Raw genomic sequence first — 57,173 nt, forward strand, 5'->3', positions numbered from 1 at the left:
CTGTAGGCCTGGCAGATCTCAGCCCAAGGCGTAGGCCTGGCAGATCTCAGCCCAAGGCGTGAGCCTTGGGTTAAGGAAACGTCTCTCCCCTTCTTAGCCCTGTAAGGGCGGCACCCTAACTTCTTCTGTCACTAGGTATCGCCCTTACAGGGCTCTAAAGACGGGAGGTGGCCCTATTTAAACCCAAGGCTTACGCCTTGGGCTATGCTCTGTCGCCCTTACAGGGCTTTGGCAGTTCGCGAACCGCCCCGAGGCCGTTATCCGCTCACCGTTAAATCATCATTTAGCACAATGTTTATTACAAATCGAATCCGATATCGCTACGGAAATATTTCTTGTCGAAGTCGATGATTTTGGCACCGGCGAAGGATTTGGCAAGGGCTTCCTCCTTGTTGGCACCGTATGAGCTGACGGCGATGACACGGCCACCGTTAGTGAGGATCTGTCCGTCGGCTGCTTTTGTGCCGGCATGGAAAACGATGTTTTCTGCCGGGACTTTATCCAAGCCGCTGATCACTTTGCCCTTTTCGTATGCTTCGGGGTAACCGCCGCTGACCAGCATAACGGTTACAGCTGCACGCGGGTCATGCGTCAGTGTGCGGCTTCCTAAGTTGCCTTCCGCAACGCCTTCCAGCAGTTCGACCAGGTCGCTCTGGATGCGGAGCATCACGACTTCCGTTTCCGGATCACCCATGCGGCAGTTATATTCGATCACCATCGGCTCGTTCTTTACATTGATCAGGCCGAGGAAAATGAAACCTTTATAATCGATATTCTCCGCTTTTAGTCCTTCGATGGTCGGGCGGATAATGCGCTCGTCCACCTTCTGCATAAACACATCATCTGCAAAAGGAACAGGGGAAACAGCTCCCATACCACCTGTATTCAGGCCAGTATTGCCTTCTCCGATCCGTTTGTAGTCTTTGGCAACCGGAAGTACCTTATAGTACTTGCCGTCTGTCATGACAAACACAGAGCATTCGATACCGTCCAGAAACTCTTCGATGACAACTGTTTTGCTGGCATCGCCGAACATTCCGCCCAGCATGTCGCCCAACTCTTTCTTCGCCTCTTCCAATGTATCGAGAATCAACACACCTTTGCCGGCTGCCAGTCCGTCTGCTTTCAGCACATAAGGAGCTTGCAGTTCTTCGAGGAAAGCGTAGCCTTCTGCTAAATTATCTGCCGAGATACTCTTATAGCGGGCAGTCGGGATGTGATGGCGCATCATGAAAGCTTGGCAAAATCCTTGCTGCCTTCTAACTGTGCACCCTCTTTAGACGGGCCGATAACGGGAATAGCAGCCAGGGCGGAGTCGTTCTTGAAGAAGTCGTAAACCCCTTTCACCAATGGGTCTTCCGGCCCTACCACTACCATATTGATATTGTTTGCCAAAGCAAACTCCTTGATAGCAGGGAAATCGTCTGCCTTGATATTCACATTCGTGCCTGCCAATGCTGTTCCGGCATTACCGGGAGCAATGAATAACTTGTCCACTTTCGGGCTTTGAGCAATCTTCCAGGCTATTGCGTGTTCGCGGCCGCCTGAGCCAAGTAATAAGATGTTCATATTTCTTAATTCTTAATTTTCAATTTTTCAGGTAATCGTCGAAGTACCGTGTTATCTTCTCATACAGATGCGGGCGGTCTTTGCCGATCACATTGTGCAGGTGGCGGGGATAGACGAAGTAATCCGGATAGGTGTCTGCATCCACACAGGCTTTCAGGAAGCCGAGGCTGTGTTGCCAAACGACTACCGGATCGATATCTCCGTGGATCAACAACAGATGTCCTTTGAGGTTGCCGGCTTTCAGTTTGAGGTTGGCATTCTTATATCCTTCCGGATTGTCCTGCGGACGATCCATATAGCGTTCACCGTACATGATTTCGTAATTGCTCCAGTCGATGACCGGGCCGCCGGCAACGCCTACCTTAAACAGTTCCGGATAAGAACACATCAGGTTCGTTGTCATAAAGCCGCCATAGCTCCATCCGTGTACGCCTATCCGGTCGGCATCCACGTATGGAAGGGACTTCAGGAAGCCGACACCTTTCACCTGGTCCGCCATTTCGTTTACACCTAAGTTCCGGTGGATCACACTTTCAAAAGCATGTCCGCGATTGGCTGATCCGCGGCTGTCGAGCGTAAAGATCACATATCCGCGTTGTGCCATATAGATATCCCATCCGCCTACACCGTTCTTCCATCCGCCTGTCACCAACTGGGCGTGCGGACCTCCGTAGACATAGACGATAGTGGGGTATTTCTTAGTTTCATCCAGTCCGACGGGTTTAACCAGGCGATAGTTCAAGTCAGTCACGCCGTCTGCCGCCTTGATCGTACCTGTGACGATTTCCGGCATGGCATAGCCCTCGTAGGGGTCTTTTGCCGTCAGTAACGTCCGCAGGGTTTCTCTCTTTTGCCCGTCGATAATCGAAATCTCACGTGGAATAGCGGGAGCGGAATAATTATCGATCAGATATTTACCGGAAGCGCTGAGCTGCGTATTGTGCACACCCTGCAAACCACCCGAAGTCAGTTCGTAAGATGTCCCCTTTTTCAAATCTAACCGTGACGTTCCGACATATAAAGCATCGCCATAGCTGAAGGAACTGAGCCGTGCCGGTTTGGTGGAAGAGAAATACAAGGCTTTTCCTTTTGCATCGAAGCCTAATACATCCTTTACGACCCATTCGCCTTTCGTCAACTGTTTCAGCAGTTTGCCATCCGTATTATATAGATACAGGTGGTTATATCCGTCGCGTTCGCTCTGCCAGATAAACTGGTCCGGGTTGTTAGGAAGGAAGAGAACCGGATGTTGCGGTTCCACGTAGTGTTCATCCGTTTCGGTGAACAGGTCGGCTTCCTTTTCCCCTGTCAGGGCGGAATAGCGTACCAGATGCATCTCGTTCTGTTCCCGGTTCAGTTCGGCGATATAGATGCTTTTCTCGTCCGGACTCCAGGCTATATTAGTCAGGTATTTCTCTTTCGGCAATCCCGTTTTCAGCCAGACGGTCTTTTTTGTTTCCAAGTTATAGACGCCGACAGTCACTTCATGGCTTTTCATGCCGGCCATCGGGTACTTATGCGGTTCAGCCGTTGCGCAACGGGTTGTAATATTAACAAACGGATAATCCGTAACCATGCTTTCGTCCATCCGGTAGAAAGCTAAAGCCGAACCGCCGGGCGACCAGAAAGTCCCCTTATGGATACCGAACTCGTTCTGGTGGACAGACTTTCCGCAAACGATACCATCCGCCGTTTCATCCGTAACAATCCCGACAGTGTTGTCGGGCGAAAGAATCCGCAGGTTATTCCCTTCCGTAAAAGCCAGGTAGCCGTTAGCCGGGCAGAAATCATAATCCGCCCATGACGCATCCAACTTATAAGTATTCAGAATCTTGTTTTCCGCAAAATTATAATGGTAACGATGGCGTTTGGCATTGAATGCAAGCACGGGCTGATCCGGATAGGGAACCGAGAAATAAGGCATACTTCCCACTGTCTGCTGTCCGGCTGCCGTAAGTGCATCGTTCAGTTGCTGGCGGGTGAAAGCCACTTTTTCGTTCTTGGTCGATTCGCCGCTCATCATGCTGTCGCCCTTGACATACAGATAAGTATCTCCGCACCATTGCAACTGTTTCAGGCTGCGGGGCACAAAACGGCTCTGCGTTTTTCCTCCCGGTATCAGGTCTTGCAAGGTGAATTGCTTATCTTGTCCCATCATCGACAGCGGATTTGTAAGTGCTAAGGCACAACATATTGCTAAATATTTAATCATCGAGATCATCGTCATCTCTTCTTTTAAATGGTTTCTTGAATGATTGGTTTCCGAACTTCTTATCTCCGAATTTCCTGTCACCAAACTTCTTATCCCCGAACTTTTTGTCACCGAATTTCTTTTTGTCCCCAAAGACTTCGTCGTCTTTGAAACGTTTCTTGACAGGGCGTTTGGCAACGAAATCCTTGCGTGCCGGACGGCCATCCGCCCGATCATCGCCAAAATAACGCTTGCCCGGTACAAACGGTGCGCGTTCGCTGTCATCCTCGGCATGTGCCGCTGCAAAACGGCGGTCGGGGCGGTCCAACCGGTCAGTCTTGAAGTTCGGACGGGAAGGACGGTCTGATGAGCGATCGGAAGGACGATCCGGACGGCGTTCGAAAGAGTGTTTGCCGGCAACATCCGGGCGTTCGAAACCTGACGGACGCGCTTCGCCTTCTTCGTTCAACGCTTTTTTATAGTCCTTGTTCTTTCCTTCAAATATGTCGTAGCAACGGTATTCGCATTCCAGCGAACCGTTCATCAGCTTCATCTTTTCGCTCGGTTTCAAGCCGATCTTATCGAAACATTCGTCTTTGTAGCTCAGTATCCATACCTTATATCCCGTAAACACATGTTTGATCCGTTCGCCGATCATATTATACAGTCCTAACAGGTCACGGCTTGAAATACGTTCGCCGTAAGGCGGGTTCGTCACCATGATACCCGGATTCGGTGCTTCGGCGCATTGCTGGAACGGTTGGACTTTCAGGTCGATATATTTCATCAGGCCGGCACTGCGGATGTTCTTTTCGGCAATCTCGATTGCTGCCGGGCTGATATCCGCACCGTAACATTTGAATGTAAATTCCCGTTCCTGGCTTTCGTCGTTGTAGATACGGTCGAACAGTTCCTGGTCGAAGTCGATCCATTTTTCGAAAGCGAACTCCTTGCGGTGCACACCCGGAGCGATGTTCAGCGCAATCATGGCAGCCTCGATCAGCAACGTACCGGAACCGCACATCGGATCGACGAAGTTGGATTCTCCCTTCCACCCTGTTTTCAGGATCATGCCGGCAGCTAATACTTCGTTCAGCGGGGCTTCCGTCTGGTCTACACGATAGCCGCGTTTATGCAGACTCTCGCCCGAACTGTCGATAGACAGCGTACAGTCGTTGTGCGAGATATGGATATTGATATACAGATCCGGATTATTCACACGGACGGAAGGACGCTTTTGTTCCTTTTCCATGAAATAATCCACGATAGCATCTTTCGTACGATAGGCAACAAACTTGGAGTGGTTGAAGTCTTCCGAGTAGATAACCGAGTCGATGGCGAATGTCTTGTCCAGCGATATGTAGTTTTCCCATTTCACCTTCTTCACCTCTTTGTACACGGTATCGGCGTCTTTAGCTTTAAAGTGATAGATCGGCTTCAGGATACGAAGCGCCGTGCGGCAACAGAAGTTAGCTTTGTAAAGCACTTCCTTATCTCCGGTAAAGGACACCATCCGGCGGCCAATCTGTATGTCGTTGGCACCTAAAGATAATAATTCGCCGGCCAGTATTTCTTCCAACCCGTAAAGGGTCTTGGCCACCATTTCAAAAGTCTCGCTCATTTTAAGTTGAAAGTTAACAATGATTGCTCATCGTTTATTAGTAATTCTATTTTAATTATTAGTTATTTTCTGTTCGTTCACTCCGCTGACTGTCAACTGGCATTTGTCGATCGTCAGCTGGCTGACAGTCGCTCCTGCCGGGACATCTTCGGTGATCCAGACGTTTCCGCAGATTGTCGCTCCCTCGCCGATACAAATCCGTCCCAGCAAAGTGGCATTTGAATAGACCGTGACATGATCGCCTAAAACCGGATGGCGGGAGACGCCGCGTATCGCATTCCCGTTCTCGTCAGGCGGCAGTTTCTCTCCTGCCAGGCTGACTCCCTGGAAGATACGGACGTGGTTGCCGATCACGCTGGTTTCGCCGATAACAGTGCCTGTGCCATGATCGATGGAGAAATAATGCCCGATCTGTGCTCCCGGATGGATATCGATACCCGTCTCCGAATGCGCCATTTCAGTAATCATGCGGGGGATGAAAGGGACGCCGAGCCGGTACAGCTGGTGTGCAATACGATAGTTGCAGATAGCCCGGAAACCGGGATAGCAAAAGATGACCTCGTTGATGTTTTGTGCGGCTGGATCGCCGTTAAAGGCTGCTTCGGCATCGGTTGCCAACAGGCTGCGCATTTCAGGAAGTGACTGGATAAAAGCTTCCGAGAGCTTTTCCGCTTCGGTGAATATCTTTTCTTCCGGGCAAGTCGTGCAATTGGTATCGGCAAAGCAAAGCCCGGCATAAATCTGTTTGGAAAGCAAGGTATGCAATGTCCCGATGTTTACACCGGTATGGAAGCGGATCGTCTGCTTGCTGATACGTGCATTCCCGTAGTAACCGGGGAAAAGGATTGCCCGGCATAGATCGATAATCTCTTCCAGTACTTCACCTGAGGGCAACGCTTCTTCATCGCGATAGGCATGAAACAGTTGCTGGTAAGATCCCTCATCCGAGAGCATCTCAACTGTATCATTCAATACCTTGCTATGCTTTTGCAATCCCATTATTCAGCAATAATCATATTTGGCAACAAAAGTACTAATTAATTCTCAATTTATCATGCGGTGCCCCGAATTCCTTGCAGCTCACCTCATCCAGTTCGACAATCCATATCTTTACATTCTTCACGGCCGGGTCAGAGTATCGGAATTCTTTATCCGAATACTGTTTCATAATGATATCCAGCGCTTCCGTCTTTTTATCGAAATCTTCTTCAAAACGAACTTTACCCCAGCTGATCACGCTCTTGGAACGCATCCGGTAGCTGCAAGCCACTTCGGGATGTTGGAAGACCAGGTCATGATCGGTACTGAACGTAATGCATACGCGCGGATTCCGCTCCAGGATAGAGATACTCCGTCCTTCCTGTGCCGAATGCAGGTATATAACACCATCGCGATAGCCGAAGTTCATTGGCAATACATAAGGCGTTCCATCCGTATCGGCCAACCCTACATAGCAAATATCACATTTCTTAATGATCGCTTCGATCAACTCTTTGTCAGTATGTACTAATGTTCTCATCTTTTATTTCCGTTTTTCTGTCTACAAACATACAAGTTTTTATCGTTTCCATCAATTCTTTCCGGTTTATTCGTGAACCGCCCCTGCGAGGCTTGGTTGTTTCATATTTGGCAAGTTTTGAACCTCCTGCAACCCCGAAGATTACAATAACCCCCTGTTTCGGGCGTTTTTCTATTTCGTCCGAAATTTTGATCCATTTTGGATTGACTCTTTTCACGGTTTTAGGCTGATCGGATGACAATAGAAAAAATGAGGTGCGCAGTCCGTCTCGGAAGGCGTACAATTTGATTACCGAAAGGCGGAAACGCCTACAAAGTGATAAACCTTAACTTCCGGAGAATCGAATATTTGAAAATAAAACGGACGGCGTTCCGAATATCCCAAGGAAATTCAGGTGCTTTTTTGCCCTCATGACGGTCCTCTTTCCAATTACGACCGTCCAAATCGCCATTACGACCGTGCTAATCTTCGCGAGGTGCCGAGTGCACTACACATTAGCACGGTCGCGGTGGCAAAGAGGACGGTCGTAATGGCGGAAAACGCTCAAAAAAGGAGAAAAAGTCCCTTTTTGAGGTCAAAAAATCGGATTAACATTTGTTTGGTTTCGGATGCCTTTCGAGCCTGAAAAATGCGTTTTATACAATAAGCCTCCTACGGTATTGGCATCGGAACCGACTATTTCTATCACGGGCAGAACCATATCGTGCTCGTCTCCCGCTTGCTGTACGGTATGATTGCTTTCTTATAGGCATATTTAATCCTGTGAATGAAAAGTGTGACGTTTGCCGGATAAACAAAAGAACCTTATCTTTGTAAGATTTAAGTAAAAGATATGTCCGAAGGTCGCCAGCTAATAGTTACAATCAATAATCATCCCGTTTTCGGGGCGCTCCTTGTCCCGTATCTGGCGAAAGAGGTTTCGCCGGGTGTGCTCGAGGCGGAAGAAAAAGCAACTTTCACGCAGGAAAGCAGCCTCTCTGCGGCGGAGAAAAAGATCATTTCCCTGGCCCAGTGTTACGAGGAAAAGAATCTGATGAAGAACTATTCGAAGGAACGCACGATCAATGCTTTCCTGGCGAAATTATCCGATCCTTCCCGGATGGCTCCGGTACGGACTTATATCGACCGGAAGCAACGGGAAATTATCGAATTGCTCCGGGCGTCGGTCATTCCTTTGTATATAAGGGAAACAGCCACAAAACTCCTCTACGAGCATCACCGGGTCTTTGTGTCCGACAGCCTCGCAGAGGCCTTTTTCCGGTTTGAGCTGGATGAGCGGGTGTTCCGCTATTCCGTCAATTGCGAAATGGAGGACCGCCTGGTCACTTTGCAGAAAAAGAAACCGGTTCTTGTCTTATGCTCCCGTCCGGCTATCCTGGTTTTGGGGCGCGATCTGCTTGTTTTCAAACGGATCGAGATGCCGCGATTGAACCCTTTTCTGGAAAAGACCTTTGTGGAAGTGCCGGCTTCCGAAACCCGCAGGTATTTGGAGAAGATCGTATTGCCGACGATGGTGCGCTATCTGGTGAGTGCTTCGGGGTTCGATATGGTGGTGGAGTATCGCCCGTGTGTGGCCGAGCTGTCGGTGACACCTTCCGTTCTGGACCGCCCGCTTTTGCAACTGCGTTTCTGTTATGGCGATAAATATTTTTCTCCGGGGGAAGAGATGCAACGTTGTTATCCCCGCTTGGAAGAAGAAGAGGGGAAGCCGGTTATCCGTTATTTTAAGCGGAACCGGCATAAAGAGCAGGACTGTGTCGACCGGCTGTCCGGTTATGGTTTTACGCAGGTCGGAGATATGCAGTTTACCGCTTCCGGCTGTGTTTCGGAGTATGCGCTTGTCGAATGGCTCCATGAACACAGAGAAGAGCTGGAGTCTTATTTTGCATTGGACATTTCCGGTTCGGTCAATACCTATTATGTGGGAGATATCCTTCTGAAACAAGATATAGCGGATATGCCCGACTGGTTTGAGATACGCATAACCGTGCAGATCGGAGAGTTTACTTTTCCGTTTGTCCGTTTCCGGAAACATATTATGGAAGGAGACCGTTTGTTTAAATTGCCTGACGGGAAAATAGCCTTGTTGCCGGAAGAGTGGTTTGAGAAATACGGCGATCTTTTCAGCTTTAGCAGCGAACAGGAAGAGAAGCTGCGTGTCCGGAAGATGCATCTCGGACTGGTTGACGGCTTACGGGAAAATACCGGTCCGGCTGTTTCGCGGGAATATGTGAAAAGAGAAGATATTCCGGTCCCGCCGCGTATCCGCGCCGCGCTCCGTCCTTATCAGCGGGAAGGTTTTACATGGATGGCTCATTTGGCGGCGAATGGTTTTGGTGGTTGCCTGGCAGACGATATGGGATTGGGCAAGACTTTACAGACGATCACTTTGCTGCAACATCTGTATGATCCGTCGGCCCCTGAAGTGCACCAAGTGGTGAAAACAGCGCTTCCCCCGGTTTCCATAGCTGATAAATTCGGGCAGTTTTCCCTTTTTGGGGATGAGGGAGATGAGGTGCAATCCGATTTTCCGGTCCGTACGGCTGTGCCGGAAAAAGTACAGGCTTCGTTGGTTGTGGTGCCTGCTTCCCTGCTTCCGAACTGGAAGAGGGAGATACAGCGCTTTAGCTCGTTGCGGGTGTATGAGTATGCCGGTGAGCAGCGGAGCCGGGAGCTGTGGAAGAAGTTCGACCGCTATCCGGTTGTGCTGACGACCTACGGCCTTTTGCGGCGGGATATTGAATTGCTTGAAAATTATACCTTTAAATATGTGATACTGGATGAAAGCCAGAACATCAAGAACCCCGATTCGGTGTCTTATCATGCCGTTATCCGTCTGAAATGCGATAACCGGCTGGTGTTGACCGGCACTCCGATCGAAAATTCGCTGAAGGACTTGTGGGCGCAGTTCAACTTCATTAATCCCGGGCTATTGGGAACATTGACTGATTTCAGGAATCGTTTTGTCAACCCGATCGTAAAAGAAGGCAACGAGCGTGCGCGGCAGCGGTTGCAACAGTTGATATCTCCGTTTTTCCTGCGCCGCACCAAAGAGCAGGTTGCTCCCGAGCTGCCTGCATTGATGGAAGAGGTGGTCTATTGCGATATGCCGGAAGAGCAGCAAGAACTTTATAAGAAAGAGAAAAACACCTTGCGTAATTCCTTGCTTGAGGAATGGCATAAAAACAAGATTATTGCCCTGAACGGTATCACCCGCCTTCGCCAGCTTGCCAACCATCCCGGTATGATCTTGCCGGAATACACCGGAAGTTCCGGGAAGATGGAGCAGGTATTGGAGGCCTATGAAACGCTGTTGAGCGAGGGGCATAAGGTTTTGATATTCTCATCGTTTGTCACGCATCTGAAATTGTTTGCCGCCGAGTTTGAGGCACGTGGCTGGAAATATGCCCTGCTGACCGGAAGCACTGTCGACCGGGAAAGCGAGATTGCCCGTTTCTCCCGCGACCGCGAAGTTTCCGCTTTCTTCATTTCCCTGAAAGCCGGTGGTGTGGGACTTAACCTGACGGAGGCCGATTATGTGTTCATCCTGGACCCCTGGTGGAACCCGGCAGCCGAGATGCAGGCCGAAAGCCGTGCACATCGTATCGGACAGCAAAAACAGGTATTCGTCTACCGCTTCATCACTTCCGGCACGATAGAAGAGAAAATCCGTCAGCTGCAAGAACGCAAAAGCGCCCTGTCCGACCGCTTCATCACCGAAAACGACCCGTTGGAACAGTTGACGGACGAGGAGTGGAAGGAGTTGATATAGGAAAAAGTATGAAACAATATTATCTGGATATAATGTAAATATCACTATCTTTGCGTATATCATCGCATGGTATAGTGAAGGAGATACGAGAAGATTATTTTATCCAGTTTGTGCAAATAATATGAAAAAGCTACTACTTTTCTTGTGTTTTTTATTTATTCGCCAGGCCATCTATCCGGTCTATTTTAAGCATCTCGGCATGAGTGACGGCTTGTCTCAGGTTTCCGTTATGTCTATTTATCAGGATCAGTTGGGGCGAATGTGGTTTGGAACACGTGAGGGTGTTAGCATCTATGACGGGGAGCGGATGCGGGTGTATAAGGGTTGGGAGAATTTAGATCCGGAAAGCTCTATAAATGTTTTGCTTGGACACGAATGCGATCATCTTGTAGGTAACAGGCAGGGGGATATATTCTTTAGGGCATGTGATTCTTTGGTAAGATATGATATCCGGGAAGAGAAGTTTTATGTGGTTGGGAGTTATAAAGCCAAAACGGTAACTTCTTCAGACGGGGATGTATGGACAGGCTATGGAAATATGATATGCCGATATGATGACAAAGGAGATAGCTTACAGCTTTGCATAAAAGAAAATATTCCGGATATTTCCTGTCTCCAGATTGCAAAAAAGAAGATTTGGATAGGTACGTATGAAGGATTATATGTAATTGAGGAGGGGAAAAAGGTTCGTTGCCTGATAGATGGGCCGGAGTTCTATCGTTTATTTGAAAGTTCTACGGGAGAGATATGGGCCGGTTGCCGTACCGGAGGGCTGTATAGGATAACACCGGATGAGAAAATAACTTGGTATTCGGATACAAATCCGGCGCCTTATCATGTGGAGAGCAGTCAGATAAGGGGTTTTGCCGAAGACCGGTTTGGCAATATCTGGTTCGGTACGTTCATGGGATTGCATAAATATAATCCCTATACGGATCAGTTTACAGTATATCAACGGGACCATTTGCCGGGTAGTTTGTCACATTCTTCCGTATTTTCGGTCTTTATAGATGCGCAGGAGACAATATGGGTGGGCACTTATTATGGAGGTGTAAACTATTTCAATCCGGAGAGGGAAATATTTGCTCATTATACAGATAATCCTTTACGGAAAGAATGCCTGAATTATTCATTTGTCGGGCATTTAGCTGAAGATAAAGATGGAAATATCTGGATATGTACGGAAGGGGGAGGTCTGAATTTTATGGATCGTAAAACACGGACTTTCAAATATTTCACAGCCGGTCATCCTAATTCCGTATTACAGAATAATTTGAAAAGTATTGCATACGATGAAAAGCGGCACCGGCTGTATATCGGGACACATCATGGAGGGCTTTCCAGATATGATATAAAAACCGGTCTTTTTCATAATTACCTGAATGATTATGAAGAAGGAGATATGAAACCGGACGGCATTATTTTCCATACGATGATTCATAACGATAAACTGTATGTAAGTGCGATGAACGGGACGTTTGTGATGGATCTCGATACGGATAAATTCAAATGGTTATGCAGGAATGCCCAAAGTTTTACAATTGATAAAGAAGAAAATATATGGATTCTGATTGGTACGTCACTTATCTGCATGGAGCTGGCAAATCCTGATAATCAGAAAAATTATGCTCTTCCTCGATATGGTATCCAGTTTGAGCCAAAACGGATTATAACAACCCATGATGGAAATATCTATTGTGTTGTTTTGGGAGGCGGTTTATACCGGTACGACAAACAGGCTGATTCGTTTATCCATTATTCGCAAGGAAGTGGACATCTATTGAGCAATTATTGTTACAATGTTGCAGAAACAAATTCCGGAGAACTTTTGGTTACCAGTGATAAAGGGGTTACATTTCTGAATCCTTCCAACGGGAAGGCAAGGTTTGCCACATTGGGGGCAAACCTGCCTATCACTTCTATTGCGGATGGATGTGGTATTTTGGTGTGCCGGAATAATGAATTGTTTGTTGGAGGCAATGATGGGCTTACATCTTTTTACCAGGAAGATTTGGATAAGAAAGAAAAAAATTATTCTTTATATTTTTCAGAACTGTATATCCATAATAAAAGAATATATCCGGGGGCGGTTTCGGGCGACATCTTGAAAGAGGCATTTCCGTTTAGTGAGTCTATTCATCTGAATCATGGGCAAAACAACTTGATTATAAATTTTGCTACTACAAACTATATTGATATTCAGAAGAATAATGATTATCAGTATAAATTGATCGGATTTGATAAAGATTGGGTTTCTTCTTCGTCTTCGAGTATTTATTATACGAATTTGGACCCTGGGAAATATACGTTACAGGTTCGTGAAAAAAATCTGTCTCAACATTTGATGAACAGGCGTGAAATATCTTTAGATATCCGGATTGCCAGCCTTGGTATAATACGGGGTGGGCATGGGCTTTGTATGTCCTGACAACTTTTACAATTACTTATTTGACTGTACGAACTGTAAATGCACGGCGGAAGTTGGCTTTATCTCTTCAAAAAGAAAGGGAGGAAAAAGAACGTAATGAAGAACTGAATCAGGCGAAATTGCGTTTCTTTACCAACATCAGCATGAATTCAGGACTCCGCTTACGCTTATTATCAGTCAGATAGATATGCTTTTCCAAAGTTCTTCACTCCCTCCGACTTTGTATAACCGGATTATCAAAATCAGTAAAAATGCAAACCGGATGCGGAATATGATTTCCGAACTGTTGGAGTTCCGGAAGTTGGAGCAGAACTATGTTTCGTTGCATGTATGTGAACAGAACCTGATTCCTTTCTTGAAGGATATTTATCTGTCTTATTGTGAATTGTCCGTTCAACAGACAATTACATTTAATTTCAATACAGAAGAGGATGATATTCTGTTATGGTTTGATTCGAATCAATTGCAGAAAGTGTTTTATAATCTTTTATCCAACGCTTTTAAATATACGAAACCCGGGGGAGTTGTTGAGCTGTATATCTCTTCAAATGATAATGATGTTAAGATTAAAGTGATCGATACGGGTATCGGTCTTTCGGCTGAGGATGTGTCCCATATTTTTGATCGTTTCTATCAGGCGGAAAACGGAAAGCAGCTTTCCAATTCCAATCCGGGTACTGGACTCGGACTGGCGTTAAGCAAAAATATAGTCAATCTTCATCATGGAGATATTACGGTGCAAAGTCAATTAGGGTATGGAACGATTTTTACAATTACGTTATTAAAAGGAAGATCGCATTTTGAAAATGATAAAAGCACGATTCTTTTGGAAAGTGTGGAGGAGCCTGTGATAAAGGGAGAATCACTGCCGGACTCTATTTCTCCGGAAGAATATGAAGAAATAAATAATGCCTTCCCTGACTTGAAGTCTGGCTCTTATAAGGTTTTGATCGTTGAAGATAATGAGGAGTTGTTACAGATATTAAATACATTGTTTATTCCGTTTTATCAGGTAATATTAGCCCGGAACGGGAAAGAAGGGTTGCAGATGGCAAATGAAGAAAAGCCGGACCTGGTGGTCAGTGACGTTATGATGCCCCTGATGAGCGGTATGGAGATGTGTATGAAGATCAAGAATAATATCGATCTCTGCCATATTCCTGTTGTCTTGTTGACCGCTCTTGATTCGGTCGAGTATAATATAGAAGGGCTTCAGCAGGGGGCGGATGATTATATCAGTAAGCCTTTCCACGCAAAAGTTTTATTGATGCGTTGTAATAACTTGATCCGGAACCGTCTGTTGCTGAAATCCAGATTGACCAAGCAGGTCGATTTTGATGTACAGTTGTTGGCTTCTACTTCCTTGGATCAAGAGTTATTGAATCATCTCGTTGAGGTTGTTGATAAATGTATGGGAGAACCGGATTTTGATGTAAATGTTCTTGCCAGAGAGTTGAATATGGGGCGTAGTTCTTTCTTTACAAAAATCAAGAACCTTACCGGCATGACGCCAAGTGAGTTTATACAAAATCAACGTATTAAACGTGCGGCAACTTTGTTGCGGGAACGGCCGGATATGTTGGTAAGTGAAATCTCGGATCAACTTGGATTTGTCTCTACCGTATATTTCAGCCGTTGCTTTAAAGCGAAATTCGGAATTTCACCTGCCCAATTCCGGAAAAAAGACAGTTAAGAATAGGTGTTATTCGCTAAGCGTTTATATTCAAACAGTTAATTCTTCTATTTGGACTGTGTGTGCATAAGAAACGGACGCTCTGTATAGGTCTGCTTTTTTATGTCCCGCTACATTTGCCTCCAGAGATTAGCAAAATTTATTAATCTAAATCTACTATTTATGATGAATGATTTAAACATTCCTTTCTTTAGGAAAACGATGTTTGCAGGAGTAGCCACACTATTCTTGTCAACAGGAGTTACCCAGGCCAATCCGGTTAGTGCCGGGGAGGATACAGCGGAAAAACACGTGATGACGTCATCTCAGCAATCGAAAGTGACAATTACGGGAACAGTTAAAGACGTACTCGGTCCGGTAATCGGGGCGAATGTTGTGGAAAAGGGGACTACAAACGGAACGGTTACGGATATGGAAGGCCGTTTCTCTTTGCAGGTATCTCCGGATGCCATATTGACCATTTCCTATATTGGTTATGTGGATCAAACGATACCGGTGAATGGCAAGAGTGTGGTCTCGGTTTTGTTAAAAGAAGATTTCCAAGCATTGGACGAGGTGGTTGTCGTTGGATACGGAACGCAGAAAAAGGTGAATATGACCGGTTCGGTCGCTTCGGTAGACATGAGCAAAATGGTGGATAGCCGTCCGATCACATCTCTTTCTGCCGGGCTTGCTGGTATGGCGGCGGGTGTTTCTGTCACAGCCGGTAGTGGAGGTCGGCCGGGTAATGATGGTGCGACGATCCGTGTACGCGGCCAGGGAACACTGAATGATTCCAATCCGTTGGTGATCATCGACGGAGTGGAAGCCAGCATGAACAACATCAACCCGCTGGATGTTGAAAGCATCTCGGTATTGAAAGATGCGGCTTCGTCAGCCATTTATGGATCCCGTGCCGCTAACGGTGTTATTTTGATCACTACCCGTAAGGGGAAATCAGGTGAAGCAAAAATATCTTATAACGGTTACGTCACCATGCAGAAAGTGGCGCACCGTATCGACTTGGTCTCTAATTATGCCGATTATATGGAACTGTATAACGAAGGACAACTCAATAGTGATCTCCCCGCTATTTTCAGTCAAGAGAAAATCGACGAGTGGCGGGCTGCCGGTGACAGCGATCCTGTCAAATATCCGAACTCCGACTGGCAGGATGCTCTTTTCCAGACCGGATGGATGCAAAACCATACGATCAATATCAATGGAGGTTCTGACAAGATTCATTATTATATTTCCGGCAATTATATGAACAACCCGGGTGTCATGGAAAATTCTGGGTATGAACGTTACAGTGCCCGTGTCAATTTGGATGCAGAAGTCAAAGATTGGTTCACGATCGGTGTCAATGCCTATGGGATTCGGGGAAAAGAAGAGTTAGGGTTGTTGAAGACCGAATCGAATGATAATTTCTATACTTATATGCAAGCCACTACGCCAGGTATTTGTTATCAAGCGCCTGATGGCCGGTATGGTGGTGTAAATAATCCGGAAGATGACCCGCAGAGTAGCTCCAACAATGTCTTGAAGATGTTGAACGACGTCAAAGGAAATCGTACAACCAATAATATCGTTTCCCGCTTTTATGCTCAGTTGAGGCCGTTGAAGGGGCTGACGATCGAGGGGTCTTATACCTACGCTTTTTCCGACCAGTTCCTGTATCAACAGCCTGTCTTCCATGATCTGTGGAATTTGTATGACAATACGCTACAGATTGCCGGAACCGGAGTTACGAAGGTAATCAACCGTAATAATAAGACTGTTCGCAACAACATGGACGGATTGATTAAATATGAAACCAGTATCAACCGGCTGAATATCCAAGCGACAGTTGGTGCCAGCCAGGAATCCTACCGTAATAATTGGTTTGAAGCTTCCAGAGAAAAGTTGACCTCTTCGGAATTAACGGAGTTAAATGCCGCCACTGCCAACGCTACGGCAACAGGAACCTACTCCGATTGGTCTATGCGTTCATTCTTCGGGCGAATCAATCTGAACTGGAATGAGAAATATCTGTTGGAAGCCAATCTTCGTGCTGATGCCTCTTCCCGTTTTGCAAAGAAGTACCGTTGGGGCTATTTCCCCTCTTTTTCGTTAGGTTGGCGCATGGAACAGGAAGCTTTCATGAAAGATATTTCATGGCTTAACCAGTTAAAACTCCGTGCTTCATATGGTTCGTTGGGAAACAATGCTGTGGGTAATTATGACTACCAGATGTATTACCAAGCATCTAATTATGTTCTGAACGACGCTTTGCAGATCGGTATGGCACAACGCGCGCTTTCGAATGCAGCATTGACTTGGGAAACCTCTTATATCACGAATTTTGGTGTGGATTTCGCTTTATTCTCTAAATTGAGCGGGACCGTCGATGCTTTTGTCAAAAAGACCAAAGGAATTCTGATCGAATTGCCGGCGCCATTGGTACATGGTAATGCCACCGTTCCCAAATCCAACGCGGCCGAAGTCCGTAACCGGGGTGTTGAACTAAGTTTGAATTGGAATGATAAAGTTGGAGCTGTCAATTACTTCATCGGAGGAAATTTCTCATACGTCAAAAACAAAGTGACGAAATTTAAAGGAGAAGAAATGGCTCTTAATGGTACCAATATGATTCTTGAAGGAGAGCCGATCAATGTACAATATGTGCTTTCTGTAGACCGGATTGTCCAAACGAAAGAAGATATGGCAATCGTGGAAGCTATGGAAGCCAACAATCCGGATGCTTTTAAACAATACAAGAAGCCGGAATATGGAGATTTTCTATATAAAGATATCGACGGGGATGGATGTATCACGGATGACGATAAGATCAAAGTCGGAAACGGTACTAACCCGACATTCACTTTCGGCTTTAATTTCGGTGCTAACTGGAAAGGGTGGGATTTCACTTGTATCTTGCAAGGTGCTACCGGATTGAAAACCTACTGGAGCGGATTGGACGGTGCCAGCTATTGGCCGCAGGTACGCCGGGGTAACCAGATCAACAAGACTATTGCAGACGGACGCTGGTATCCGGGCCGTACGGATGCAACCTATCCGCGCCTCCTGAACTATACGGACGGCCGGAATCGCGTGGCAAGCGATTTCTGGATACAGGATAAGTCTTATTTGAGGGTGAAGAACGTTCAGTTGGGATATACGGTGCCGAAACGCCTCTCTCAAAAGCTCCTGATTGAGAACTTCCGTTTATATGTCAGTATCGACAATGCCTTAACCTTTACAGGATATAAGGGATTGGATCCTGAAGTGTCGGGAACGAAATATCCGACTATGCGATTAACGACATTTGGTTTGAACCTTACATTTTAATTAGTTGAAGACATGAAAAAGATTATAATATATTTGACTGCAACACTTTTCTCCGTTTTTACATTCACCGGTTGCTATGATTTGGAGACCTATCCGGGAGATAAGGTTAACGAAGGGACATTCTATAAAACCGATGAACATGCCCACCAGGGGTTGATGGGTATCTACGGCATGTTGCGCCTGAACGAGGCATATGGCTACCAGTTCTGTTTCGACCATTTGGGAGATATAGCCTACGGATATAACTATTATATGATGTATCTGGCGACCTATACTGACCGTGACGGAACGATTCAGGCTCATTGGCAGACCTATTATGACGGCATACATCGTGCCAACACCTTTATCCGTTCGGTAAGGGGAATGAACGGCATTATCTCCGAAGAACAGATCAATGTGTACGTGGCGGAAGCCAAGTTTCTCCGTGCGGTGTTCTATTTCACCTTAACCGACCTTTTCGGTGGTGTGCCCTATTATGACGAGTCGACCAACGTCAATGAAGAGTTTATGAACTTGAAGAGGCCGAGAAGTAGTCTTGAAGAGGTACGTGCCCATATTCTGGAGGACCTGGATGAGGCGATCCAGTATCTTCCCGTCAATCATGCTGCCAGCGAATATGGGCGTGCTACCAAAGGTGCTGCCTATGCCCTGCGTGGTAAGGTACATCTTTATGACAAGGAGTGGCAATCAGCTATCAACGATTTCGAGGAGATCGTCTATAACAAATCCGATAATTATGGGTATGCCCTCGATGACGATTATGCCCGTGTCTTCAAACTTTATAACGGAGCGAAAAGCCCGGAAACAGTCTTTTCAATCCAGAACAAGAGTGGTGTCGGTACGGAGTATGGTATGCAGATACAGGCCTTGATGGGTTGTCGTAGTGCTTACGGAAGTTGTTGGAATAATACGGTTCCCTCTACGCAATTGGTGGATATGTATGAATTCAAGGATGGCCGTCCATTCGATTGGGACGAGGTCTTCCCCGGCTATAACACTATGACACCCGATGAGCGCAAAGATCTTCTCAGCGTTGAGATGGATGGATCAGGGACTGTCGTAGGTATTCGTGAGGCAGATACCGCCAAGATACTGAGCGCTTATACTTGCCGCGATCCACGTCTGATGGCTACCGTGATTGTCCCTTATTCCCACTATATGGGGAACATTGGCCGGACAACCAATGTCGATCTGATCTTTGCCCTGGATCACAATCTGTCGGGTAATGCCAATGGTGGTACACTCCAGAACAATGCAGGTTGGGTCTCTTATCTCTATCGGAAATTCGTGACTGAAGGAGACCAGGGTGGTGCGATCAGTAATCGTCTGCATACGCCGTTCGCTTTCCCCTTGATCCGTTTTGCCGATGTCCTCTTGATGCTTTCGGAGGCTTATAATGAGGCGGGGCAGTTGGACAAAGCCGTGACCGAATTCAATAAAGTCCGTGCCCGTGTCGATATGCCGGGTTTGAACTCCGGTCCTGCGTGGATGGCTGTCAGTAACAAGGAGCAGATGGCAGAACGAATCCGTAAAGAACGCGCTGTAGAGTTTGCCGGAGAAGGACTTCGCTTCAGCGACTTGCGCCGTTGGGGATATGAGGTTGCCCGCAAAGCGCTTGATAATGTCGATGCCGTCAATATTTATGGCGAACTGATTTATACTCATCTATTTACTGAACGTGATATGCTTTGGCCTATACCAGGCGTAGAACGGGAACGGAATGAGGCGTTGACACAAAATCCGGGGTGGTAAGTTTCTTGAATCCCTTTAACTTATGTGTTTATGAGATTGATTAATTTATTGGGTTTATTTTCCCTTTTGTTCTTTTCTGCGGTGGAGGGGCAGAATCATTCTGTCCGGCAACTTGAAAAGGGGTTGCGCCAACATCCGAGGCTGCTTTTCTGCCAGCAGGAAGAACAGAAGGTCCGGGATTTGTTAGGCATGGAACCTCTATTAGACAACTTATACGTTAGTTTGATGAAAGAGGCGGAGCGTTTATTGACAGTCCCTCTCCAGGAAGATCCCCGAGAGAAAATAAAAAATACGAAAGACATATTGTCTATCAGCCGTGAACAGGTCTATCGAATGGTTAACCTGTCTTTGGCCTACAGGCTTAGTGGTGACAAACGGTTTGCTGAAAAAGCAGAGAAAGAGTTGATCAATGTTTGCAATTATAAGGACTGGGATCCTGTTCACTATCTGGATGTGGCGGAAATGACAACGGCAGTTGCCATCGGTTACGACTGGCTATATGATGTGCTGACTCCTTCGACCAGGCAGTTAGTAGTCCATTCGATTAAAACAAAAGCGTTAGACATTGTTGTAGAAGAATATAAAACCGGGAATGCTGATTCTTGGGCGAAGCGAGAAACGAACTGGAATGTCGTATGCAATACCGGAATGGTATTAGGCGCTTTGGCTATTGAAGAACAGGAGCCGGAACTGGCCAGGCATATCATCGGAGAGGCGGTAAAGTACGTTCCGAACTGCCTGAAGCATTTCGCACCGGATGGTGTTTGCTACGAGGGGCCTGCCTATTGGGGATATACGAACATGTATTTGTCCCTTTTGCTGAAAGCCTTGAATGATAATTTTGGAGAGGATTTCGGCTTGTCGGAAATGGAGGGAGTGGATAAAAGTGTCTTGTATTATATGCATAGTACGAGTCCTTCCGGTAAGATATTCAATTTTGCCAATTCCGGTAGTACGGCCCCGGCGGCAGAACCTATCTACTTTTATTTCAGTCAGGCTTTTAATCAGCCGGAAGCGGCGGCTTTTTATCGGAATGTCTTGTCGAAGACGGTACAAGGAGGAAATTATTTCAGATTTTATTTCCTTTCCATTCCCTGGTATGATACAGCCTCTTCGTCTGCAGATGTATTACCGAAGCTGAAAGTTTATAGAGGTATTAATGATATTGTCGTGTTCAACGGAGACCGGAATACGCCTAACAGCTTGTATCTGATCGCCAAGACCGGAGATCCCGATATGGCGCACCAGCAATTGGATATCGGTACTTTTATTGTGGAGACAAATGGGATCAGGTGGACGGACGATCTGGGGACCGATAATTATAGTTTACCCGGATTCTGGGATTATAAGCCGGACGGACAGCGTTGGAGCTATTTCAGAAATTCGAATTTCAGCCACAATACGTTGTCGATCGACTATAAGTTGCAAAACTCCGCCGGGATCGGCGAAATCAAAGAGCAGGACGATAAGGTAAACCAACCTTTTGTCACAATGGATATGAGCACTGCTTATGGCGGACAGAGCCGTTTTGTCTACCGGACATTCCGTATGCTCGATGATACTCGCATATTGGTTACGGACAGTGTCGGACTGGAGCGTCCGTCGCAATCTGTGCAATGGTCTGCGATTACTTCGGCGGATGTTGAATGTCAGGGGAATACGGCGATTCTCCGGAAAGACGGTAAATCTTTTTTCTTAAAGATCATTTCTCCTGCCAATGCTTCTTTTATGGCTAAAAGGGCCAAAAGAGATACGGAAGCAGAGAAACCGATAGAGGGATATACGGTTTTGTCGGCATCGGTATCGGGTAGCCCTATACAGGTAATCAAAGTTCTTCTGTCAGGAGAATAGAAGTGTAATTACATTAAAATAAAGAATATAAATATGTTGAAAACAAAGTATTTAATGGGTATGGCACTCAGTGTTACGTTGATTTCCTGTGGAGGGACAGGATGTGGATTTGTAGATGAGAATGTCGAATTTGCCCGTAAACAGATAGGAAAAGAAATCAAACTGATCGAAGCAAGCGGCAAGTTTATGAATCCGACTACGCTAAACCCTGATGGTTCCGTTTATTATTGTAATCTGGCGGACTGGCGTAGCGGTTTCTTTCCTGGCTCGGTTTGGTATTTATATGAACTGACAGGAGACAAGAGTTTATTGCCGATTGCTCGAAAGTACACGAAAGCGGTGGAAGAAGCCAAAAACATCAAATGGAATCATGATGTCGGCTTTATGATCTATTGCAGTTTTGGGAACGGTTTACGTTTGACGGGCGATCCGGACTACAAAGAGGTGATTGTTGAGGCGGCCCGTTCCTTGTCAACCCGCTTCCGGCCGGTAGCAGGGATTATCCAGTCGTGGAATGTGGATAGAGGATGGATTTCCGAACGGGGTTGGGAATGTCCGGTGATCATCGATAACATGATGAATCTGGAACTGTTGTTTGCCGCTACACGGCTATCCGGCGACTCGACTTTCTATAAAGTTGCCGTTTCTCATGCCGACCGGACGATGAAGGAACAGTATCGTCCGGATGGCAGTTGTTATCATGTGGTAGATTACAGTATGGAAGACGGTTCCGTGCGCAACCGCCATACGGCACAGGGATATGCGCATGAATCGGCTTGGAGTCGTGGGCAGGCTTGGGGAATTTACGGTCTGACACTTTGCTACCGGGAAACAGGTGACCGGAAATATCTTGATCTGGCTTTAAAAGCGATCCGCTTCATGTTTAATCATAAGAATACGCCGGAAGACCTTGTCTTCTATTGGGATATGGATGCCCCTGATATACCGGACGATTACCGGGATGCTTCGGCTGCCGCTTGTATCGCTTCTGCTTTGTATGAAATCAGTACAATGGATGTGCCCGATCCGCAGACCTATAAGACGTATGCCGACCGGATTATGAAAAGCCTCGCTTCTCCCGCCTACCGGGCTAAATTGGGTACGAACGGGAATTTCCTGTTGATGCATTGTGTTGGAAGTATTCCGCATAATGGAGAAATAGATGTTCCATTGAATTATGCCGACTATTACTTCCTGGAGGCTTTGAAGCGGAAACGGGATATCGAACAAAAGGCGTTCTGAGCCATCTTTTAATTACATCTGCAAAAACGGTTTGCCCTGCAAGTGTAGGTAGGTCCGTATGGAATGGAATTTCTCCTATTTTATTATTTCAGCAATATTTTGTATATTTACAGCCTATTATGGCTTATAAGCGATTGCTATAAGGCCCCGGGATGATGCAATGAATTTGGATAGATATATATGAGACCAGAAGATATTACTGAACAGGACGAAAGCGAAGAAATAAAAGATACGGAAGGACAACCGGCTGCTGAAGGAAATACCGATGAAACGGTGGAGGCGGAGGCAAGTCAGGAAACACATTCGGAATATAAGATACCGGGAAAGTCGGAAAGCCGCGTATCTTATCATTTATCGGGCATGTACCAGGACTGGTTCCTCGATTATGCCTCCTATGTGATCCTGGAACGTGCCGTTCCGCATATCAATGACGGATTGAAACCCGTTCAGCGACGAATCCTGCATTCCATGAAACGCTTGGACGACGGACGTTACAACAAGGTAGCGAATATCGTCGGACACACCATGCAGTTCCACCCGCATGGCGACGCCTCCATTGGCGATGCGTTGGTGCAGCTCGGACAAAAGGACCTCTTGATCGACTGCCAGGGAAACTGGGGTAATATTCTCACCGGTGACGGTGCGGCCGCTCCCCGTTACATCGAGGCACGTTTGTCGAAGTTCGCACTCGAAACGGTCTTTAATCCGAAAACAACCCTTTGGCAACTTTCTTACGACGGACGAAACAGGGAGCCGGTGACGCTTCCGGTCAAGTTCCCGCTGCTGCTGGCACAGGGTGTGGAAGGTATTGCCGTCGGTCTTTCTTCCAAAATATTACCGCATAACTTCAACGAATTGCTGGACGCTTCCATCGCTTACCTGCGGGGGGAAGAGTTTACGTTATATCCCGATTTCCAAACCGGCGGTTACATAGATGTAACGAAATACAACGACGGCGAACGGGGCGGCTCCGTAAAAGTGCGTGCCAAGATTACGAAGTTAGACAACAAGACGCTTGTTATCAGTGAAATCCCTTATGGAAAAACAACGTCTACCCTGATCGAGTCTATCCTGAAAGCGAACGATAAGGGAAAGATCAAGATCAAGAAGGTGGACGATAATACGGCCCGCAATGTCGAAATCCTGGTACATCTCGCTCCGGGCGTGTCATCCGATAAGACGATCGATGCCCTGTACGCCTTTACGGACTGCGAGATCAGTATTTCGCCGAACTGCTGTGTCATCATGGACAACAAGCCGCACTTCCTCACGGTAAGCGACGTGCTGAAACATTCGACGGACGACACGCTGCATCTGCTTCGTACCGAATTGGAAATCCAGAAAGGCGAACTGGAAGAATCGCTCTTCTTCGCCTCCCTTGAAAAGATATTCATCGAAGAACGTATCTATAAGGATAAGGAGTTTGAAGAGTCGAAAGATATGGATGAGGCAGTCGTCCACATCGACAAACGGCTCGAACCGTTCAAGCCGCAGTTCATCCGCGAGGTGACCCGCGACGATATCCTGAAACTGATGGAGATCAAGATGGGGCGTATCCTGAAGTTCAACACGGACAAATGTAATGCGACCATCGCCCAGTATAAGGAAGAGATTGCGAAGATCGAAGACCGTCTGGCGCATATCGTGGATTATACGGTCGACTGGTTCATGATGCTGAAAGAAAAGTACGGAAAGAACTATCCGCGTATGACCGAAGTGCGCAACTTCGATACGATCGAAGCAACCAAAGTGGTGGAAGCCAACGAGAAACTTTATATCAACCGCGCCGAAGGCTTTATCGGGACAAGTCTCAAGAAAGACGAATATGTCTGCAACTGTTCCGATATCGACGATATCATCCTTTTCTACCGCAACGGAACCTACAAGATCGTGCGGGTGAGCGAAAAGATGTTTATCGGGAAAGACCTGCTCTACCTGAATGTCTTCAAGCGGAATGATAACCGGACGATATACAACGTGATCTATCGCGACGGAATCTACCGAGACGGACAAATCGGTTGCAACTATATCAAGCGTTTTGCCGTAACAGGTGTGACGCGTGACAGGGAATACGATATAACAAAGGGAACGAAAGAGTCCCGTATCCTGTATTTCAGTGCCAATGCCAATGGTGAGGCCGAGACGGTGAAGGTTATCCTGAAACCGAAACCCCGCCAGAGATTGCTGGTGTTCGAAAAGGATTTCAGTGAGGTGGTCATTAAGGGGCGCGGCTCGATTGGGAATATCCTGACGAGAGCCGAGATACATAAGATCAGTCTGAAGCAGAAAGGCAGCTCTACGCTGGGTGGCCGTATGTCTGGTTCGACCGGGATGTGCTGCGGTTGAACTACGACGGAAGAGGCGAGGAACTGGGTGAATTCCAGAGTGACGACCTGATCTTAGTGATTCTCCCGAACGGTGATTTCTATACGACAAACTTCGAGTTAAGCAATCATTACGAGGCTAATATCTTGAATATCGAAAAGTTTGATGCCAATAAAATCTGGACGGCTGCTCTTTACGATGCCGATCAGAAATACTTCTACCTGAAACGTTTCCAGCTTGAGGCCGGAAGCCGTAAGCAGAATTTCTTAGGTGAAAATCCGAAAAGCCGCTTGGTGTTGCTGACCGACGAGGCCTATCCGCGTATCGAAGTGGTATTCGGCGGACACGACTCTTTCCGTGAACCGCTGGTATTGGATGCGGAAGAGTTTATCGCCGTGAAAGGATTCAAAGCCAAAGGAAAACGCCTCTCGACCTTCGACATCGAGACGATCAACGAACTCGATCCTGTCCGTTTTGCCCCCGTAGCGCAACCGCAACAGGAAAAGAACGAAGGCGATGACGATACGGATCTTGATCCTGATGCCGATAAAAGCAATTCGGATATCATCGATGAGATTACCGGACAAATGAAACTTTTTGATGAATAGTGTGCGTATGAAAAAGACTGCCTGTCTGATGTTCCTGTTTCTTTGGATGGCTTTGCCTCTCGTGGCACAGTCGGATGAAGAAGAAGTACCCCGCTCGATCAACGAGAGTACGATGGTCGGTATCGGTGGTTACAATTTGCGGGACACGTACCTCTCACCCAGTACGGACATCAACTATACCGGTTGGGTGGCGCGTATCCTCAACGAACGGATGAAGGTAGTCCGGTTGGCGGATTATAAGATTTCCCGCCAGCAGCTTATCAACGTCGAGTTCGGTTCTACCCGCAATGGTGCGGAGACGGCGAACGAATATGCCGGGTTTGTGGATTACAGCCTCGGCTATCATTACCGCTTCACGAACCTGTTGCCGGGACTGAAGGTGCTGACCGGCGCTTCCGCCCGTCTTTCGGGTGGTTTCATCTATAACACGCGCAACAGCAATAATCCGGTTTCAGGGAAGGGGGACTTTGATCTGAATCTGTCGGCAATGGCGATTTATAACTTTAAGATCAAGGAGTTTCCGCTTACTTTCCGCTATCAGGCGGAGATACCGTTTGCCGGTGTCCTCTTCTCGGTGCACAAAGGCGAACCTTATTATTTCCTGACGCAGGGAGGCTCGGACGGGATCGTACGGTTCAGTTCGTTCCACAATAAGTTTGCGATGAAAAACTATTTCACGCTCGACATACCGGTGTCGAACTTTACGCTCCGCGTCGGCTATCTGAACAGTATGTACCGGACGGATGTGAACAGCATCAAGACGCATGTTCTCTCCAACTCGTTCATGATCGGGTTTGTAAAGGAATTTGTTTCTTTCGGTGGTAAGCGTTTGAAGAGTAATGCACACCGATACAGTAGTGCTTACTATTGAACTGTTTGAATGATGAAGATGAAAACAAGCATTACATATTATCTACTTCTTTTCTGCATCCTGTTTTCAGGATGTGAGGAAGCGACGAAATACAACTCGTCTCCCCGCGACAACTTCGAAGCGCTCTGGCGGATTATGGACGAAAACTACTGCTTTTTTGAGTATAAGAAAGTGGATTGGGATGAGGTGCACGATCGTTACAGCCTGCTTGTCAAGGATACGATGAACCAGTATGAGCTGTTTGATGTCCTCGGCAAGATGTTGGCGGAAGTGAAAGACGGACATACCAACTTGATTTCTTCTTTTGATATGTCCCGCTACTGGGCCTGGTACGAAGATTATCCGGCCAACTACTACAAGGAAATACAAGACAACTATCTCGGTACTGACTACAAGATTGCCGGCGGCATGAAATATAAACGTCTGGCGGACGATCAGATCGGCTATGTCTATTACGGTAGCTTCTCGAGTGGTGTCGGTGAGAATAACCTGGATTATATGTTCATGCATTTCAAGGAATGCAAGGGGTTGATCTTCGATGTGCGTGATAATGGCGGTGGCTCGATGACCTTTTCCGACCGTATCGCTTCCCGTTTCCTGGAAGAAAAGATGCTGACTTGCTATACGCAGTACAAGAAAGGCAACGGGCATAACGATTTCACCGAGCCGAACCCGGTCTATCTGTCTCCTTCGGACCGTCTCCGCTGGCCACGTCCGGTTATTGTCCTGACGAACCGCCATTCTTACAGTGCGACGAACGATTTTGTGAATGTGATGCGCCTCTTGCCGCAGGTTACGATCATGGGTGACCGTACGGGAGGGGGAAGCGGCTTGCCTTTCAGTTCGGAACTGCCGAACGGGTGGAGTGTTCGCTTCTCGGCATGTCCGGTGCTCGATGTCAATAAGCAGCACACGGAGTTCGGTATCGATCCGGATGTCAAAGTCTCAATTACGGGAGAAGACATAATGAAGGGACGTGATACGATCATAGATAGAGCGATCGAACTGTTGTTGGCAAAGGCCGATTCGATAGAAGCGGCTTCAAAAAGTAAAATCTCTTCCGCAGGCCTTGCATATTAGCATATTTTATTTACCTTTGCACTCGCAACGCGCCTGTGGTGTAATTGGTAGCCACGCCAGACTTAGGATCTGGTGTCGAGAGACGTGTAGGTTCGAGTCCTATCAGGCGCACGAAAAAACAAAAAAGAGCTTGTTCCGTTGGAGCAGGCTCTTTTTGTTTTATAGCAGTTCATTTCTTGCCAGATACGAAACAAACAGACCTCGTAGGGGCGGTTCGCGAACCGCCCTTCTTGTCAACAAGTGCAGTACTTCATGGGGTTATAGTGCCGTAAAGGAATGAATCACCCGGCAGATAGAATGAACGATGCGGGATGTGTGCTCCTTCCGTACCTACCCGCTATTCATGTCACGGCCGTGAAACAAAAGAAATCCAACTGTAACATAGAAGGAAGACAGTTGTGACATAAAAGGAATACAGCCGTAACATGCAATAGAGGACCGCTGTTTATCCGTTATTGATTCACTATTTACCAAATATGAAACAATAAATCAGCATTTACAGGTTCACTATTTCTTAAATTGTAGCTATTGTAAAATGTATGTTAAGCTGGCAAGGCATTATTCTGTTGTTTAGTATATTTGCCGGATTGTTCCTATCTTTGTATCCTTGTCAAAATAGAGAGTAAGATGAAATATACCCGAATATATATTCTTTTGACAGTCTTGCTGCTGCTTACCGCCTGTGGAGGAAAGCAGGCGGGTGGAAAAGTGGTGACGGTGACGATAGAGCCGCAGCGCTTTTTTGCCGAGAAGATTGCAGGAGATAAGTTTGCCATCCATAGTGTGGTTCCTTCCGGACAAAGTCCCGAAACCTACGATCCGACTCCGAAGCAAATGGTACAGATCGGGCGGAGTGCCGCTTACCTGCAGATCGGTTATATCGGATTCGAGCAGGTGTGGATGCAGAAGATACGTGAGAATAATCCCGATCTGAAGATATTCGATGTTTCCCAGGGTATGCAGTTTATGAAGGATACGGAAGAAGAGCACCAGCATGAAGGGCATGAGCACGAAGCCGGCGACGGACATCACCACCACCATGCAGGAGGTGTCGACCCGCATATCTGGAGTTCCATCGAAGGAGCGAAAGTGATTGCCTGGAATACGCTGAATGCCTTTATCGAGCTGGATAAAGAGAATACCGAATATTATTGGAAGAATTATAACGATCTGCTGGCGGAGATCGAAAAGACAGAAGCCGAGATCAGACAGCTGCTCGATCCGTTGGCCGACCGTACGTTCATTATCTATCATCCGGCCCTGACCTATTTTGCCGCCGAGTTCGATCTTACCCAGCTTTGCATCGAGATGGACGGGAAGGAACCTTCGCCTGCCCAGCTGAAACAGTTGGTTATGACAGCCAAGGAGCATCATACGAAGGTTGTCTTTATCCAGCAGGAGTTCGACCGGAAGAATGCCGAACTGATCGCAAAGGAGACCGGCTGCCGCCTGGTGGTCATCAATCCGCTGGATTATCATTGGAATACGGAAATGATTCATATAGCAAAAGCATTGGCTGATGGACAAACTGATTGACATAGAACATGTAACGGCAGCGTATGGCAATAAAACCGTCTTGCGCGATGTTTCCCTGACAATCTGGAAAGATGATTTCCTCGGGATTATAGGACCTAACGGGGGTGGGAAGACGACGCTTCTGAAGGTAATACTCGGCTTGCTGTCTCCCGTTTCCGGCACGATCCGTTTTTATGAGGACGGCAAGGCTGTCTCTTCTCTCCGGATAGGTTACTTGCCCCAGCTGAATAACATCGATAAGAAGTTCCCTATCTCCGTGCGCGAGGTGATCGCTTCCGGACTTGCTTCGGAAAAGAAGCTTTTCCGTTCGTTCGATTCGGGCCAGAAGCAACGGGTGGAAGAGGTGATCGGCAAGATGGGGCTGGAAGAACTGGCTGGCCGCGCGATCGGCGAACTGTCCGGCGGGCAGTTGCAGCGGGTGCTGTTGGGACGCTCTATCGTTTCCCGTCCGCAGGTGTTGATACTGGATGAGCCGAACTCGTATGTGGACAAGCGTTTCGAGTCTCACTTCTATAAATTATTGGAAGAGATCAATAAAGAGAGCGCAATCATCCTGGTTTCGCACGATATCGGAACCGTATTGGCGATGGTAAAGAACATTGCCTGCGTAAATGAAACATTACATTACCATCCCGGCGCGGATGTGTCCGAGGAATGGTTGGGCGAGAAATATGCCTGCCCGATAGAGCTGATCGGACATGGTGACTTGCCTCACCGGGTTTTGAAAAAACACGAACATGAGTAACCTTTGTTGGATAAGCCTGCCGGAGATCGGATATATCGTCGGCATTGCAGTTATTATTTTCGGTATTACCGCCGTAAGGCAGAACCCATTCATCACGCGTGGACAGAAGATTCTTTGGATTCTGACTATCATCGTGTTGAACTGGATCGGCCTGCTGTTGTACTACTATACCTATTATATGAAGAATAAATGAAGAAGATACTGATTACCGGAGCAAGTGGTTTTATCGGCGGTTTCCTCGTAAAAGAGGCGCTCGACCGGGGCTATGAGACGTGGGCGGGAGTCCGTTCGACGAGTAGCCGTGCCAATCTGAAGGATGAACGGATTCATTTTATCGACCTGAAATATTCTGACCGGAAAGCGTTGACGGCCCAATTGGCTGACTTTGTCCGCGAGCATGGCGCCTGGGATTATGTGATCCATAATGCCGGGCTGACGAAAACGCTTAATAAAGAAAACTTTTTCCGCATCAATGCCGGGAATACCGCTAACCTGATCGAAGCGCTTGCCGCATCCGGTTGTAAGCCGGAGAAGTTCCTGTTGATGAGCAGCCTGAGTAGTTATGGGCGTGGGGATGAGAAGACATTCCGACCGATTTCGCCGGACGATCCTCAATTGCCGGACACGGCTTATGGAAAGAGCAAGTTGGAGGCGGAAAACTACCTGCGGCAACAACCCTATTTCCCGTATGTCATCCTGCGTCCGACAGGCGTGTACGGACCGGGCGAGAGGGATTATTTTGTGGAGATTAAAAGTGTGCAGTCCGGTTTCGACTTTACCGCCGGTCTTACGCCGCAACGCATTACCTTTATATACGTAAAAGATTTGGCTACCGTCGCTTTCCTGGCATTGGAGAATGATGCTATCCGGAACCGCCATTACTTTGTGGCGGATGGCGATGTCTATACAGACGAGTCGTTTGCCCGGATGATCCAGGAAATATTGCAAAAGAAGCATGTTTTGCGTGCCCGGATTCCAATGGGATTGGTGCATATTGCCTGCCTGTGCTCGGAATGGGTCGGCAGGCTGTTGAAGAAGAGCATGACGTTGAATACGGATAAATATATAATCCTGAAGCAGCGTAACTGGATTTGTGACGTTACGCCGCTTCAGAAAGAACTTGGCTTTGTTCCGGCTTATCCGCTACGTCGCGGGCTGGAAGAAAGTATCGAATGGTACAGGAAAGAAGGCTGGCTGTAGAGGGTCAGTCTGCCTTTCGCGCCATGACGATCCCTTCTGTTGAGAGAGCCGGACTACCTTTGTAGCTGATTTTGATAAACCCGGCCGCTTCCACGCTGAGGTTGTTGCTGGCATACACATTGAATATCCCGAAACCGGCCACTTCGCAAGATACGTCCTCCGCTTTCAGGTCATATGCCTTGACCCGGCCTTTTCCGGCCACTTCATAAGAAACTTTTTTGGCGGCTCCTCCCAGTTGGTAAGTACCCGAACCCGCTACTTCGCACTCGAGCGTGCCGACATCCAGGTCTTTGCCGTTGATGGTCGAACTTCCCGCTAAGCTGGTTGATAGTTTCTCCACCTCGATCCGGTCGTTGAGGTTGATTGTTCCCGAGCCGGCCACTGATATTTCCAGTTCTTCGGCCGTGTACGGGCCGTCCAGGTTAATCTCGGCTTTGCCGGCGAGACTGATCTCTTTCATCTTTTCGGAACTTGCCCGGACCGTAAATTCGGACGGCCAGATGAATTTCTCTTTATAAGCGTCTTTGAGCTTGATGACTAAAGTCTTGTCGCTTACATATACTTCGAGCATGTCATAGACATTGCGGTCTGTCGTAATCGACAAAGCGGCAGCCCCTTCCGCCTGTGCGTAATGGATTTTTCCCGTCGGGCAGGCTACGGATAGCTCGTCATATTCTTCGACAGGCACGTTTATGGTTTCCACCTTTCCGTCTCCCCTGATAATACGCGAACAACCGGACATCACAAAGAGGATGCACAAGAGCGCTAATAAAGATACTTTTGTTTTCATGTCTATTTTTCTTCTTCTACCGTTCCTTTTCCTATCACTTTTTGCTGTACGGCTGTCGGGCCTTTATAGCGGATATTACCTTTGCCGACAATCGTCGCTTTCAGGTTTTCAGTAGGATGAACCTGGGCGGAACCTTTACCGGTTATCTTACAGTTGACTTCGGGAACGGCAACGCCGAATGCCATGATTTCGCCGTCGGTCGTGATGCTGTAATCCGCTTCCCCGGCTTTTCCTGCCTTCAGGTTGATTGTACCGGAACCGTTGATGCTGCATTCCAGTTTGTCGGCCTGCAAATTGTTGACAACCATGTTGGCGCTGCCCGATACGTTCAGGTCGAGTTTGCCTATTTCGACTTTTTCCTTCAGCTGGACGAGGCAGTTGGAGTTTGCCTTGATCTTCAGTTCGTCACCGGTCAACTTACTGTTAATCATGAAGTTTGCATTACCGGCGGCTTTTACTTCTTTCAGCCATTTGGAGTTGGTCTTGACGATGAACTTGGTGAAGTGGTCTACCTTGGCTCCTTTAAAGCTGACTGTCAGTTCGCGATCTTTTATGTCGATGTTGACGTAAGGATGGAGGTTCTCGTCTACTGTCACTTCGAGGTAAGGGGTTGCATCCGACTGTTCGTAGTTGAAATCGATCACTCCGTCTATCTTAATTGCGTTATAATCGCCTACGGTTATTTTCTTGGTCGAGAGTTTTCCGTTTCCTTTTACATGGTCTGCTGCCTGGACGGAGAAAAATATTCCCAGCAGGAAAGCAATCGCTAATAGTCCTTTTGTTTTCATGTACATCTTCTTTATATTATATTTTTAGACGCATCTGTCGCGCCCTGGTTACAAATGTAGAAGGAATTTTGTAAAAGTACGCATAAAAACACCTGTAATTGTCAGTTCAGTTACTGATAATTACAGGTGTTTTACATAATATATTCAGTCTATTTTATACGTTTGATATCTCCGGATCCAGTACTGCGGATATCGGCTCTGGGATATCCTTTATATTGGATATCGCCGCTTCCGGAGGTAGAAGCATCCAACGTTTCGGTTGCGTGCGCTTCAATGTCTCCACTGCCGCTCACCTTGCATTTCAGGTCTTTGACGACAAATCCGTATGCACTGATATCTCCGCTGCCCGTTACTTTATATACGCCGCTTTCCGCTTTCCCTTTTAGGTCCAGGTCGCCTGAGCCGGATATCGATGCTTCGATGTTCCGGCATGTCAGGTTGTTTGCTTTCATATCGCCGGACCCGCTGACTTTTATCTCGTATGTGTTTGCAATGCGTACCGGTTTGTTCAGGTAGATGTCCCCGGACCCGGATATATTCATTTTCAGGTCATCGCCGGTAAAATTATTTTGGAGTATAAAATCGACACATCCGCTTATTTTAACTTCTTCTAGCTTGGCCGAACTGCTGTTGATGATAAGTTTTGTCGGAAAGAGTCTGTCTTTGTTATTGGTCCGGATACTCAAACATCCGTTAGATACATTGATCTCCAGTTGCGAAAGCAGATTCTCGTCAATCGTGATTTGCAGGGATGATTTTCCGGCTTTCTGCATGTAGTTAAAGACCGGGCCTTTGTTTCCTCCTTTTGAAGAAAAGAAGTTATTTCCGTCTACGTTGATGTTCCCGCCGATACGGAGTTCGGTGTAGTCGGATATTTGGATATCTTTGGTAATGACAGTACCGTTGCCTTTTATATCTTTAGCATATCCGGCTGTTATACATAAAAAGAACAGAGTTGCTAACGTGATTAGTTTTGTTTTCATCGCTTCTTTAGTATTATGGTGATTAATTTTTCTTGATAGAACCTCCGCCGACAACGCTTTTGCTGAGTTCGGGGTCGCCTTCGTAGCGGATATGTCCGCCCCCGGCTATGCTGGCATCCAATTGTTCGGATGCAAAGACTTCGATATTACCACCGCCGGCAACGCTGCATTCCGCTTTTCTGACCGTGCAGCCAAAAGCGCTGATGTCTCCGCCTCCGGCAACGCTCATGCTGCCCCGTTCGGCTTCTCCTTTGAGTGTGATGTTACCGCTGCCTGCAACACTGCAATCCAGATTGTCCACTTTCAATTTCTTTGCATTCAGATCGCCTGACCCGGCAACACTGAATTCCACTTTACGCGCTTCCAGCGATTTGTCGAAGTTTACCGTGCTGCTTCCGGCAATGCTTACCTCTATTTTGTCGACTTTGAGGAGGCTTGTCACAGTGAATTCACCGCTTCCGACAGCGCTTATCTCTTTCAGACTCCGTGAGTTTGTTTTTATTTCGCAAACAGTCGGTTGGAGGTTCAGGCTGCGCGAAAATCCACTGCTTTTGGGCTGGATGATCAGTGTCTTGCCCTTTACTTTGATTTCAAGATTGGACAGGATGTTTTCGTCTACTGTTATTTTCAGGTAGGGCGAAGCGTTTGACTGTTCGTATTCGATATCCATTCTTCCGACATACGAGATTTCGTCGTAATCGGATATGGATATTTCTTTCGTTGTGATGTTTCCGTCACCTTTTATCGTATTCTTCTGGGCAAACCCGTTTGTAGCCATCAGCAGGATACTGGCGATAAAGTAAAATACTCTTGTTTTCATGTCTTATGCTTTTTTGTTCGTTTTCTTTTAAAGACGAACGGGGTGGGACGACGGTTGCATATATTCTTTATTATTTCTCAAATTAAATTTTCTTATATGCTGTACAACACAAATTAGCATTTTAACTATTGACAAATTCGGAAAAGCCCGTATCTTTGTATCGTGGTTTTTTCATAATAGTATTAGATTTAAGGTTAACAAAGTTGGTTAGGGGTTGTCGTGAGACAGCCTTTAATTGTTTATAGGGGTTTCTGCCGGTGCAGGAGCCTTTTTTTATCGGGAATACTCCGGTATTCGTCGGGATTTACCCGTTACCGGCCGTGTTTCTATTGCGTAAGTGACTCGCTGACCGTAGTTTTGCAGCAAATTAAAATGATATGAGTATGGAAACAAATCAACAGGGAAATTTTTACAGAGGTGGCTTCCCTCACCACAAGAGACTGAATACACTTGCAACTGCTGCTGTATTTATTATAGTCGGCTTGCTCTATCTCGGAAGAAATTTCGGGCTGATCGATTCTTATCTTTTCGATATTTTAGTGTCGTGGCAGATGTTGCTGGTTGTGGTTGGTGTCGTGAACCTGATTAAGCGGCATTTTATAGGAGGTTTTGTTACGATCGCTATCGGTGTTTATTTTTTGTTACCCGAAATAACCAGTATGGGGAGGGAGTGGGACAACGCATTTTGGCCGATCTTTCTCATTGCAACAGGGCTCATGATTCTTTTTAAGCCGCGACATCATGCCTCCCGTCGCCGTTGGGACGGAAGGACGGAATATGCCAAAGAGGTTTACAGCTCGCAGGACGGGTATGTGGTTTCGGATAATACGTTTGGTTCCGTCCGGCAGATTGTATTGGACCCGGTCTTTAGAGGGGCGCGGATTAAAAATACATTCGGCGGGACTATCCTGGACCTGCGCCGGACACGGCTGGAAGCTGCACAGACTGCAATAGACGTGGACTGTACCTTTGGCGGAGTCGAGATTTATTTGCCCTCGGACTGGAACTTGCAAACGCAGATCGATGCTCTTATCGGCGGGTGTGACGATAAGCGATATAACACATCTATAGAAATAGACAGGGAACACGTACTCTTAGTAAGAGGAAGAGTCTCTTTCGGAGGTATCGAGTTTAAAAGTTGATTTATGCAAACGCATCCATTTATAGAATCGGTCGTTAACCGCATAATAGGGATTACCCTGGCGGTAGTGGCATGGATGGTTTATGCATGGCTCCTGTTTTGCTATGGGCAGGAGGGATTGTGGAATGCCTGCTTAGACGGTCTGGTTTCCGTCGGATTGTTGGCTGTGGCGGGTTTCCTGTATGGATATGTCGACGGAACTATCCATGCCTTGCAGATACGGGTTGCACTGGCTGTGTTGGTTCAGGCAATCAGCCTGGCCGGGGCATTCGAACTGCAAGTGCTACTGGAACAGGGAACCACTGATGATTTTGTCCACACGATACCCCTTCGCCTGGTTTTCGGTATCTTATGCTGGATCGTCCTGCTGCAATGGTACCGGATGAACCGGACCGATGATCAGGAGTTTGAAGAGGCTTCTGAAATAGAAACGGTAGAACCGGTACAGGCCGAAGAGGCTTTCCTGGACCGGGTTTCCGTGAAAGACGGCTCCCGCATCCATATCATTCATCTGAATGAACTGTTATACCTGCAGGCCGGAGGCGATTATGTCACGCTCTTTACCCCGGATGGGCAATTCGTGAAAGAGCAGACGATGAAATATTTTGAGACACACCTTCCTCCTACGGTATTTGTGCGGATTCATCGTTCCTGTATCGTCAATACAGAACAGATTTTGCGGGTGGAACTGTTCGGAAAAGAAAATTACCAGGTCCGGCTTAAAAACGGCGTTTGCCTGCGGGCAAGCAATGGCGGTTATAAGCTCCTGAAAGAACGTCTTTCCCTCTGATTTGGGACTGTAAAAGTGTTAATTTTAGCAGAATTTGACGCCTTTGTATTAAGTTTTGAGCTTTGTAACACTTTTTGTCGAAAAGAGGCTTCGGGCTTAACAAATATTGTCTGCAAAAGGCTTGACAAAAGGCTTGACGCCTGTATCTTTGCATTGTGGTTTTTTCATAATAGTATTAGATTTAAGGTTAACAAAGTTGGTTAGGGGTTGTCGTGAGACAGCCTTTAATTGTTTATGGGGGTCTGTAAATGAATATTCTCAATAAAATAAATTCCCTACACTCCCGGCCTGGGAAGAGTTGGAAGTAAATTAAGTTTGAATCTTTTCGGCGTTTCGTTTGTTTAAAAAGAACTTGTATCTTTATCTCCGAAATAAATGGAATGCGATGGAATTACGAACAGCAAATGTAACCCGGTATATCATGCCCCTTCGGGAAGGCGGCTCGTTGCCGGCACTGGCGGAAGCGGACGATGAGTTCAAATATGTCGTGAAGTTTCGCGGTGCCGGTCACGGGACGAAAGCGCTGATTGCCGAACTGATAGGCGGCGAGGTGGCCCGTGCGCTTGGTTTCCACGTGCCCGAACTGGTTTTCCTGAACCTGGACGAGGCATTCGGCCGTACGGAAGGGGACGAGGAGATACAGGATTTGCTGCAAGGCAGTCGCGGGCTGAACTTAGGGCTGCATTTCTTGTCGGGCGCTTTGACGTTTGATCCGGTGGTGACAAAGGTCGGTGCGGAACAGGCTTCCCGTATTGTCTGGCTGGATGCGTTCCTGACCAACGTGGACCGCACGTTCCGTAATACTAATATGCTGATGTGGCACAAAGAACTGTGGTTGATCGATCACGGTGCTTCCCTCTATTTCCATTATTCGTGGGTGAACTGGAAGAAACATGCCGTTAGCCCTTTCGTGCAGATAAAAGACCATGTCCTGTTGCCCGAAGCCTCCCGGCTGGAAGAGGCGGATGCCGATATGAAACGCTTGCTGACGGATGAGAAGATACGTGAGATCGTCGCCCTGATCCCGGACGACTGGTTGCATTGGAGCGACAGTCCCGGCAGTCCGGATGAGATAAGAGAAGTCTATTATCAGTTCTTGTGTGAAAGACTGGCCCATTCCGAAACATTTGTAAAAGAAGCGCAGGATGCAAGGAAAACACTTATATGAATATGCCGTGATCCGACTGGTTCCCCGGGTGGAACGGGAGGAGTTTTTCAATGTCGGAATCATTCTGTTCTCGAAGCGGGCGAAATATATCAAAGCGCTTTATAAAGTAGACGAGGACAAGCTGAACCTCTTTTCCTCCGAGTTGGACCGTGAAGCATTGTTCGCCAACCTCCATGTTTTCGATCGAATCTGCTCCGGAGCCAACGACGGCGGCCCGATCGCCTCCCTCGACATCCCGGAACGTTTCCGTTGGCTGACAGCTGTCCGGAGTGCCTCCATCCAAACTTCCCGCCCGCATCCGGGTTTCTCCGACGATCTGGACCAGACGTTGGAGACATTGTTCAGGGAGTTGGTTTTGTAAGGATTGCGCCGTATGCACTAATGGACAAATTTAAAATGCAACTTTAAATTTGTCCATTAGTGCCATAATATATACATTTACAGTGTTTTATTATCATATAAACTAAAGTCCCGATAATTATAAAGGCCGTTTATCAAGTCCCTATTGTCTGTTTCTCCATCATAGATAACAGCTGTCCGCTTCACCTGATCACCCAATAAATCCTTGAAGAACTTCAACTGTTTGTAATAATCGCCATTATAACTCTTCCCGGATTTTATCTCGTATGCTTCGAGGTCTAAAGCCTTCATCCGGATTACATCTATTTCCCTTTGTGTCTTATCACGGTAAAAATACAGATGTTCTTCTTTCCCTTTATTGAGCCCTTCTTTCATCATCTCGTTAACGACCATGTTTTCGAACAGCTCTCCCCGCAAAGGGTGTGTTTTTAATTGTTCTTCATTCTCTATACCCAGTAGGAAAGTAGCCAGGCCGGTATCATAAAAATAAAGCTTCGGGGTTTTAGTAAGCCTTTTTCCTATATTGGCATGATAAGGTGATAGCAGGTAAACGGTATAGGATGCGGCCAGGACACTAAGCCAGTTGTTGATTGTCGGCACACTCACGCCGACAGCCACTGACAGGGCCGATGCGTTGAATTCTGTCCCTATCCTTCCGGCACACAGCCGCATGAATGTTTGAAAAGGCATCAGGTCCTTTATGTTGATTATGCTCCGTACGTCGCGCTCGATATAGGTTGTGAAATAATTCCGATAGATTATCTCACGTGCAGTTTCGTTATTCCATACGGCGGGATAGCCGCCATTTAAGATTAGTCGATCTGTATCTGTTTTTTTTCCAGCCTGCTGTAATTCCTTTTGTGACAGTGGCAGCAAAGTAAGGACGGCAGTACGTCCAGCCATCGACTGAGTAACTTTTTCCAATAGCGCAAAGTTGCTACTCCCCGTCACAATAAATTTTCGGTCCATCTTTCCTTGATAGATATCTTCATCGACATTGACTTGGATGTAGGAGAAGATTTCTGGATAATGGTGTGCTTCATCTATGATGGCACCATTAGGATGATTGGCAAAAAAACTTTGTGGATCTTCTTTAATTCTGTTCAGTGTGTCGATCTCTTCGAGATTTACATACGGCAGATCTGGGTACAGTTCACGGCAGATTGTCGTCTTTCCTGATTGCCGGGGGCCAGTCAGGGTTATAACCGGAAAGAAGTCAAAACATCGCTTTATCTCTTCTGACAATGATCTGTATATTAGTTCTTTACTCTGCATTTGGACAAATTTAAAGTGTAAGTTTAAAATTGTCCAAAGATACTCTTTTTTTTAGTATCTCAAATACTATTCATACGGTTTCTCCTATCTTTTTACTGGAGGCTTATTGTATAAAACGCATTTTTCCGACTCGGACGACCGCCGAAACTAAACAAATGTTAATCCACTTTTCAGACGTCAAAAATGCCCTTTTTCTCCTTTTTCGGGAGTTTTTCGCCATTGCGACCGTCCTCTTTGCCATTGCGACCGTCTTAATCTTCGCGAGGTGCCGAGTGCATCACCCATGAGGACGGTCGTAATGGCGATGACGACCGTCTTCTTTTGAAAAACGACCGTCTTCACTGCAAAAAAGCCCCTAAATTTCCTTGGGATATTTGGAACGCCGTCCGTTTTATTTTCAAATATTCGATTCTCCGGGAGTTAAGGTTTATCACTTTTCCAGCGTTTATGCTTTCCTGCAATCAAATTGCACACTTTTCGGGATAGACTCGGCAGCCCGTTCCGTCCGGTGTCAGTAGGAAAGGCAAAAAACGAGAAAAGAGACACTTCAAAATGGTTCAAGATTTTGGTCGAAATAGAAAAACGGGAAAAAAGGGGGTTATTGTAATTTCTCGATGCAAAAATGTATGTATTGTCATCTGCATACCATGGTCCGCAATAAGGAATGGTGCGTAGAATTGTGACAAGCAGATCAGGCAGATGTTTTTGGAAGGAAAGAGTGTTTGAATTGTTAAATTTAGCAGAATTTGCACGTATTCTGTATAGTTTTAAAGTGTCTAACACTTTTTGGCAAAATACTTGTTGCGGCTTAACATATATTGTCCGTAAAAGGCTTGACAAACGGGCTTTACAGGTGTATCTTTGCAATGTGGTTTTTTCATAATAGTATTAGATTTAAGGTTAACAAAGTTGGTTAGGGGTTGTCGGGATGACAATCCTTAATTTTTTTATATACCTCCCACTTTCGCTTCCAATCAAATATTCATGTTTTTGTAGTACTTTTTGTGGTAGGAGACTGGCAGAAAAGTCTTACTTTTAAGCCCTGTATCGAGATTGAATATCAATAAATATAAAGATCATGAAAGCTATACCTTTAATTCTTGCACTTTTCATCGGGCTTTTCCTGCCTGTCGGGAATCTGTCGGCTCAGAATCCTCATTATATTCCGGTAAAAGACAGCCGGGATCTGCATGCTTATTTCCGGTATGCGCCGGATCGGCCGATTGTGATCAGCGGGCATCGCGGCGGGATGCTGGATGGTTATCCGGAGAACTGTATCGAGTCTTTTGAGAAGACTTTGTCTTATATGGAGTCTTTCTTTGAGATAGACCCGCGTTTGACGAGGACGGGGTGATCGTCCTGATGCACGACGAAACCATTGACCGGACAACGACCGGAAAGGGAAAAGTGTCGGATTATACCTATGCGGAATTGCAGCAGTTCAATCTGGTGGACCGGAACGGGAATGTGACCGCTTTCAAGATTCCTACCTTGAAAGAATGTCTTGAATGGAGCAAGGGCAAAACAATCCTGAACCTGGATATCAAAGATGTCCCGTTGGATATAATGGCTGATTTTATCGAGAAAGAGAATCCGGTGAATGTCATGTACACGGTTCACAATGCCGAACAGGCCCGTTACTACCTGGACCGGGAGCCTGAAGCAATGTTCTCTTGCTGGTGCAAGAATATGGAGGAGTTCGGAAAATACGAAAAAGCAGGCATTCCCTGGAAACAGGTAATGGCGTATGTCGGCCCGAAGATGAAGCCGGAAGAACAGGCGTTGTATGATGCCTTGCATCGTAACGGTGTGATGTGCATGATTTCAGTTGCTCCGACACATGACCGGGGGAAGACGGAGGCGGAAAAGATTGCCGGTTATAAAACGGAGATCGGGACGCATCCGGATGTGATCGAAACGGATTATCCGTACCTGTTTCAAGGGTTAGATTTAACAAAATAGAGTGGTTTTGAAGACTCTTTAGGGGCGTTTAGAATCTTTTTGCTATTTACAGACCTTGATTTAACAAGTATTAGCGGTAAAATGCTTGACAAATGGTCAAAACAGGTGTATCTTTGCAATGTGGTTTTTTCATAATAGTATTAGATTTAAGGTTAACAAAGTTGGTTAGGGGTTGTCGTGAGACAGCCTTTAATTGTTTATAGGGGTTTCGTTCCTATTTTACCTGATGAAAATGATGCCCGGTCAGGGCAGTTTGTAGATATTTCCCGGCAGCGTTTTTATCTTTCCGTTTATTTCCAGTTCGAACAGCAGCGTCGTGAGTTGATAGACCGGCATATCCAATGCCAGGGCAAGCTGGTTGATATGCATCTCCTTTTCTTTCTGCATGATTCTCAGAATCGGGTTTTGTTCGGCCAACGGCTCCTGATCGGAAAAGAACAGTTCCGCTTGCACAGGTGTTACCGGTTCTTGCACGTCCCAGCAAAGAGCGGAGATCAGGTCTGCAGCTGAAGTAATCAGTCCGGCTTTGTTCTGCCGGATCAGGTTGTTGCAGCCTTTGGAATGGCTGTCGCCGACGCGCCCCGGAAAGCTGTAAACGTCCCGGCCATACGAGAAGGCAATATCTGCCGTCACTAAGGAACCGCCTTTTTCGGCCGATTCGACGACAATCGTGCAATCAGACATACCGGCTACAATCCGGTTCCGGCGAAGGAAATTAGGACGATCAGGCTCCGTCCCGCTGGGGAAATCGGTCAACAGGCCTCCGCGTTCCAGCATTTCGACAGCCGTAGAGCGATGGCTGGACGGATAAATGCGGTCCAGGCCATGCGCCAATACGCCGACAGTCGGCAATTGGTTTCGGAGAGCGCTTCGGTGGGCACAGATATCGATGCCGTAGGCCAATCCGCTGACGATTAATAAATCGGGGATAATTTGGGAGAGGTCTTTCAGAAGCGATTCGGTGAGTTCCCTGCCGTATTCGGTGGCATTGCGCGTTCCGACAATGCTGATGATCCGCGTTGCATCCAGATTGGTATTTCCTTTAAAATAGAAGAGGACAGGAGCGTCCGGACATTCCCTAAGGCGAGCCGGATAGTTCGCATCGGCCAGGAAGTAGCAGGAAATATGGTTCTTTTCGATAAAGACCGCCTCTTTTTCCGCCCGTTGCAGCACTTCCGGGCGTTTGATTTCGGCAGCTAAGACGCTGCCGATACCCGGGATTCTCTCTAACAACTGTTGCTTTTCAGCGAACACAGCCTCTGCTTCTCCCAATGTTTGCAGGAGATGGCGCGCCAGGATGTCTCCCACGCCGTTGATCATAGTAAGGCCGATTTGGTAAATCTGTTTTTCTGTCATGTATGTTCTATTCTTTTTAGCATTTCATCGAAATATTCGCCGCGTGTCAGTTTCCCGTTTTCTACGATTACTGATTCTACGATCCCTTTTGTTGCCAACGCATTGTCGGAAGCCCGGTAAATGTCCTGTTCGAAAACCAGTTTGACGCCTTTCTTATACACGTTGAGGCAGGAGATGTAGCTGTCGCCGCTTTTCAGGGAAGTTTTATACTGGATTTCTACCCGCGAAACGAATCCGTCCACTCCTTTCTCATGCATCTTTCCAAAGTTCTCGCCGAGCGATTCTAAGAATTCATGACGGGTATGCTCCATATAATGCTGGTAGTTGGAGTTGTTGACAACTCCCTGCAAGTCACATTCGTAGTCGCGGACTTTGTCTGTCAGTTTAAAGAGATATTCTTTCATTATTCAAACGATTTTTCGAGTTGAACTTTTTCCATTTTATATAGCCGGTCGGACGGGCGTATCTTCTCGTTTACCTTAAAGGAGAAACGTTCGCCCTTGACGGTTTGTTCTACCGGTTTGAGCTCTACGCGGATCTCGTCTATCGTCTGCATAACAGCGCCTGTAGTCGGTCCGGTAATCAGGATTTCATCGCCTGCTTTCAGGGTGCCGGACTCCATTTCAAATTCGGCCACGCCGATCTTGTCGAAGTATTTGATCCCTTTGGCGACATAAACTTTCTTCTTGGTCGAGCCGGAACCGTATTTGCTGCTCCATTCGCCTAAGCGTTGTCCTAAGTAATAGCCGTCCCAGAAACCCCGGTTGAACACGCTGCTGAGGCGTTCGTCCCAGGCGGCGACCTTTTCTTCTGTGAAAGTGCCGTTGCAGTAAGCGCGTACGGCTTCTTTATAGCATTCCGTTACGAGGCGCACATATTCCGGTCCGCGTGCACGCCCTTCTATCTTGAACACCCGCACGCCTGCATCCATCATCTTATTCATAAAATGAATGGTTTTCAGGTCTTTGGGCGACATGATATATTGGTTTTCAATATCCAGTTCGATGTTGCTGTCTTTATCTTTTACCGTATAGGCGCGGCGGCAAATCTGCATGCAGGCTCCCCGGTTGGCGGAAGCGTTCATCTCGTGCAGGCTCAGGTAGCATTTGCCGGAGACGGCCATACAGAGGGCGCCGTGGGCGAACATCTCGATACGGATCAGTTCGCCTTTCGGGCCTTTGATCTCTTGCTCGACGATCTGGCGGTATATTTCGTGCACCTGTTTCAGGTTCAGCTCGCGTGCCAGCACGACCACGTCGGCAAAGCGGGCATAGAATTTCAGGGCTTCTGCGTTCGAGATATTGAGTTGCGTGGAAAGGTGCACTTCCTGTCCGATGCTGTCGGCATAATTCATGGCGGCCACATCGGCTGCGATGATGGCGGAAACCTCTGCGGCTTTGGCTGCATCGATGATCTCGCGCATCAACGGCAGGTCTTCTCCGTAGATTACCGTGTTTACGGTCAGGTAGCTCTTGATGCCGTGCTCGCGGCAAATGGCTACGATCTTACGCAAATCGTCTGTCGTAAAGTTATTGGAAGAGCGTGAACGCATGTTCAGCCCTTCGATACCGAAGTAAATAGAGTCGGCTCCTCCCTGGATAGCCGCCATCAGCGATTCGTACGAACCGACGGGCGCCATTATTTCAAAATCTTTCTCGTTCAAGTTATTATACATTTACAGATTACTCTTGCAAAGGTAGGAATAATATCCGAGAAGATGTGCATTTGCATCCGCCTCCGGTTCCATGGGCATGCAACTTTAGTTCCATGGGCATGAAATAGTTTTTCCATGCCCATGGAATTTTTGGCGGATGCCCGGGGCTGTTTATGCGGATCAGCGTAAATGGTAAATTGTGACGAGAGGATTCGAGTCTTCGGTTATCTTTTGCAGGACCGGGTGTTGCTTCAGCTCCGGATATTTCTCTTTCAGGTATTCGATCTCTACGGCGGTGTTGAGTTGTACCATCAGTTTTTTACCCGGATAGGAATAATACGGCCAGACAGGAAGGCCGCCGTCTGTCTCGTTATGGATGCCGATACCCGTCAGAATCCGGTTATGTTTAAACAGTTCCATGGCATCGATTGAAGATTTTTCGTGGCATACCGCTCCGGTTTCCTTGTCCAGACTGAATAGATGGAATTGTGACTGGTTGTCGGCTTCGAAACATTTGACTATGTAGCGGCGCGGAGTCTCGAAGAAGCGGGAGATCCAGTATTTCCCGTCTACGATCGCGCCCGGTTCGGAACGTACCATCTTTTGTTCGTCGGCGGAAAAGCCGAAATCGATGCGGAAGGCAGGATGAATGCCGTCCATTCCCAAGTTCCAGACCGTATCGATGCCGGCAGAATAACAAAGCATGCCGCCTGTGCCTCCGTTAAAGCTCCACTCTCCCAGCAAAGTTTCCTTTAGTGGCAATAGATCCATGTTTCCGACAGTTTGACGGATCGCAACCGTGTCGTCTGTCGCTAAGTTGAAAACGCCGAGACTGAATATTCCCGGTGTATCCATCGGGATGCTTTCGCGGCCCATTTCGGCCATCGTGTTGGGACCGATGCAATATTGCCAGAGATAGGGGCGCAGTGTATTTACCTTTTTAATGAACTCGCCGTCAAAAGAGTAGAAAGAGGTGGAAAAAAATTCGCTGACACACAGCAGCCGGTTCTCATCGTCGACCGAGAGCGAGACGATCTGCGCCGTTTCTCCCGGCCCGTTTCCGGTTTTTGCGACGCTGCGGACAAAGTGTCCTTTGCGGTCGAACTGCAAAATACCGTCCTGGCGGGTGGAATAGATAAAGACATAATCGTCGGAAACAGCCAAATCCAGTATCTCGGCGATCAGGGATTCGTCTGTCAGTTCCAACGGAACATATTCGATTGATTTTATCTCGTCCGAAATCTCCACCCGGTCCGATGCAAAATTAGGGGCCGTCAGATCGAGTACCGGCAATTTATCGGTGGAATCTTTCGATCCGCATCCGGTCAAAGCAACAACGGCTATCAGCCAAAATAACATCTTTTTCATACGCTTTTTTCGGGCAAAAGTAGGAATAACGGTTTTCCTGGCGGTTTCACATCAGTTCACATCTGCTTAAAAATCACGAATAAAGGCGTCGCACTGTTCCGGCGTTCCCTTTTCGCCTGTCGTTTTCTGATACAGGCGGACGCGGCGCATCGAAATGGCCTGGTTGGTGCAACAGAGCAACATGGCGGCTGTAGAAGGCGGAACCTCCATTTTGATCAGGCAACACATCCGCCATTCCTGTTCGCTTAGTTTCGGAATCTTTCTTTTCAGCCGTTCGCGAAACTCCGGATAGGTTCGGTTGAAGGCTTGCAACAATTCTTCCCAATCCTTAGGCGTCGGTTTCCATTCTTCTTTTCTGTGGAAACGGAGATAAATTTCGGAAGAGAGGAAATCTGTTTCGGACAAACTATCAGCTGTCCTTTTCAGCCGATAACGGGAATAGCCCCAGGCTCCCGTTCCGCAAGACACTAAGAGGGCGATCCAGACGTACATCTGTCCCTGCTTTGTCTTTTGCGAGTCGGATAAACGCGCTTCCCATTCTTTCTGTTCCGAGGTGCGGAGAAGTTGGGTGACTTGGTTTTGTTCCATTTCTTTACGCAGGGCATCCTGATAATGCAGATAGCTTTTATGATAAAAGTCCGCTTGCAGGCTGTCTCCACGACTTTGGGCAACCCGTGACAAGGCTGCATAGAGATGCGGATGTGAAGGGGGAAGCCGGCTTAAATTCTTTTCCGCTTCCTTCAGTTGTCCCCGGCTGATCTGCAGGTCGGCGAGGGCCAGATAGAGTTCCGCTTTCTCTTCTTGGGAACGTGTTTGTTCCAGCTCAGTTTTCAGAATAGTTTCCGCCTCTTTCTGTTTTCCTGTTTGCCGTAATATCTGGGCCTGCCTGATCCGGCAACCGGCTTTTTGGTAGTAGTGAAAGGCGCTGTCTGTTTGTCCGGATAAGGCATAAATATCGGCTATCTCCCGGTAAAGAGCTATCCGAAGGGAGTCGCAGGCTGTCCCTTCGGCATAAGCCAATGCTGTCTTTTCGCTTTGCAGCGCTTTTGGTTTGAGAGACTGGTTCCGGTAAATCTTTCCCGTTTCCAGATAGGCGAGGGAAAGGGCTGTGCTGTCCTTTTCTTTTTCCGCTTGCCTGATCGCTTGCCGGTAAGTTTCCAATGCCGGAAGATATTGCAGCTGTTCTTTATAGAAAGCCGCTTGCCGGAGAAGTGTCCCGGTAGTTGCAATATCTTCCCGGCCGGTTGGCGTACAGGCTACGAGGAGACAGGCGAAAATGACCAGCCCTATTTTATGTATCATCGTATTCCTTGTTTTGAAGGGGTAAAGATAATACATAATCGTATCACAACCTGTCTTTTATTAGAGGATTGTAGTAATTACTATATTATTATATCTTTTAGCAGATTGCCGCTTTCCCCTCTGTTTTTGGCAGAAAATCAGTACCTTTGCGTGCGTATATTAAGATATAAGATGAAAATAGGAACAATAGATTTAGGTCAACATCCCGTCTTCCTGGCGCCAATGGAAGATGTTACAGATATTTCTTTCCGGTTGATGTGCAAACGTTTTGGTGCGGATATGGTGTACACCGAATTTGTTTCGGCAGACGCTTTGATCCGCAGTGTCAACAAGACGCAGCAGAAGTTGAATGTGGCTGACGAAGAGCGTCCGGTTGCTATCCAGATTTACGGGCGCGATGTCCCGACGATGGTGGAAGCGGCACAAATCTGTGAAGCGGCGCGGCCGGATATTCTCGATATTAATTTCGGTTGTCCGGTGAAACGTGTGGCAGGAAAAGGGGCAGGGGCCGGAATGTTACGTAATATTCCGCTGATGCTGGACATCACGCGTGAAGTGGTAAAAGCAGTCAAACTTCCCGTTACGGTGAAAACCCGTCTCGGATGGGATGCCGACAACAAGATTATTGTCGATTTGGCCGAACAGTTGCAAGATTGCGGTATTGCCGCTCTTTCCATACACGGACGTACACGGGCACAGATGTACACGGGTGAGGCGGATTGGACACTGATCGGCGAAGTCAAGAACAATCCCCGGATGCATATTCCTATTATAGGAAATGGCGATGTCACTTCTGCCGAGATATGCAAACAACGTTTTGAGCAGTACGGAGTGGATGCCGTGATGATTGGCCGGGGTAGTATCGGTCGTCCCTGGATTTTCCGGGAGGTGAAACATTTCCTGAATACAGGCGAATTGCTTCCTGCCGAGTCTTTTTCCTGGTATCTCGACATATTGAAAAAACAGGTCATACAAAGTGTCGAACGCTTGGATGAACGGCGGGGCATTTTGCATATCCGCCGTCATCTGGCTGCTACTCCGTTGTTTAAAGGTATTGCTGATTTCAAGCAGACGCGCGTCGCAATGTTGCGGGCGGAGACGGTCGAAGAACTGTTCGGTATTTTGGATTCCATCCCTGAACGCTATTCGATCTGAATGGGGAGTCCGGAAGACTTTCCTCTGCCGGAACAGGCTGTTTATTGATATTATAATAGTGTGAAATCGCGCACAATGTCAATTTTAAAAGGAAAAATGACAAATTTGCAATAAATTGTAACTAAAGACTCTTGCATTTATAATAAATATAGTTTATATTTGCAGTGAGTTTTTTTCATAGTATTTTAGATCTAAGGTTAACAAAAAGTCTTTGCGGGGAGGGGATCGAGAGATTGTTTCGCTGGAAAGCAGCAAAAAGGCCGCATCCTATTATATGGAGTGCGGCTTTTTTGTGGACATAAAATAAAGAAAGCCCGTTGTTTATCGCAACGGGCTTTTTCTATATACATATATAATGTATTAGTCTTTCAATTTAGCGCAAATAAATTCGCGGTTCAGGCGGGCGATGTTGCTGACAGAGATGTTCTTCGGACATTCCATTTCGCAAGCGCGGGTGTTGGTACAGTTACCGAAGCCCAGTTCGTCCATTTTGGCGACCATTGCTTTCGCACGGCGGGCAGCTTCCACTTTACCCTGCGGTAACAGAGCTAACTGGCTGACCTTAGCAGAAACGAACAGCATAGCCGAACCGTTCTTACAAGCAGCGGCACAAGCGCCACAACCGATACAAGCAGCAGCATCCATAGCCAAATCAGCATCAGCCTTAGGGATAGCAATTGCATTTGCATCAGGCACACCACCTGTGTTTACAGATACGAAACCACCTGCCTGGATAATTTTATCGTAAGCATAACGGTCTACCATCAAGTCGCGGATTACCGGGAAACCGGCTGAACGCCACGGTTCGATTGTGATTGTTTCGCCATCGTTGAAACGACGCATATAGAGCTGGCAAGTAGTAGCACCGGTTGCCGGTCCGTGCGGGTGTCCGTTTACATACAATGAACACATACCGCAGATACCTTCACGGCAGTCGTGATCGAAAACTACAGGGTCTTTACCTTCGTTAATCAGTTGTTCGTTCAGGATATCCAGCATTTCCAGGAAAGATGTGCCCTGGTTAATGTTTTTCAGCTGGTAAGTTTCGAACTGTCCTTTTTCTTTCGGACCTTTCTGACGCCAGACTTTAAGTGTGATATTTATATCTTTATCCATGATTCTAATTTTTGAAAATTGTTACTTCTTGTAGTTACGTGTCTGAGGTACTACGAATTCATAATTCAAATCTTCCTTCAGCATAACAGGATCTTTGTCTTCACCCTGATATTCCCAGCAAGATACATACATAAATTTATCATCATGACGAAGAGCTTCACCTTCTTCTGTCTGATGTTCAGTACGGAAGTGACCACCACAAGACTCTGCACGATCCAATGCATCGTGAGCCATCAGTGTACCGATCTCGATAAAGTCTGCCAGACGCAATGCCTTTTCCAATTCCACGTTCAGGTCTTCTGCCTGTCCCGGGATATGTACATTTGTCCAGAATTCTTTCTTCAGGTCTTTCAGTTTCTGGATAGCTTCTTTCAAACCTTCGGCATCGCGGGCCATACCGATGTATTCCCACATGATGTGACCCAGTTTCTTATGGATAGAATCTACAGATTCTTTACCCTTGATGCTCATCAATTTCTGGATACGGTCTTTGATAGCCTTTTCAGATTCTGCGAACTCAGGCAGGTCGGTGCTGAAACGCGGAACCTGGATCTGGTCGGACAGATAGTTCTGGATTGTATAAGGCAATACGAAGTAACCGTCGGCCAAACCTTGCATCAAAGCAGATGCACCCAGACGGTTAGCACCGTGATCAGAGAAGTTGGCTTCACCGATAGCGAACAGACCCGGAATGGATGTCTGCAATTCGTAGTCTACCCACAGACCACCCATGGAGTAGTGCAGAGCCGGATAGATCATCATCGGAGTTTCATATGGATCGTCGTTGGTAATTTCTTCGTACATGTCGAACAAGTTACCATATTTTGCTTTTACAACATCTTTACCCAGACGGTTGATAGCGTCGGAGAAGTCGAGGAATACAGCCAGACCCGTGTTGTTCACACCGAAGCCGGCGTCGCAACGTTCTTTGGCGGCACGTGAAGCCACGTCGCGCGGAACCAGGTTACCGAATGCCGGGTAGCGGCGTTCCAGATAGTAGTCACGGTCTTCTTCGGGGATATCTTTCCCTTTCTTCGTTCCGGCCTGCAAGGCTTTTGCATCTTCCAGCTTTTTCGGTACCCAGATACGGCCGTCGTTACGCAGTGATTCGGACATCAATGTCAGCTTGGACTGGTAATCGCCGTGTACAGGAACACAAGTCGGGTGAATCTGTACCATACAGGGGTTAGCGAAATAAGCGCCCTTCTTGTAGCACTGCCATGCAGCAGAACCGTTGGAAGCCATTGCGTTGGTAGACAGGAAGAATGTATTTACATAACCACCTGTTGCAACCACTACGGCGTGAGCGGAGAAACGTTCGATCTTACCGGTGATCAGGTTGCGTGCGATGATACCGCGGGCGCGACCGTCGATCTTGACAACGTCCAACATTTCGTGACGGGTGTACATCTTCACTTTGTTCAGACCGATCATGCGGCTCAAAGCGGAGTAAGCACCCAGCAGCAACTGCTGTCCCGTCTGACCGCGGGCATAGAACGTACGCGATACCTGAGCACCACCGAATGAACGGTTGTCCAACAGACCGCCGTATTCGCGGGCAAAAGGAACGCCTTGTGCTACGCACTGGTCGATGATAGAGTTGGAAACTTCTGCCAGACGATAAACATTAGCTTCGCGGGCACGATAGTCACCACCTTTGATTGTATCGTAGAATAGACGGTAAACAGAGTCGCCGTCATTCTGATAGTTCTTTGCAGCATTGATACCGCCCTGTGCAGCGATCGAGTGTGCACGACGGGGAGAGTCCTGGATACAGAAGTTCAATACGTTGAATCCCATTTCTGCCAAAGAAGCGGCAGCAGATGCTCCAGCCAGACCTGTACCTACAACGATTACATCCAGACGACGCTTGTTAGCGGGGTTCACCAGTTTCTGGTGATCTTTATAATTTTTCCACTTCTCAGCCAACGGGCCTTGAGGAATTTTAGAATCTATTTGAGTCATAATGATTTATTTTCAATTGAAGATTTAAACCTAAATTAAGCACCTACACCATTCAGGAAGAAAATAATTGTAATAACAGCGAACAAGCCACAAATGATAGTAGCTACCCACTTAGAAATGCATTCCCAACGGTTTAACCAGATTGTATTGTTCCAACCGATAGTGTGAATAGCGGACCAGAAACCATGAGTCAGGTGGAACCACAATGCGACGAACCATACCAGATACAGCACTGTGTTTACAACATTGCCCTGGAAATAGAAGTTGATGAAAGCGGCACCATCCTGCGGATGAATGTCTCCATGAATACCTGCCAGTTCGGCGAACATCATATTGTACCAGAACTGTGAAAAGTGCAAAATCATGAACAGGATAACAATCAGACCCAAAACAAACATGTTTTGAGAAGCCCATTCAACGCCTTTCGGACGGGCGTTGATAGCATAACGGTCATTACCACGTGCTTTACGATTCTGCAGGGTCAAAATGATAGCATACACAAAGTGTACTACCACGCCAGCAGCCAACACTAATGTACCAACCAGAGCATACCAGTTAGATCCCAGCAAACCGCAAATAACATTATACGCTTCACCAGAAAATACCGCTGCTATGTTCATACACAAGTGGAACAATAGAAACAGAATTAGGAAAAGACCTGATATACTCATTATCAGCTTCTTCCCGATAGAAGAATTAAGTAACCACATAAGATAATAATTTAAGTTATTTAATTGTATTTAGAAATTTCTTCCAATCTATGGTTATTATCGTGCAAAGGTAGGCTAAATCCACATATCACGCAAACGATTAAAGAAATATTTCGGCAATTGGATGGTTGATTTTCCAAGTGTTTTTTTGAGAGCGAAAGTTAATTTTTTCTACAATACTATTGCAGCTTTGCTACATTGTTGTATATTTGCAAAATGGTCAGGATATACAACCTTCTGATCAGAATATATAACTTTTTGCATAGGGTAGAATAGAATAACAATTAAATCGAGGTAATGAACGTCCTGAGGAGATGTATATTTTCCGGACTATTATTCGTATATGCGACTGGTATGATCTGGTGTCAGGAAAGAGGTAATGCTGTGAACTCCTTTCCTCCCGATTCTATTCGGTTACAATATCTGAAAGATTGCTGCGAACGGGCTGATGATACGCCTGAAGAACTATTGTATCTCGACTCTCTCCTAAACGAGTCGGAAGGTCCGGAAAACCGGAATTTTAAAGCTTATGCCTACCGGAATCAAATCCGCCATTATTTTAATGCTGTCGATTGGGAACAGGCCGAGAAGGTGTCGGTGCCTGCTATCAGTTTTTTCCGTCGTGAACAGATGCTGGATTATCTGTTCGAAACTCAGGCTATGATTATCACCTTATATACGGACCGTGGCGAATTTGAGCTGGCCCTTCAGAAAGGACGGGAGATGTATAAGGAAGCGAAAGCAATCGGGAGTGCGGGCGATGTAGCCGAGGCTTGCTATGTAATTGCCTATGCTTGTTATATCTCGGGACGGTGTAATGACGCTTTGGAATGGGCCGAACGGGGTGTTCGGCTGCTGGATGGCATGAAAGACAAACACATGAACCGGATGGAATTCTATTTTATTTTAGCGGAATCCAGCCGTCAGTTGAACCGGGAAGAGCGGGTGATCGTTTATGTCGACTCCGTACGCCGGGAACTGATCGATTTCCATTTGCTTAATCCCGACAAACCGAAAGATTATTTCTCCTATTACTGGATTTGGGTTTATTGCAATGAAGCGGATTACGAGCTTTACTGCAACCATCCGGCGGAAGCCTGTTCCTGCCTGAAGAAAGCCGACAAATATAAGCAAAGCGATATTTATGATACTTATAAGGATGGCCTCTATTTTACCTGGTCGGACTATTATCTGGCGGTAGGGGATTATGATCAGGCGACGGCGTGCCTGGACACGGCAGCCTACTATTTGCAACTCCGCCACTCGGGTGAGAATCCGGATGTCTGCCGTAGAAGAGCGGTTATAGCCGCTAAGAAAGGTGATTATAAACAGGCAACCGAAGAACTTCGCCATTGTGTGCAAATTGCCGATTCCCTTAGCTGTGCACGGTTTGACTGCCAATCTCATCAACTTCGTTCCTTCTTCCATATCAATCAACTCGAAACAGAAAGAAAAAAACAATCGTTAGTCATTCATTTCCAGTTAATACTGGCTTTCTCCCTTGCATTGGCTCTCTTGTTGCTCTGTTATTTGTGTTACCGTTTTTACCGGATTAAATGCCTGTTGGCTGTAGCGGTGGAAGAGGCGGTGGAGGCAGATGAGAATACTTCTGTTTTTCTGAGTAATATGACCCGCGTGGTAAATGATTTCCTGCAAGAAACATCTGCTTTTTCCGAGTCTCTGATCCGTGAGACGGAGATGGAGAAAAGACAGAAATATGCTGTTTCGCTTTGTTCGCGCAACGAACTGGCACAACGTGTTATTTTCGATATTTTGGATGTTTCGAAGATCGAGTCGGACCGGATGCAATTTCATTATGAAGATGTAAACCTGGCCCGGCTGGTACGTGAAGTCTATATGAAGATGCAATCGTCAGCTACCGAGGAGGTTCGTTTGTGCCTACTCCCGGTAAAAGAGATGCGGATGACGGCCGATCCGATACGGCTTGCCCAGGTTTTGGAGAATATACTTCATTGTGCATTTCTGCATGCCAAGTCAGGGGAAGTCTCTTTTGGATATCGGGCGGAAGGCGAAGAGGTTGTTTTCTTTGTTAGCTGCAAGGGCATCGTCTTTTCGGAAGAGGCTTGCCAGTTTATGTTCGACCGATTGGCGCAAACGGCCAGCAAGTTAGAGAATATACAATTGGGTATGGTGATCAGCAGAGGACTTATTATGAAAATGGGCGGACGCATGTCTATGCCGGTCCGGACGGAGTCGGGATGCCGGATAGAATTTGTGATGCCTCTTAAACATATATAGAAAGATGAAACGGTATATATTCATATTATGTATAGTTCTTTCGGTTTTTCCGTTCTCTCTTGTCTCTGCCGAGTTAGAGGGGACAAGGGCTTTGCCTGACTCCACCGCGGAACAGCTCCGGAAACTTTATGATGAAGCCGTAAGGAAAGAAGAATCGGGCGACTATAAAGGAGCGTTCGATTCATACCTTCATCTGGCCGACACACGGGATTCGCTCGAAGAGGTTTTTTATGTCCAGCAGATCGACCGCCTCCGGGCTGAGAATGAAGCCCGGCAAATGGCGGAGGAAAACGAACAGCTGCATTTGAAATCGGATTTCCTGTATTTGTTTATTTCCTGCCTGCTGTTCTGCTGTCTTCTGTTGTTCGTGATGATACAGGTCAATCGCCGGATGCGTAAAAAGCTGGCGGAGGCCCGTGATAAGGCAGAACGTTCCAAACAGTTGAAGTCAGCCTTTCTTGCCAATATGAATCATGAAATCCGGACACCTCTTAATGCCATCGCCGGTTTCTCGCAGTTGTTGGCCGATGAGACGGACCCGGAAGTTTGCGAACAATATATTAGCATAATTCGAAATAATAATGTATTATTGCTGGATCTGTTGAATGACGTGGTGGATATTTCCAGAATCGAGTCGGATACAATCTCGTTTTCTTATTCGAAGGTTTATGTGCCCGACCTGGTCGATGGATTGTGCAAGGTTTACGCACTGCAGGTCGCTCCGTCGGTGAAGCTGGTCATGGAGCCTATTCCTGATCTTCATATGTTTACAGATCGCAACCGGTTGACGCAAATACTCTCCAATCTTTTGTCGAATGCTGTTAAACATACATCGGAAGGGGAAATACGGGTCGGATGTGCCTTGTCTGGGTCGGAACAGATTCGTTTCTTTGTATCCGATACCGGTGAAGGTATCCCGCATGAAATACAGGGGAAGATCTTTGCCCGTTTTATCCAGGCTGTCGCTAACAAATCAAAGGGCGTCGGATTGGGATTGGCACTTTGCAAAGGTTTTGTAGAACACATGGGCGGTCAGATAGGAGTGGAGTCAGAGCCGGGGAAAGGTTCTGTTTTCTGGTTTACCCTGCCCTTGCGTATGCCGGATGATAGCGAAGCATTATAAAAAGAATATCATTATGAAAGTTGTACCATTTTTTGTTTGTGTTTTTATTTCTTTCTTGTTTGCCGGTTGCCAACAGGCGTCTCTTTCGGTGGAGGATACCGGCAAATCGTTAACCTATAGTATGGATGGCAAGCCTTTGTTCTCCTATAATTATGCGATGGTTTATCCGGCTCCCGGAGTGGATACGGTTTATAAGCGCAGTGGCTTTATCCATCCGTTGAAGACGTTGAAGGGTGAAGTGCTGACCAATTGTTCGCCTTCCGACCACTACCATCATTTCGGGTTGTGGTATGCCTGGACGAAAACGACGTTTGAAGGCAATGAGATCGATTTTTGGAATCTCAACAAAAAACAAGGAACTGTCCGTTTCCGTAATTTCGACCGTGTTTCCGATACCGGCTTTGCGGCGACGTTGGATCATGTTGTTTATCCGGATTCTCCCGCAGAAAAGATGGCGATGAATGAGAAACTGGAAGTCAGTATCGGCAAAACGGACTTGCCGGGCTATTATATCGATTACCACACAACGTTGCGTTGTGCCGGCTCCAGCCCGATTACAATGGAAGCTTACCGATATGGCGGTATATGTATACGTACGCGCGAAGACTGGAATGACCAGACCGCTGAAATGCTTACATCCGAAGGGCTTACCCGTGATCAGGCGGATGGCTCAAGAGCTCGTTGGTGCTATTTTCAAGGGAAAGCCGGAAACGAAGATGCCTGTATCCTGATTGTTGCCAATCCTTCCAATCTGAACTATCCGGAGCCTTTGCGTGTCTGGGACAAGACTGTCAATAAACCCGCCGGCGATGTGATGTGGAATTTCTCTCCGACAAAGCAGCAAGCTTTTACGTTGGAACCGGGTAAGGAGTTAAGCCTCTCTTACCGGATTTACGTGTTGGACCGGAAAATTGATGCGGCAACAGCAGAGAGATTGTGAGCTAACTTGCCGATAAATTAGGGGGCTTATTGTAAAAAATAGATTTTCCATCCCCAAAAGACATCTGAAACCAAATAAATGTTAATCCTCTTTTTTTACGTCAAAAAGAGGATTTTCCCTCTTTTTCGGGAGTTTTTCGCCATTGCGACCGTCCTCTTTGCCATTGCGACCGTTCTAATCTTCGCGAGGTGCCGAGTGCATCACCCATGAGGACGGTCGCAATGGCGATTACGACCGTCTTCTTTTGAAGAACGACCGTCCTCATGCCCAAAAGCCGCTCAAATTTCCTTGGGATATTTGAGACACCGTCCGTTTTATTTTCAAATATTCGATTCTCCGGGAGTTAAGGTTTATCACTTTGCCGGCGTTTACGCTTTCCGGCAATCAAATTGCACGTTTTTCGGGACGGACTTGGCAGCTCGTTCCGTTCGGTGTCAGCAGGAAAGGCAAAAAACGAGAAAAGAGACACTTCAAAATGGTTCAAGATTTTGGTTGAAATAGAAAAACGGGGAAAAAGGGGGTTATTGTCAATTTCTTTACATGAGATTTGAATTAAATTGAATGACAACATGAGGCTTTGATCTGGCAGGTTTCAAGGTTAAATGACCTATGTTATTTAACATGGTCTTAGCAGAACTGCGTTAGATTATGATAATAAATCCTTGCTTTTAGAGGAAAAAACAGCTTATTTATGTGATATCAGGTATCTTATTGATGAATAGTTATAGAATACAAATATTGCTATTTTCATATCACTATGAATATTATAACATCATTATTAATACATAATAATAGCATTATGCATATTTATTAGACATAAAGTCGATTCTCTCTTT

At 46.8% G+C, this 57,173-nt stretch carries 38 protein-coding genes, 1 tRNA gene and 4 pseudogenes; 25 read left to right on the forward strand and 18 right to left on the reverse strand.

Annotated features, from left to right (window positions below; translation table 11 throughout):
• Positions 1–298: 298 nt before the first annotated feature.
• The 5 genes and pseudogenes from purD to DW083_RS15785 form a co-directional block, all read right to left on the reverse strand.
• Positions 299–1,569, reverse strand: a pseudogene (purD, locus tag DW083_RS15765) (phosphoribosylamine--glycine ligase).
• Positions 1,570–1,588: 19 nt separating this feature from the next.
• On the reverse strand, positions 1,589–3,781 hold the full coding sequence (locus tag DW083_RS15770) for a DPP IV N-terminal domain-containing protein (RefSeq protein ID WP_370039264.1): 2,193 nt from the start codon (positions 3,779–3,781) through the stop codon (positions 1,589–1,591).
• Positions 3,774–5,381 carry a class I SAM-dependent RNA methyltransferase gene (locus DW083_RS15775; protein ID WP_122333020.1) on the reverse strand — a complete coding sequence of 536 codons (1,608 nt, stop codon included), beginning with the start codon at positions 5,379–5,381 and terminating at the stop codon, positions 3,774–3,776. The genes DW083_RS15770 and DW083_RS15775 overlap by 8 nt, the downstream gene beginning before the upstream one ends.
• Positions 5,382–5,432: 51 nt before the next feature.
• Positions 5,433–6,380 (reverse strand): serine O-acetyltransferase, encoded by a 948-nt coding sequence (locus DW083_RS15780; protein WP_122333021.1) that lies wholly within the window; start codon positions 6,378–6,380, stop codon positions 5,433–5,435.
• Between the two features lie 34 nt (positions 6,381–6,414).
• Positions 6,415–6,900, reverse strand: coding sequence for a pyridoxamine 5'-phosphate oxidase family protein (locus DW083_RS15785; RefSeq protein ID WP_115498562.1), 486 nt, complete (start codon positions 6,898–6,900; stop codon positions 6,415–6,417).
• Between the two features lie 832 nt (positions 6,901–7,732).
• Between DW083_RS15785 and DW083_RS15795 the strand changes: the two genes are divergently transcribed.
• The 16 genes and pseudogenes from DW083_RS15795 (at position 7,733) to DW083_RS15860 (ending at position 31,312) form a co-directional block, all read left to right on the forward strand.
• Positions 7,733–10,672 (forward strand): DEAD/DEAH box helicase, encoded by a 2,940-nt coding sequence (locus DW083_RS15795; RefSeq protein WP_122333023.1) that lies wholly within the window; start codon positions 7,733–7,735, stop codon positions 10,670–10,672.
• Positions 10,673–10,793: 121 nt separating this feature from the next.
• Entirely contained in the window at positions 10,794–13,100 is a 2,307-nt protein-coding gene (locus tag DW083_RS23010; protein ID WP_233552239.1) for a two-component regulator propeller domain-containing protein, read from the forward strand.
• 187 nt (positions 13,101–13,287) lie between these two features.
• Positions 13,288–13,350, forward strand: a pseudogene (locus tag DW083_RS23015) (hypothetical protein); the annotation flags it as partial.
• Positions 13,351–13,362: 12 nt separating this feature from the next.
• A complete protein-coding gene (locus DW083_RS23020; protein ID WP_233552242.1) occupies positions 13,363–14,793 on the forward strand; it encodes an ATP-binding protein in 1,431 nt (476 codons plus the stop codon).
• 162 nt (positions 14,794–14,955) lie between these two features.
• Positions 14,956–18,102 carry a TonB-dependent receptor gene (locus DW083_RS15805; protein WP_115498524.1) on the forward strand — a complete coding sequence of 1,049 codons (3,147 nt, stop codon included), beginning with the start codon at positions 14,956–14,958 and terminating at the stop codon, positions 18,100–18,102.
• Positions 18,103–18,114: 12 nt separating this feature from the next.
• Positions 18,115–19,854, forward strand: coding sequence for a RagB/SusD family nutrient uptake outer membrane protein (locus DW083_RS15810; protein ID WP_122333024.1), 1,740 nt, complete (start codon positions 18,115–18,117; stop codon positions 19,852–19,854).
• A 30-nt stretch (positions 19,855–19,884) separates the two neighbouring features.
• Positions 19,885–21,705 (forward strand): heparinase II/III family protein, encoded by a 1,821-nt coding sequence (locus DW083_RS15815; RefSeq protein WP_122333025.1) that lies wholly within the window; start codon positions 19,885–19,887, stop codon positions 21,703–21,705.
• A gap of 33 nt (positions 21,706–21,738) precedes the next feature.
• Entirely contained in the window at positions 21,739–22,947 is a 1,209-nt protein-coding gene (locus tag DW083_RS15820; RefSeq protein ID WP_122333026.1) for a glycoside hydrolase family 88 protein, read from the forward strand.
• A 180-nt stretch (positions 22,948–23,127) separates the two neighbouring features.
• A pseudogene (locus tag DW083_RS15825) lies at positions 23,128–25,880 on the forward strand (DNA gyrase/topoisomerase IV subunit A).
• A gap of 7 nt (positions 25,881–25,887) precedes the next feature.
• Complete coding sequence (locus tag DW083_RS15830; RefSeq protein WP_115498582.1) at positions 25,888–26,751, forward strand: DUF3316 domain-containing protein; 864 nt, start codon at positions 25,888–25,890, stop codon at positions 26,749–26,751.
• An 18-nt stretch (positions 26,752–26,769) separates the two neighbouring features.
• Positions 26,770–27,831: a S41 family peptidase gene (locus tag DW083_RS15835; protein ID WP_115498581.1), complete on the forward strand. Its 1,062-nt coding sequence runs from the start codon at positions 26,770–26,772 to the stop codon at positions 27,829–27,831.
• A 29-nt stretch (positions 27,832–27,860) separates the two neighbouring features.
• A tRNA-Leu gene (locus DW083_RS15840) sits at positions 27,861–27,942 on the forward strand.
• A gap of 516 nt (positions 27,943–28,458) precedes the next feature.
• On the forward strand, positions 28,459–29,367 hold the full coding sequence (locus DW083_RS15845; RefSeq protein ID WP_122333028.1) for a metal ABC transporter solute-binding protein, Zn/Mn family: 909 nt from the start codon (positions 28,459–28,461) through the stop codon (positions 29,365–29,367).
• A complete protein-coding gene (locus DW083_RS15850; RefSeq protein WP_115498516.1) occupies positions 29,351–30,112 on the forward strand; it encodes a metal ABC transporter ATP-binding protein in 762 nt (253 codons plus the stop codon). Before DW083_RS15845 ends, DW083_RS15850 begins: the two co-directional genes overlap by 17 nt.
• On the forward strand, positions 30,105–30,305 hold the full coding sequence (locus tag DW083_RS15855) for a PLDc N-terminal domain-containing protein (RefSeq protein ID WP_115498515.1): 201 nt from the start codon (positions 30,105–30,107) through the stop codon (positions 30,303–30,305). Before DW083_RS15850 ends, DW083_RS15855 begins: the two co-directional genes overlap by 8 nt.
• On the forward strand, positions 30,302–31,312 hold the full coding sequence (locus DW083_RS15860; RefSeq protein ID WP_122333029.1) for an NAD(P)-dependent oxidoreductase: 1,011 nt from the start codon (positions 30,302–30,304) through the stop codon (positions 31,310–31,312). Before DW083_RS15855 ends, DW083_RS15860 begins: the two co-directional genes overlap by 4 nt.
• Before the next feature lie 4 nt (positions 31,313–31,316).
• Here DW083_RS15860 and DW083_RS15865 read toward each other — a convergent pair whose 3' ends face one another.
• The 4 genes from DW083_RS15865 to DW083_RS15880 all read right to left on the reverse strand — a co-directional run bounded on the left by DW083_RS15865 (position 31,317) and on the right by DW083_RS15880 (position 34,693).
• Positions 31,317–32,102, reverse strand: a complete 786-nt coding sequence (locus DW083_RS15865; protein ID WP_122333030.1) for a head GIN domain-containing protein — start codon at positions 32,100–32,102, stop codon at positions 31,317–31,319.
• A 2-nt stretch (positions 32,103–32,104) separates the two neighbouring features.
• Positions 32,105–32,890: a head GIN domain-containing protein gene (locus DW083_RS15870; RefSeq protein WP_115498512.1), complete on the reverse strand. Its 786-nt coding sequence runs from the start codon at positions 32,888–32,890 to the stop codon at positions 32,105–32,107.
• A 149-nt stretch (positions 32,891–33,039) separates the two neighbouring features.
• A complete protein-coding gene (locus DW083_RS15875) occupies positions 33,040–33,873 on the reverse strand; it encodes a head GIN domain-containing protein (RefSeq protein WP_122333031.1) in 834 nt (277 codons plus the stop codon).
• Between the two features lie 22 nt (positions 33,874–33,895).
• Positions 33,896–34,693 carry a head GIN domain-containing protein gene (locus DW083_RS15880; RefSeq protein WP_122333032.1) on the reverse strand — a complete coding sequence of 266 codons (798 nt, stop codon included), beginning with the start codon at positions 34,691–34,693 and terminating at the stop codon, positions 33,896–33,898.
• Positions 34,694–35,076: 383 nt separating this feature from the next.
• On the opposite strand from DW083_RS15880, the gene DW083_RS15885 reads away from it, so the two are divergent.
• From DW083_RS15885 to DW083_RS15900, 4 genes are all read left to right on the forward strand, one after another.
• Positions 35,077–35,835 carry a LiaI-LiaF-like domain-containing protein gene (locus DW083_RS15885; RefSeq protein WP_115498509.1) on the forward strand — a complete coding sequence of 253 codons (759 nt, stop codon included), beginning with the start codon at positions 35,077–35,079 and terminating at the stop codon, positions 35,833–35,835.
• Positions 35,836–35,838: 3 nt separating this feature from the next.
• Complete coding sequence (locus tag DW083_RS15890) at positions 35,839–36,624, forward strand: LytTR family DNA-binding domain-containing protein (RefSeq protein WP_122333033.1); 786 nt, start codon at positions 35,839–35,841, stop codon at positions 36,622–36,624.
• 385 nt (positions 36,625–37,009) lie between these two features.
• Positions 37,010–37,792 (forward strand): HipA family kinase, encoded by a 783-nt coding sequence (locus DW083_RS15895; RefSeq protein WP_122333034.1) that lies wholly within the window; start codon positions 37,010–37,012, stop codon positions 37,790–37,792.
• Positions 37,770–38,153 carry a DUF3037 domain-containing protein gene (locus tag DW083_RS15900; RefSeq protein ID WP_115498505.1) on the forward strand — a complete coding sequence of 128 codons (384 nt, stop codon included), beginning with the start codon at positions 37,770–37,772 and terminating at the stop codon, positions 38,151–38,153. The genes DW083_RS15895 and DW083_RS15900 overlap by 23 nt, the downstream gene beginning before the upstream one ends.
• Before the next feature lie 77 nt (positions 38,154–38,230).
• Here the strand turns inward: DW083_RS15900 and DW083_RS15905 are convergent, their stop codons facing one another.
• Positions 38,231–39,427, reverse strand: coding sequence for an ATP-binding protein (locus tag DW083_RS15905; protein WP_122333035.1), 1,197 nt, complete (start codon positions 39,425–39,427; stop codon positions 38,231–38,233).
• 1,078 nt (positions 39,428–40,505) lie between these two features.
• Here DW083_RS15905 and DW083_RS15910 point away from each other — a divergent pair.
• A pseudogene (locus tag DW083_RS15910) lies at positions 40,506–41,389 on the forward strand (glycerophosphodiester phosphodiesterase family protein).
• 243 nt (positions 41,390–41,632) lie between these two features.
• On the opposite strand, the gene dprA reads toward DW083_RS15910, so the two are convergent.
• The 5 genes from dprA to DW083_RS15935 all read right to left on the reverse strand — a co-directional run bounded on the left by dprA (position 41,633) and on the right by DW083_RS15935 (position 47,069).
• Entirely contained in the window at positions 41,633–42,745 is a 1,113-nt protein-coding gene (gene dprA / locus DW083_RS15915) for a DNA-processing protein DprA (protein ID WP_122333036.1), read from the reverse strand.
• Positions 42,742–43,149: a thioesterase family protein gene (locus DW083_RS15920; protein ID WP_115498499.1), complete on the reverse strand. Its 408-nt coding sequence runs from the start codon at positions 43,147–43,149 to the stop codon at positions 42,742–42,744. The genes dprA and DW083_RS15920 overlap by 4 nt, the downstream gene beginning before the upstream one ends.
• Positions 43,149–44,408, reverse strand: a complete 1,260-nt coding sequence (locus DW083_RS15925) for a peptidase U32 family protein (RefSeq protein ID WP_122333043.1) — start codon at positions 44,406–44,408, stop codon at positions 43,149–43,151. The genes DW083_RS15920 and DW083_RS15925 overlap by 1 nt, the downstream gene beginning before the upstream one ends.
• A gap of 171 nt (positions 44,409–44,579) precedes the next feature.
• Entirely contained in the window at positions 44,580–45,767 is a 1,188-nt protein-coding gene (locus tag DW083_RS15930; RefSeq protein WP_122333037.1) for a 6-bladed beta-propeller, read from the reverse strand.
• 66 nt (positions 45,768–45,833) lie between these two features.
• Complete coding sequence (locus DW083_RS15935; RefSeq protein WP_122333044.1) at positions 45,834–47,069, reverse strand: tetratricopeptide repeat protein; 1,236 nt, start codon at positions 47,067–47,069, stop codon at positions 45,834–45,836.
• Between the two features lie 171 nt (positions 47,070–47,240).
• Between DW083_RS15935 and dusB the strand changes: the two genes are divergently transcribed.
• The gene (gene dusB, locus DW083_RS15940; RefSeq protein ID WP_115498494.1) at positions 47,241–48,224 is read left to right on the forward strand and encodes a tRNA dihydrouridine synthase DusB; all 984 of its coding nucleotides are present in this window, start codon (positions 47,241–47,243) and stop codon (positions 48,222–48,224) included.
• Between the two features lie 360 nt (positions 48,225–48,584).
• Here the strand turns inward: dusB and DW083_RS15945 are convergent, their stop codons facing one another.
• From DW083_RS15945 to DW083_RS15955, 3 genes are read right to left on the reverse strand one after another with little or no spacing between them, the layout of a single operon-like run.
• On the reverse strand, positions 48,585–49,340 hold the full coding sequence (locus DW083_RS15945; RefSeq protein ID WP_115498493.1) for a succinate dehydrogenase/fumarate reductase iron-sulfur subunit: 756 nt from the start codon (positions 49,338–49,340) through the stop codon (positions 48,585–48,587).
• Positions 49,341–49,361: 21 nt separating this feature from the next.
• The gene (locus tag DW083_RS15950; protein ID WP_122333038.1) at positions 49,362–51,305 is read right to left on the reverse strand and encodes a fumarate reductase/succinate dehydrogenase flavoprotein subunit; all 1,944 of its coding nucleotides are present in this window, start codon (positions 51,303–51,305) and stop codon (positions 49,362–49,364) included.
• A 35-nt stretch (positions 51,306–51,340) separates the two neighbouring features.
• On the reverse strand, positions 51,341–52,015 hold the full coding sequence (locus DW083_RS15955; protein WP_115498491.1) for a succinate dehydrogenase/fumarate reductase cytochrome b subunit: 675 nt from the start codon (positions 52,013–52,015) through the stop codon (positions 51,341–51,343).
• A 354-nt stretch (positions 52,016–52,369) separates the two neighbouring features.
• Between DW083_RS15955 and DW083_RS15960 the strand changes: the two genes are divergently transcribed.
• Genes DW083_RS15960 through DW083_RS15970 form a run of 3 tightly spaced genes read left to right on the forward strand, consistent with a single transcriptional unit; the run spans position 52,370 to position 56,337 of the window.
• Positions 52,370–54,274, forward strand: a complete 1,905-nt coding sequence (locus DW083_RS15960) for a HAMP domain-containing sensor histidine kinase (protein ID WP_158582123.1) — start codon at positions 52,370–52,372, stop codon at positions 54,272–54,274.
• 4 nt (positions 54,275–54,278) lie between these two features.
• Positions 54,279–55,397, forward strand: coding sequence for a sensor histidine kinase KdpD (locus DW083_RS15965; protein WP_122333040.1), 1,119 nt, complete (start codon positions 54,279–54,281; stop codon positions 55,395–55,397).
• 13 nt (positions 55,398–55,410) lie between these two features.
• On the forward strand, positions 55,411–56,337 hold the full coding sequence (locus DW083_RS15970) for a PmoA family protein (RefSeq protein WP_122333041.1): 927 nt from the start codon (positions 55,411–55,413) through the stop codon (positions 56,335–56,337).
• Positions 56,338–57,173: the final 836 nt, after the last annotated feature.

Source organism: Parabacteroides sp. AF48-14 (assembly GCF_003477465.1).
Classification (GTDB): Bacteria; Bacteroidota; Bacteroidia; order Bacteroidales; family Tannerellaceae; genus Parabacteroides; species Parabacteroides acidifaciens.

What these genes read in the sequence shown, in the direction of transcription:
- DW083_RS15770 (WP_370039264.1), bottom strand. Translation starts at nt 3,781, where the DNA reads ATGATTAAATATTTAGCAATATGTTGTGCCTTAGCACTTACAAATCCG.
- DW083_RS15775 (WP_122333020.1), bottom strand. Translation starts at nt 5,381, where the DNA reads ATGAGCGAGACTTTTGAAATGGTGGCCAAGACCCTTTACGGGTTGGAA.
- DW083_RS15780 (WP_122333021.1), bottom strand. Translation starts at nt 6,380, where the DNA reads ATGGGATTGCAAAAGCATAGCAAGGTATTGAATGATACAGTTGAGATG.
- DW083_RS15785 (WP_115498562.1), bottom strand. Translation starts at nt 6,900, where the DNA reads ATGAGAACATTAGTACATACTGACAAAGAGTTGATCGAAGCGATCATT.
- DW083_RS15795 (WP_122333023.1), top strand. Translation starts at nt 7,733, where the DNA reads ATGTCCGAAGGTCGCCAGCTAATAGTTACAATCAATAATCATCCCGTT.
- DW083_RS23010 (WP_233552239.1), top strand. Translation starts at nt 10,794, where the DNA reads ATGAAAAAGCTACTACTTTTCTTGTGTTTTTTATTTATTCGCCAGGCC.
- DW083_RS23020 (WP_233552242.1), top strand. Translation starts at nt 13,363, where the DNA reads ATGCGGAATATGATTTCCGAACTGTTGGAGTTCCGGAAGTTGGAGCAG.
- DW083_RS15805 (WP_115498524.1), top strand. Translation starts at nt 14,956, where the DNA reads ATGATGAATGATTTAAACATTCCTTTCTTTAGGAAAACGATGTTTGCA.
- DW083_RS15810 (WP_122333024.1), top strand. Translation starts at nt 18,115, where the DNA reads ATGAAAAAGATTATAATATATTTGACTGCAACACTTTTCTCCGTTTTT.
- DW083_RS15815 (WP_122333025.1), top strand. Translation starts at nt 19,885, where the DNA reads ATGAGATTGATTAATTTATTGGGTTTATTTTCCCTTTTGTTCTTTTCT.
- DW083_RS15820 (WP_122333026.1), top strand. Translation starts at nt 21,739, where the DNA reads ATGTTGAAAACAAAGTATTTAATGGGTATGGCACTCAGTGTTACGTTG.
- DW083_RS15830 (WP_115498582.1), top strand. Translation starts at nt 25,888, where the DNA reads ATGAAAAAGACTGCCTGTCTGATGTTCCTGTTTCTTTGGATGGCTTTG.
- DW083_RS15835 (WP_115498581.1), top strand. Translation starts at nt 26,770, where the DNA reads ATGAAAACAAGCATTACATATTATCTACTTCTTTTCTGCATCCTGTTT.
- DW083_RS15845 (WP_122333028.1), top strand. Translation starts at nt 28,459, where the DNA reads ATGAAATATACCCGAATATATATTCTTTTGACAGTCTTGCTGCTGCTT.
- DW083_RS15850 (WP_115498516.1), top strand. Translation starts at nt 29,351, where the DNA reads ATGGACAAACTGATTGACATAGAACATGTAACGGCAGCGTATGGCAAT.
- DW083_RS15855 (WP_115498515.1), top strand. Translation starts at nt 30,105, where the DNA reads ATGAGTAACCTTTGTTGGATAAGCCTGCCGGAGATCGGATATATCGTC.
- DW083_RS15860 (WP_122333029.1), top strand. Translation starts at nt 30,302, where the DNA reads ATGAAGAAGATACTGATTACCGGAGCAAGTGGTTTTATCGGCGGTTTC.
- DW083_RS15865 (WP_122333030.1), bottom strand. Translation starts at nt 32,102, where the DNA reads ATGAAAACAAAAGTATCTTTATTAGCGCTCTTGTGCATCCTCTTTGTG.
- DW083_RS15870 (WP_115498512.1), bottom strand. Translation starts at nt 32,890, where the DNA reads ATGAAAACAAAAGGACTATTAGCGATTGCTTTCCTGCTGGGAATATTT.
- DW083_RS15875 (WP_122333031.1), bottom strand. Translation starts at nt 33,873, where the DNA reads ATGAAAACAAAACTAATCACGTTAGCAACTCTGTTCTTTTTATGTATA.
- DW083_RS15880 (WP_122333032.1), bottom strand. Translation starts at nt 34,693, where the DNA reads ATGAAAACAAGAGTATTTTACTTTATCGCCAGTATCCTGCTGATGGCT.
- DW083_RS15885 (WP_115498509.1), top strand. Translation starts at nt 35,077, where the DNA reads ATGGAAACAAATCAACAGGGAAATTTTTACAGAGGTGGCTTCCCTCAC.
- DW083_RS15890 (WP_122333033.1), top strand. Translation starts at nt 35,839, where the DNA reads ATGCAAACGCATCCATTTATAGAATCGGTCGTTAACCGCATAATAGGG.
- DW083_RS15895 (WP_122333034.1), top strand. Translation starts at nt 37,010, where the DNA reads ATGGAATTACGAACAGCAAATGTAACCCGGTATATCATGCCCCTTCGG.
- DW083_RS15900 (WP_115498505.1), top strand. Translation starts at nt 37,770, where the DNA reads ATGCAAGGAAAACACTTATATGAATATGCCGTGATCCGACTGGTTCCC.
- DW083_RS15905 (WP_122333035.1), bottom strand. Translation starts at nt 39,427, where the DNA reads ATGCAGAGTAAAGAACTAATATACAGATCATTGTCAGAAGAGATAAAG.
- dprA (WP_122333036.1), bottom strand. Translation starts at nt 42,745, where the DNA reads ATGACAGAAAAACAGATTTACCAAATCGGCCTTACTATGATCAACGGC.
- DW083_RS15920 (WP_115498499.1), bottom strand. Translation starts at nt 43,149, where the DNA reads ATGAAAGAATATCTCTTTAAACTGACAGACAAAGTCCGCGACTACGAA.
- DW083_RS15930 (WP_122333037.1), bottom strand. Translation starts at nt 45,767, where the DNA reads ATGAAAAAGATGTTATTTTGGCTGATAGCCGTTGTTGCTTTGACCGGA.
- DW083_RS15935 (WP_122333044.1), bottom strand. Translation starts at nt 47,069, where the DNA reads ATGATACATAAAATAGGGCTGGTCATTTTCGCCTGTCTCCTCGTAGCC.
- dusB (WP_115498494.1), top strand. Translation starts at nt 47,241, where the DNA reads ATGAAAATAGGAACAATAGATTTAGGTCAACATCCCGTCTTCCTGGCG.
- DW083_RS15945 (WP_115498493.1), bottom strand. Translation starts at nt 49,340, where the DNA reads ATGGATAAAGATATAAATATCACACTTAAAGTCTGGCGTCAGAAAGGT.
- DW083_RS15950 (WP_122333038.1), bottom strand. Translation starts at nt 51,305, where the DNA reads ATGACTCAAATAGATTCTAAAATTCCTCAAGGCCCGTTGGCTGAGAAG.
- DW083_RS15955 (WP_115498491.1), bottom strand. Translation starts at nt 52,015, where the DNA reads ATGTGGTTACTTAATTCTTCTATCGGGAAGAAGCTGATAATGAGTATA.
- DW083_RS15960 (WP_158582123.1), top strand. Translation starts at nt 52,370, where the DNA reads ATGATCTGGTGTCAGGAAAGAGGTAATGCTGTGAACTCCTTTCCTCCC.
- DW083_RS15965 (WP_122333040.1), top strand. Translation starts at nt 54,279, where the DNA reads ATGAAACGGTATATATTCATATTATGTATAGTTCTTTCGGTTTTTCCG.
- DW083_RS15970 (WP_122333041.1), top strand. Translation starts at nt 55,411, where the DNA reads ATGAAAGTTGTACCATTTTTTGTTTGTGTTTTTATTTCTTTCTTGTTT.